Source organism: Streptomyces sp. NPDC088707 (genome assembly GCF_044752725.1).
Taxonomy (GTDB): Bacteria; Actinomycetota; Actinomycetes; order Streptomycetales; family Streptomycetaceae; genus Streptomyces.
This window is the reverse complement of sequence record NZ_JBIVLV010000010.1, coordinates 168032-224621: the sequence shown is the minus strand read 5'-3', so window position 1 is coordinate 224621 and position 56590 is coordinate 168032. Positions and strand designations below refer to the sequence as shown.

At 72.5% G+C, this 56590-nt stretch carries 51 protein-coding genes and 1 tRNA gene (2 of these 52 cut by a window edge); 18 read left to right on the top strand and 34 right to left on the bottom strand.

The window, feature by feature from the left end; all coding sequences use genetic code 11:
* The 4 genes from ACIP84_RS28490 to ACIP84_RS28475 all read right to left on the bottom strand — a co-directional run.
* Window positions 1–498, bottom strand: the 5' portion of a protein-coding gene (locus ACIP84_RS28490) for a response regulator transcription factor (RefSeq protein ID WP_355970244.1). 189 nt of this gene lie to the left of the window's left edge; only the first 498 of its 687 coding nucleotides appear in the window; its start codon is at window positions 496–498; its stop codon lies beyond the left edge, outside the window.
* A 229-nt stretch (window positions 499–727) separates the two neighbouring features.
* Window positions 728–2617, bottom strand: coding sequence for a PQQ-binding-like beta-propeller repeat protein (locus ACIP84_RS28485; protein ID WP_401801489.1), 1890 nt, complete (start codon window positions 2615–2617; stop codon window positions 728–730).
* Window positions 2618–2630: 13 nt separating this feature from the next.
* A complete protein-coding gene (locus tag ACIP84_RS28480) occupies window positions 2631–4481 on the bottom strand; it encodes a PQQ-binding-like beta-propeller repeat protein (RefSeq protein ID WP_401801486.1) in 1851 nt (616 codons plus the stop codon).
* Window positions 4482–4593: 112 nt separating this feature from the next.
* Complete coding sequence (locus tag ACIP84_RS28475; RefSeq protein WP_401801484.1) at window positions 4594–6399, bottom strand: ABC-F family ATP-binding cassette domain-containing protein; 1806 nt, start codon at window positions 6397–6399, stop codon at window positions 4594–4596.
* A gap of 689 nt (window positions 6400–7088) precedes the next feature.
* On the opposite strand from ACIP84_RS28475, the gene ACIP84_RS28470 reads away from it, so the two are divergent.
* The gene (locus tag ACIP84_RS28470) at window positions 7089–8060 is read left to right on the top strand and encodes a hypothetical protein (protein WP_401801481.1); all 972 of its coding nucleotides are present in this window, start codon (window positions 7089–7091) and stop codon (window positions 8058–8060) included.
* Here ACIP84_RS28470 and ACIP84_RS28465 read toward each other — a convergent pair.
* From ACIP84_RS28465 to rsmI, 6 genes are all read right to left on the bottom strand, one after another.
* Entirely contained in the window at window positions 8057–8962 is a 906-nt protein-coding gene (locus ACIP84_RS28465) for a 4-(cytidine 5'-diphospho)-2-C-methyl-D-erythritol kinase (RefSeq protein WP_401801478.1), read from the bottom strand. The genes ACIP84_RS28470 and ACIP84_RS28465 overlap by 4 nt on opposite strands.
* Window positions 8959–9831 (bottom strand): 16S rRNA (adenine(1518)-N(6)/adenine(1519)-N(6))-dimethyltransferase RsmA, encoded by an 873-nt coding sequence (gene rsmA, locus ACIP84_RS28460; RefSeq protein ID WP_401801475.1) that lies wholly within the window; start codon window positions 9829–9831, stop codon window positions 8959–8961. Before rsmA ends, ACIP84_RS28465 begins: the two co-directional genes overlap by 4 nt.
* 70 nt (window positions 9832–9901) lie before the next feature.
* Window positions 9902–11218: a ubiquitin-like domain-containing protein gene (locus ACIP84_RS28455; RefSeq protein ID WP_355963991.1), complete on the bottom strand. Its 1317-nt coding sequence runs from the start codon at window positions 11216–11218 to the stop codon at window positions 9902–9904.
* Window positions 11219–11289: 71 nt separating this feature from the next.
* Window positions 11290–12162, bottom strand: a complete 873-nt coding sequence (locus ACIP84_RS28450) for a TatD family hydrolase (RefSeq protein ID WP_355963992.1) — start codon at window positions 12160–12162, stop codon at window positions 11290–11292.
* Window positions 12163–12255: 93 nt separating this feature from the next.
* Entirely contained in the window at window positions 12256–12675 is a 420-nt protein-coding gene (locus ACIP84_RS28445) for a hypothetical protein (RefSeq protein WP_319319232.1), read from the bottom strand.
* A gap of 139 nt (window positions 12676–12814) precedes the next feature.
* Window positions 12815–13702, bottom strand: coding sequence for a 16S rRNA (cytidine(1402)-2'-O)-methyltransferase (gene rsmI / locus ACIP84_RS28440; protein WP_189833481.1), 888 nt, complete (start codon window positions 13700–13702; stop codon window positions 12815–12817).
* 52 nt (window positions 13703–13754) lie between these two features.
* Here rsmI and ACIP84_RS28435 point away from each other — a divergent pair, with 52 nt between their 5' ends.
* From ACIP84_RS28435 to ACIP84_RS28415, 5 genes are all read left to right on the top strand, one after another.
* Complete coding sequence (locus ACIP84_RS28435; protein ID WP_355963993.1) at window positions 13755–15509, top strand: phospholipid carrier-dependent glycosyltransferase; 1755 nt, start codon at window positions 13755–13757, stop codon at window positions 15507–15509.
* 145 nt (window positions 15510–15654) lie between these two features.
* Entirely contained in the window at window positions 15655–16578 is a 924-nt protein-coding gene (locus ACIP84_RS28430) for a serine hydrolase (RefSeq protein ID WP_401801472.1), read from the top strand.
* A gap of 98 nt (window positions 16579–16676) precedes the next feature.
* Window positions 16677–18323 (top strand): penicillin-binding transpeptidase domain-containing protein, encoded by a 1647-nt coding sequence (locus ACIP84_RS28425; protein WP_401801469.1) that lies wholly within the window; start codon window positions 16677–16679, stop codon window positions 18321–18323.
* Window positions 18324–18379: 56 nt separating this feature from the next.
* Window positions 18380–18874 carry a YbaK/EbsC family protein gene (locus ACIP84_RS28420; RefSeq protein WP_401801467.1) on the top strand — a complete coding sequence of 165 codons (495 nt, stop codon included), beginning with the start codon at window positions 18380–18382 and terminating at the stop codon, window positions 18872–18874.
* The gene (locus ACIP84_RS28415; protein ID WP_401801464.1) at window positions 18871–19722 is read left to right on the top strand and encodes an EamA family transporter; all 852 of its coding nucleotides are present in this window, start codon (window positions 18871–18873) and stop codon (window positions 19720–19722) included. The genes ACIP84_RS28420 and ACIP84_RS28415 overlap by 4 nt, the downstream gene beginning before the upstream one ends.
* A gap of 81 nt (window positions 19723–19803) precedes the next feature.
* On the opposite strand, the gene ACIP84_RS28410 is transcribed toward ACIP84_RS28415, so the two are convergent.
* Complete coding sequence (locus tag ACIP84_RS28410) at window positions 19804–20088, bottom strand: hypothetical protein (protein ID WP_355963999.1); 285 nt, start codon at window positions 20086–20088, stop codon at window positions 19804–19806.
* Between the two features lie 378 nt (window positions 20089–20466).
* Between ACIP84_RS28410 and ACIP84_RS28405 the strand changes: the two genes are divergently transcribed.
* Both ACIP84_RS28405 and ACIP84_RS28400 read left to right on the top strand, forming a co-directional pair.
* Window positions 20467–21324 (top strand): helix-turn-helix domain-containing protein, encoded by an 858-nt coding sequence (locus ACIP84_RS28405; protein WP_401801462.1) that lies wholly within the window; start codon window positions 20467–20469, stop codon window positions 21322–21324.
* A 21-nt stretch (window positions 21325–21345) separates the two neighbouring features.
* The gene (locus ACIP84_RS28400) at window positions 21346–21546 is read left to right on the top strand and encodes a DUF397 domain-containing protein (RefSeq protein WP_401801460.1); all 201 of its coding nucleotides are present in this window, start codon (window positions 21346–21348) and stop codon (window positions 21544–21546) included.
* Between the two features lie 69 nt (window positions 21547–21615).
* Here ACIP84_RS28400 and ACIP84_RS28395 read toward each other — a convergent pair whose 3' ends face one another.
* Complete coding sequence (locus ACIP84_RS28395; RefSeq protein ID WP_355964005.1) at window positions 21616–22398, bottom strand: SDR family oxidoreductase; 783 nt, start codon at window positions 22396–22398, stop codon at window positions 21616–21618.
* 195 nt (window positions 22399–22593) lie between these two features.
* On the opposite strand from ACIP84_RS28395, the gene ACIP84_RS28390 reads away from it, so the two are divergent.
* Window positions 22594–23331 (top strand): 2OG-Fe dioxygenase family protein, encoded by a 738-nt coding sequence (locus ACIP84_RS28390; RefSeq protein WP_401801458.1) that lies wholly within the window; start codon window positions 22594–22596, stop codon window positions 23329–23331.
* 104 nt (window positions 23332–23435) lie between these two features.
* Window positions 23436–24053 carry a LysE family transporter gene (locus ACIP84_RS28385; RefSeq protein WP_355964009.1) on the top strand — a complete coding sequence of 206 codons (618 nt, stop codon included), beginning with the start codon at window positions 23436–23438 and terminating at the stop codon, window positions 24051–24053.
* 22 nt (window positions 24054–24075) lie between these two features.
* On the opposite strand, the gene ACIP84_RS28380 is transcribed toward ACIP84_RS28385, so the two are convergent.
* The 6 genes from ACIP84_RS28380 to ACIP84_RS28355 all read right to left on the bottom strand — a co-directional run bounded on the left by ACIP84_RS28380 (window position 24076) and on the right by ACIP84_RS28355 (window position 29764).
* On the bottom strand, window positions 24076–24603 hold the full coding sequence (locus ACIP84_RS28380; protein WP_355964010.1) for a YbaK/EbsC family protein: 528 nt from the start codon (window positions 24601–24603) through the stop codon (window positions 24076–24078).
* A 27-nt stretch (window positions 24604–24630) separates the two neighbouring features.
* A complete protein-coding gene (locus tag ACIP84_RS28375; RefSeq protein WP_401801454.1) occupies window positions 24631–25719 on the bottom strand; it encodes a helix-turn-helix domain-containing protein in 1089 nt (362 codons plus the stop codon).
* A 172-nt stretch (window positions 25720–25891) separates the two neighbouring features.
* Window positions 25892–27067 carry a serine hydrolase domain-containing protein gene (locus ACIP84_RS28370; protein ID WP_355964013.1) on the bottom strand — a complete coding sequence of 392 codons (1176 nt, stop codon included), beginning with the start codon at window positions 27065–27067 and terminating at the stop codon, window positions 25892–25894.
* Between the two features lie 72 nt (window positions 27068–27139).
* On the bottom strand, window positions 27140–27901 hold the full coding sequence (locus ACIP84_RS28365; protein WP_401801452.1) for an energy-coupling factor ABC transporter ATP-binding protein: 762 nt from the start codon (window positions 27899–27901) through the stop codon (window positions 27140–27142).
* Window positions 27889–28680 (bottom strand): cobalt ECF transporter T component CbiQ, encoded by a 792-nt coding sequence (gene cbiQ / locus ACIP84_RS28360; protein ID WP_401801449.1) that lies wholly within the window; start codon window positions 28678–28680, stop codon window positions 27889–27891. The genes ACIP84_RS28365 and cbiQ overlap by 13 nt, the downstream gene beginning before the upstream one ends.
* 1 nt (window position 28681) lies before the next feature.
* The gene (locus tag ACIP84_RS28355) at window positions 28682–29764 is read right to left on the bottom strand and encodes an energy-coupling factor ABC transporter permease (protein ID WP_401801446.1); all 1083 of its coding nucleotides are present in this window, start codon (window positions 29762–29764) and stop codon (window positions 28682–28684) included.
* 135 nt (window positions 29765–29899) lie between these two features.
* On the opposite strand from ACIP84_RS28355, the gene ACIP84_RS28350 reads away from it, so the two are divergent.
* Window positions 29900–30310: an SsgA family sporulation/cell division regulator gene (locus tag ACIP84_RS28350; protein WP_355964021.1), complete on the top strand. Its 411-nt coding sequence runs from the start codon at window positions 29900–29902 to the stop codon at window positions 30308–30310.
* A gap of 58 nt (window positions 30311–30368) precedes the next feature.
* Here the strand turns inward: ACIP84_RS28350 and ACIP84_RS28345 are convergent, their stop codons facing one another.
* Window positions 30369–32561, bottom strand: a complete 2193-nt coding sequence (locus tag ACIP84_RS28345) for an MMPL family transporter (protein WP_355964023.1) — start codon at window positions 32559–32561, stop codon at window positions 30369–30371.
* Between the two features lie 110 nt (window positions 32562–32671).
* Window positions 32672–33244 carry a TetR/AcrR family transcriptional regulator gene (locus ACIP84_RS28340; protein WP_209495253.1) on the bottom strand — a complete coding sequence of 191 codons (573 nt, stop codon included), beginning with the start codon at window positions 33242–33244 and terminating at the stop codon, window positions 32672–32674.
* A 176-nt stretch (window positions 33245–33420) separates the two neighbouring features.
* Between ACIP84_RS28340 and ACIP84_RS28335 the strand changes: the two genes are divergently transcribed.
* Window positions 33421–36783: a S41 family peptidase gene (locus ACIP84_RS28335; protein ID WP_401801442.1), complete on the top strand. Its 3363-nt coding sequence runs from the start codon at window positions 33421–33423 to the stop codon at window positions 36781–36783.
* 269 nt (window positions 36784–37052) lie between these two features.
* Here ACIP84_RS28335 and ACIP84_RS28330 read toward each other — a convergent pair whose 3' ends face one another.
* Window positions 37053–37559 (bottom strand): GNAT family N-acetyltransferase, encoded by a 507-nt coding sequence (locus tag ACIP84_RS28330; RefSeq protein ID WP_355964026.1) that lies wholly within the window; start codon window positions 37557–37559, stop codon window positions 37053–37055.
* A gap of 61 nt (window positions 37560–37620) precedes the next feature.
* On the opposite strand from ACIP84_RS28330, the gene ACIP84_RS28325 reads away from it, so the two are divergent.
* Window positions 37621–38700, top strand: coding sequence for a hypothetical protein (locus ACIP84_RS28325; RefSeq protein WP_401801439.1), 1080 nt, complete (start codon window positions 37621–37623; stop codon window positions 38698–38700).
* 78 nt (window positions 38701–38778) lie between these two features.
* Here ACIP84_RS28325 and ACIP84_RS28320 read toward each other — a convergent pair whose 3' ends face one another.
* From ACIP84_RS28320 to ACIP84_RS28305, 4 genes are all read right to left on the bottom strand, one after another.
* On the bottom strand, window positions 38779–38964 hold the full coding sequence (locus ACIP84_RS28320; protein ID WP_355964028.1) for a hypothetical protein: 186 nt from the start codon (window positions 38962–38964) through the stop codon (window positions 38779–38781).
* Window positions 38965–39140: 176 nt separating this feature from the next.
* A complete protein-coding gene (locus ACIP84_RS28315; protein ID WP_355964029.1) occupies window positions 39141–40031 on the bottom strand; it encodes an SDR family oxidoreductase in 891 nt (296 codons plus the stop codon).
* Entirely contained in the window at window positions 40028–40933 is a 906-nt protein-coding gene (locus tag ACIP84_RS28310; protein ID WP_401801437.1) for an alpha/beta fold hydrolase, read from the bottom strand. The genes ACIP84_RS28315 and ACIP84_RS28310 overlap by 4 nt, the downstream gene beginning before the upstream one ends.
* Entirely contained in the window at window positions 40930–42492 is a 1563-nt protein-coding gene (locus tag ACIP84_RS28305; protein WP_401801435.1) for a flavin-containing monooxygenase, read from the bottom strand. The genes ACIP84_RS28310 and ACIP84_RS28305 overlap by 4 nt, the downstream gene beginning before the upstream one ends.
* 308 nt (window positions 42493–42800) lie before the next feature.
* Here ACIP84_RS28305 and ACIP84_RS28300 point away from each other — a divergent pair, with 308 nt between their 5' ends.
* Window positions 42801–43436: a MerR family transcriptional regulator gene (locus ACIP84_RS28300; protein WP_401801697.1), complete on the top strand. Its 636-nt coding sequence runs from the start codon at window positions 42801–42803 to the stop codon at window positions 43434–43436.
* Window positions 43437–43452: 16 nt separating this feature from the next.
* Here the strand turns inward: ACIP84_RS28300 and ACIP84_RS28295 are convergent, their stop codons facing one another.
* Window positions 43453–44256 carry an exodeoxyribonuclease III gene (locus tag ACIP84_RS28295; RefSeq protein WP_401801432.1) on the bottom strand — a complete coding sequence of 268 codons (804 nt, stop codon included), beginning with the start codon at window positions 44254–44256 and terminating at the stop codon, window positions 43453–43455.
* A gap of 49 nt (window positions 44257–44305) precedes the next feature.
* Between ACIP84_RS28295 and ACIP84_RS28290 the strand changes: the two genes are divergently transcribed.
* Entirely contained in the window at window positions 44306–44785 is a 480-nt protein-coding gene (locus tag ACIP84_RS28290; protein ID WP_401801429.1) for a GNAT family N-acetyltransferase, read from the top strand.
* A gap of 174 nt (window positions 44786–44959) precedes the next feature.
* Here the strand turns inward: ACIP84_RS28290 and ACIP84_RS28285 are convergent.
* The 7 genes from ACIP84_RS28285 to galU form a co-directional block, all read right to left on the bottom strand.
* Window positions 44960–45033, bottom strand: a tRNA-Ala gene (locus ACIP84_RS28285).
* Window positions 45034–45125: 92 nt separating this feature from the next.
* A complete protein-coding gene (gene glpR, locus ACIP84_RS28280) occupies window positions 45126–46148 on the bottom strand; it encodes a gephyrin-like molybdotransferase receptor GlpR (protein WP_401801426.1) in 1023 nt (340 codons plus the stop codon).
* A 137-nt stretch (window positions 46149–46285) separates the two neighbouring features.
* Complete coding sequence (locus tag ACIP84_RS28275) at window positions 46286–46879, bottom strand: GNAT family N-acetyltransferase (protein WP_401801694.1); 594 nt, start codon at window positions 46877–46879, stop codon at window positions 46286–46288.
* Window positions 46880–46893: 14 nt separating this feature from the next.
* Window positions 46894–47499 carry a molybdenum cofactor biosynthesis protein B gene (locus ACIP84_RS28270; RefSeq protein WP_401801423.1) on the bottom strand — a complete coding sequence of 202 codons (606 nt, stop codon included), beginning with the start codon at window positions 47497–47499 and terminating at the stop codon, window positions 46894–46896.
* Entirely contained in the window at window positions 47496–47981 is a 486-nt protein-coding gene (gene moaC, locus ACIP84_RS28265) for a cyclic pyranopterin monophosphate synthase MoaC (RefSeq protein ID WP_189833508.1), read from the bottom strand. Before moaC ends, ACIP84_RS28270 begins: the two co-directional genes overlap by 4 nt.
* 57 nt (window positions 47982–48038) lie before the next feature.
* The gene (glp, locus tag ACIP84_RS28260; RefSeq protein WP_355964121.1) at window positions 48039–49307 is read right to left on the bottom strand and encodes a gephyrin-like molybdotransferase Glp; all 1269 of its coding nucleotides are present in this window, start codon (window positions 49305–49307) and stop codon (window positions 48039–48041) included.
* A 160-nt stretch (window positions 49308–49467) separates the two neighbouring features.
* Complete coding sequence (gene galU, locus ACIP84_RS28255) at window positions 49468–50379, bottom strand: UTP--glucose-1-phosphate uridylyltransferase GalU (protein ID WP_355964041.1); 912 nt, start codon at window positions 50377–50379, stop codon at window positions 49468–49470.
* 103 nt (window positions 50380–50482) lie between these two features.
* Here galU and ACIP84_RS28250 point away from each other — a divergent pair, with 103 nt between their 5' ends.
* Window positions 50483–51076, top strand: coding sequence for a 5-formyltetrahydrofolate cyclo-ligase (locus ACIP84_RS28250; RefSeq protein WP_266892875.1), 594 nt, complete (start codon window positions 50483–50485; stop codon window positions 51074–51076).
* Here ACIP84_RS28250 and ACIP84_RS28245 read toward each other — a convergent pair whose 3' ends face one another.
* On the bottom strand, window positions 51077–53854 hold the full coding sequence (locus tag ACIP84_RS28245; RefSeq protein WP_401801419.1) for a penicillin acylase family protein: 2778 nt from the start codon (window positions 53852–53854) through the stop codon (window positions 51077–51079).
* Between the two features lie 247 nt (window positions 53855–54101).
* Between ACIP84_RS28245 and ACIP84_RS28240 the strand changes: the two genes are divergently transcribed.
* On the top strand, window positions 54102–55679 hold the full coding sequence (locus tag ACIP84_RS28240) for a potassium/proton antiporter (RefSeq protein ID WP_401801692.1): 1578 nt from the start codon (window positions 54102–54104) through the stop codon (window positions 55677–55679).
* 251 nt (window positions 55680–55930) lie between these two features.
* On the top strand, window positions 55931–56590 hold the 5' portion of the coding sequence (locus tag ACIP84_RS28235) for an MFS transporter (protein WP_355964044.1). It continues 612 nt past the right edge of the window; 660 of the gene's 1272 nt are visible here — the first part of the coding sequence; the start codon lies at window positions 55931–55933; its stop codon lies beyond the right edge, outside the window.

Below are 56590 nucleotides of genomic sequence, written 5' to 3'. Positions count from 1 at the left end.
CCGGACGAGGACCTCCACCTCCCGCTGCGTCAGCAGCCGCAGCAGCCGCTGGCCCTCGTCGTCCGGCTGCGCAGAGGGGTGCAGCAGCTCCGCGAAGGCCGACTGGAGCAGCTGCGGCGCCACCGCCGACTCTCCCGCCCGCGCCTTCACCAGCGCGCGTTCGACGCCCTCGATGCGCTCGTCGTGCCGGACGTACCCCGAGGCCCCGGCGGCGAACGCCGCCGCGATCCCGCGCGGCGAGGGCACCGGGCCGAGCACCACCACGGCCACCTGCGGCCGCTCGCGCCTGATCCGTACGACCACGTCGAAGGCCCCGGGTTCGGCCGGTGCGGCCGTGCCCAGGAGACAGACCTCCGGCGCCCGGCTCACCACGAGCTCCGCCGCTCCCGCCACCGGCGCCGCCGCCGCGAGCACCCGGTGCCCGCGCAGCTTCAGCGCCGAGGCGAGCGCCTCCGCGAGCAGGCGGTGGTCGTCCACCACCACGAGCCGTACGCCCATCCCGGTCATCCCCCGTCCTCCGGGCCGCCGTCCACCGGCCACCCCGCCCGGCAAGCTACACGCTCCCCCGCCTCACAGCCCGTCAACCTCCGTCCCCCGAAAAGGGGGATCTCGCGTCATCGACGACTCCGTCGTCCCGGGCCGCCGACCCGCCGCGTGCCCGCACACGCGCGAGGAGGGCCTCCCCGGAATCCCGGGGAGGCCCTCCTCGTGTCCTTCGCGGCGCGCCTCAGCCCTTGGTGCTGTACGCCACCGCGAGGTACCGCTTGTCGTACGCCGAGGCGGACTCGCGGGTCTTGCTCACGTTCACCGACGAGATGAACAGCCGGCCGTCCTCGTAGAGGAACTCGGCGCCGTTGATGGAGAAGCTGTTCTCCTTCTCCCGGTTCACCTTGTCCGACGGGTTCTCCAGGAGCAGGGTCTCCTTCATCGTGCCCCCGTGGATGGACACGATCTGCCCGCCCTTGTCGTACGGGGGCTCCTTGTACGCGATCAGGTCGCCCCCGTCCATGCGGAGCGGGATCAGCGTGTACTTGTCGCCGGCGTCCGCCTTCTCCGGCACCGTCCTCCCGGTGGCCAGGTCGAAGCCGATCACCTCGTTGGTCTCGTCGCCGAACTCGCCGGAGGCGCCCTCGTGCTCCTCGGTCGGCACGTACAGCCGGCCGTTGCCGACGAGCGCCTGCGTGCAGGCCTCGACCTTGGTCGAGCGGCAGCGGGCCGCGTACTGGTCGGCGTCCGCCGTGATCTTCGCCTTCAGCTTCCCGGTCTTCTCGTCGAGGGAGAAGAAGTCCGAGATGCCGCTGCCGTCGCCGGCGCTGTCGCCGACGTCGGCCGCGACGACCAGCGGCCTGGTGGAGACCACGGACGCGTACTTGACGCCGGTCGGCATCTTGAACTGCGAGAGCGGGGCGCCCGACACCGGGTCGAGGTTCTGGATCATCACGTACTGGGCGTCGTACGAGCCGCACTTGCGGACCGCGACGAGACCCTCGCCGCCGCCGTACCCCATGTCGTAGCAGCCCTGGTCGTTGGCCTGCGGCTTCCAGCGCGGGTTGCCGTTGGCGACGTCGAAGGCGGCGCCGCCGTCGAGGCCGCCGGCCGCGACCGTCTTGCCGCTGAGCGTCACCTCGCCGAACCGCACCTTGCCGTCGCCCGCCGCCCCGCCGGTGACGGAGGTCGACCAGACCAGCTTCCCGGTGTCGAGGTCGACCACGCCGACCTCGGTGCACTCCTTGTAGAACCGGGGCGCCACGCGCTTGGACGCCTCGAAGAGGATCGGCACCTTGTGGTCGGCGGTCATGTGCCGGGAGGCGCCGCAGACCTGGCCGGTCAGCGGCAGGGTCCAGGCGACCGTGCCCTTGTCGAGGTCGTAGCCGACCACCGAGTTGACGCCGGTCTTCACGAAGACCTTGTCGGTCACCCACGAGCCGGCGACGGGCGTGGTGTCGGGGACCTTCGGCACGTCGAGCTGGAACGCCGGCTTCGCGTGGGTGTTCCCGCCCGCCTTCTCCTTGCCGTCGCCACCGATGCCCTGGCTGCCACCGGTCCCGCCGTCGGCGCCCTGCGAGGCGCCACCGGTGCCCTTGGACTCGTCGGCCTTGCCGCCGCCGTCACCGGACCCGGCGTACCAGATGCCGGCGCCGATGATCAGGACGACCGCGACGACCGCCGCGATGACGATCTGGAGCTGCGCCGACAGCTTCCTGCCGCCGCCCTGCCCCACGGCCGGTGCCGCGGCCGTGGCGGGCTGCTGGTACCCGCCGTAGGGCTGCTGCTGCGGATAGCCGTACGGGGGCTGGGCCGGCTGCTGGTAGCCGGCGCCGTAGGGCTGCTGCGGCTGCGTGGGCGGCTGCGCCGGGTAGCCGTACGGCTGCTGCGGCGTCGCCGGCGGCTGTCCCCCCGGGCCCTGCGGCCCGGGATGCGCCCCCGGCGGATAGCCGTAGCCGGGGTCCGGCGCCTGCTGCGGGTACCCGTACCCCGGGTCCGGCTGCGGCGGCGGCGCCTGCTGCGGGTAGCCGTAACCGGGCTCCGGCTGCTGCGGCGGGGGCGGCGTCGGCGCGCCGAAGCCGCCCTGCGGGTCCGGGGGCCGGTTCGGTGGCGGTGGGGGTGGCTGCGTCATCGGTCCGTGTACCTCACTTGCTGAAGGCCATCATCGTCTTGACCAGCTTTTCTTCCTTGTCGTTCGACGCGGAGACGCGCCCGCTCGCCACGACGAAGGTGCCGGCGCCGTACGCGTAGCCCGGGCTGTAGAAGTTGTTCTCGACCTGGGCCGTCGACGCCGGGTGCTGGAGCACGACCTTCGGCGCACCGCCGGTGGGGGCGATCGTCGCGACGGCGCCGCCCTTGTCGTACGACGGGTCCACGTAGACCAGGACCTGGCCGCCCTCCATGCGGAGCGGGATCATGGACTGCTCACCGGGCGCCTTGGAGCGCCACTTGGCCTTGCCGTTCTTCAGGTCGAAGGCGACGACCTCGTTGGGTGTGCCGTACGAGGTCTCGGTGGCCATGTAGAAGGTGTTCGCGTCGGCGGCGACACCCGTGCAGCCCTGGAGGTTCTTGCCGAAGATGACGAACCCGCCGCCGCAGGAGGGGGCGAACTTGTCCTTGCCGCCCTGGATCTGCGAGCGGAGCGAACCGTTGGGGTTGAGCGCGAAGATGGTCCACTTCTTCTGCTCGCGCTGGGTGGCGGAGACGACCAGCGGGTCGACCGAGTAGACCCGGTCCACCTCCCAGTCGGTCTCCAGCTTGAAGGTCCACTTGGGCTTGCCCGTGTTCGGGTCGACCTGGCTGACGCCCTGGATCTTCTTGGTGGTGCTGCCCGACGGGCAGTCCACGGCGGCGATCAGCTTGCTGCCGCCGGCGTACGCGAAGGGCTTGCAGCCGGTCGTCGCGCCGGTGAAGAGCTGCCTGCCGTCGGCCAGCGAGAAGCCGTAGGAGCTGCTGGAGCCGGAGACGGTCACCGTGTTGCCGCTGATGGACAGGGTGTTGTCCGAGAAGGCGAAGAGGCCCTTGGGCTTCGGTACGGCCTTCTTCCAGCCGGCCTTGCCGGTCTTCAGGTCGATCTGCTGGAGCGAGGTGCACTTGGCGCCGTCCTTGGCGCTCTCGGCGTAGGCGAAGACCATGACGCCGTTCGCCGAGGGCTCCGCGGGCGCGGCGCACAGCTCGAACGGCACGTCGACGTGCCACTTCGGGGCGCCGTCGCTCAGGTTGTAGCCGACGATGCCCTTGTACATGGCCTTGACGACGGTGTCGCCGACGATCCACGGACCGAGGACGTCGGCGCCGTTGCGGGGCAGGTCGACGTCGTTCTGGAGCAGCCAGTCGACCTTGGCCTCGCCGGCCTGGCGGCCGGCGTTGAGGTCGTCGTCGCCGCCCTTGGAGCCGTCGCCCGAGCCGTCGCCCTTGTCCACCGACTCGGTGGGCGCGGGGGCGTTGGAGGAGGAGCCGGCGGTGGCGGTCGGACCGGCGATCGGGTCCTTGCCGTCGTCTCCGCCGACGACGGCCCAGGTGGTGACGGCGGCCACCAGGACGGCGCCCGCGGCGATGGCGGCGACGAGGCCGGTGCGGCCCTTGAGGCCGCCGCCGGAGGGCGGCGGGGTGGGGGCGCCCTGGTACATCGGCTGGGTGGGGTACCCGCCGTACGGGTTCTGCTGCTGCTGGCCGTACGGTCCCGGCTGCTGCGGGTAGCCGTACGGCTGCTGCGGGGGCTGCTGGCCGTACGGGCCGGGCTGCCCCGGCTGGCCGTACGGACCCGGCTGACCGGGCTGGCCCTGCTGCGGGTATCCGTAACCGGGCTGCGGCTGCTGCCCGTAGGGTCCGGGCACGCTCGGGGGCACCCCGGGCGGGCCGGCGGGCGGCGGCGGAGTCTGCGGTGCCTGCGGCGGGACGGGCGGCACGGGCGGCGTGCCCTGGTGCGGGCCCTGGTTCGGATCCTGGGGAGCTCCGAAGCCCCCCGGCGGCTGGTTGCTGGGCGGCTGGGTCATCAGCAGTTCCCCCTTGACGTGAGCGGGTTTTCTTTCTACCACTCACGCGTCGGCGCAAAAGCGACCGGTCCGCCCCTTGTACCCAAGGGAGGACCGGCCTGTGATGCCCTCGTTATGCGTCCTCGGCCAGTTCGAGCCAGCGCATCTCCAATTCCTCGCGTTCACCCGCGAGTTCCCGGAGCTCCGCGTCGAGCTTCGCCACGAGCTCGAAATCGGTGGCGTTCTCGGCGATCCGCGCGTGCAGCCTGCCCTCCTTGTCGGAGAGCTTGTCGAGCTGTCGCTCGACCTTCTGCAGCTCCTTCTTGGCGGCGCGGCTGTCGGCGGCGGAGACGCCCGCCTTCGCCTGCGCGGGCGCGGCGGCGGGCGCCGGGACGGCCGCCTCGATCATCTTCCGGCGCCGCTCCAGGTACTCGTCGATGCCGCGGGGCAGCATCCGCAGGGTCTGGTCGCCGAGCAGCGCGAGCGTCCGGTCGGTGGTGCGCTCGATGAAGAACCGGTCGTGGGAGATGACGACCATGGAGCCCGGCCAGCCGTCGAGGAGGTCCTCCAGCTGGGTGAGGGTCTCGATGTCGAGGTCGTTGGTGGGCTCGTCGAGGAAGAGGACGTTCGGCTCGTCCATCAGCAGGCGGAGCAGCTGGAGGCGGCGGCGCTCACCGCCGGAGAGGTCGCCGACGGGCGTCCACTGCTTCTCCTTGGAGAAGCCGAACTGCTCGCAGAGCTGCCCGGCGGTCATCTCGCGGCCCTTGCCGAGGTCGACCCGGTCGCGGATCTGCTGGACGGCCTCCAGGACCCGCAGGGTGCCGGGAAGTTCGGTGACGTCCTGGGAGAGGTAGGCGAGCCGGACGGTCTTGCCGACGGTGACGCTGCCGGCCGCGGGCTGGATCTCGCCCTGGCTGACGGCGGCGTCGGCGAGGGCGCGCAGGAGTGAGGTCTTGCCCGCGCCGTTGACGCCGACGAGGCCGATGCGGTCGCCGGGGCCGAGCTGCCAGGTGAGGTGCTGGAGGAGGGTCTTGGGACCGGCGGTGACGGTCACGTCCTCCAGGTCGAACACGGTCTTGCCGAGCCGGGCGTTGGCGAACTTCATCAGCTCGGAGGTGTCGCGCGGCGGCGGCACGTCGGCGATCAGCTCGTTGGCGGCCTCGATGCGGTAGCGGGGCTTGGAGGTGCGGGCGGGGGCGCCGCGCCGCAGCCAGGCCAGCTCCTTGCGCATCAGGTTCTGCCGCTTGGACTCCTCCGTGGCGGCGATGCGCTCGCGCTCGGCACGGGAGAAGACGTAGTCGGAGTAGCCGCCCTCGTACTCGTGGACGGCGCCGCGCTGCACGTCCCACATGCGGGTGCAGACCTGGTCGAGGAACCAGCGGTCGTGGGTGACGCAGACGAGCGCGGAGCGGCGCTCCTGGAGGTGCTTGGCCAGCCAGGAGATGCCCTCGACGTCGAGGTGGTTGGTGGGCTCGTCGAGGACGATCAGGTCCTGGTCCTCGATGAGCAGCTTGGCGAGCGCGATGCGGCGGCGCTCACCGCCGGAGAGCGGGCCGATGACGGTGTCGAGGCCGTTCTCGAAGCCGGGCAGGTCGAGCCCGCCGAAGAGCCCGGTGAGCACGTCGCGGATCTTGGCGCTGCCGGCCCACTCGTGGTCGGCCATCACGCCGATGACCTCGTGCCGGACGGTGGCCTCGGGGTCGAGCGAGTCGTGCTGGGTGAGCACGCCGAGGCGCAGCCCGCCGCTGTGGGTGACGCGGCCGGTGTCGGCCTCCTCCAGCTTGGCGAGCATCCGGATGAGGGTGGTCTTGCCGTCGCCGTTGCGGCCCACGACGCCGATCCGGTCCCCCTCGGAGACGCCGAGCGAGACGCCGTCGAGCAGTGCACGGGTGCCGTACACCTTGCTGACAGCCTCGACATTGACCAGATTGACGGCCACTTTGACTCCTGTACGGGGGATCGATCGATCTCCCAGAGTACGTTGCCGCGCCCTCCGCGCCGACGGGCAGAGGGATGCGGACGTGGAGATCCGGGCACGAGGCGAGCGGCCGCGCCGGGCCGGCGGGTAGCGGAGCGGCCGTGAGCCGGACGTGGCGCCCGGGGCGAGCGCGCGGCGTGACGCGTCCGTGGCCGCACTGCGTGACCGCGAGGTGACACCGCGAGGTGACACCGCGAGGTGACACCGCGACGGCCCTCGCGGCACACGGCCCGTGCCCGCGCTCGCCGCGGATCCGGAGCGTCTCCGGTTCGCGTGCCGTCGGCGAGCGCCCTGGGCCGAGGAGGCTCCTGGCGGATGCCCTCGGCTGCGACGTACTCGTCGTCGCGCAGACCGGGAGCCCGGGACACCGGGGGAAGGCGACAGATCCTCCGCGGCCTCGGTGGGCACGTCACCGCCCGGCACACGACCAGCGGCGGTGGAACCCCGGCAGACCGCACGGCACGGCCGGCCGGTGCGTACGGGCTCCCGTGCCTGCGGCCGAGCAGCGGGCACGCGGGCGCAGTGCCAACCGGTCCCATGCCGTCGGCCACGCGGGCGACCCCTCGGCCACGGCTGCCGGGCCCCACCGCTGACGGGCCGCCATGTTCTTCTCGGGCCACCGCCCCCAGCCGCCTCGAAGGAGACCCCCCGTGACGAGACACCCACGCCTCACCGCCGTCGCCACCGCCACCGCCGCCCTCGCCGTGCTCGCCGCGGGCCCCGCGTCGGCCGGCGATCCGACCGTGACCGACCCCCGCGTCGTCGCCCACTTCGACTTCGCCGCCGGACAGACCGCGGAGAACATCGCCCTCGAACCCGACGGCTCCGCCGACATCACCTTCGCGTTCGCCCGTCAGGTCGCCCGCGTCACCAGGGAGGGCGGGACGACGATCCTCGCCACCCTGCCCGAGGTGCCGGACGCGCAGACGCCCGTCGGCCAGGCGGTCGTCCTGGGCATCGCCCGCGCCCACGACGGCACCCTGTACGTCACCTACGTCACCGGCACGGAGAAGACCGGCGTCTGGCGCATCGCGCCCGGCGGCGCGCCGGAGCAGATCGGGTTCTTCCCGGCGAACGCCTTCCCCAACGGGCTCGCCCTCGACGAGGAGTGCGGCACCCTCTACACGGCCGACTCGCAGCTCGGCAGGGTGTGGAGCCTCCCGGTGACCGGCGGCACGCCCACGGCCTGGGCCACCGGAGCCGCGCTCGAACCCACCGCGCAGATCCCCTTCGGCGCCAACGGCCTCAAGGTCCACCACGGTGCCGTCTGGGTGTCGAACACCGGCCGCGCGAGCCTGCTGCGCATCCCGATCGGACCCGGTCCCGCCCACGCGGCCGGCCCGGTCGAGATCCGGGCGGCCGGGCTCACGTCCATCGACGACTTCGCCTTCACCGGACACGGCGACACGGTCCTCGCCGCGCTGAACGAGGTCGACGAGCTGGAGCTCGTCCGCCCCGACGGCACCCACAAGACCGTGCTCACCCGCTCGGACGGCCTCGACAACCCGACCTCCGTGGCGGTGCGGGCCAAGACCGTCTACGTGAACAGCGCGGCCTTCTTCAACACGCTGGACCCGGACCCGAACCTGCTCCTGGCCCGGATCTCCAAGAACAAGCTCTAGAGGACCGTGGCGCCCGGCGCCGGCGAGGTCGCCACCCGCGCCGTGCGGCAGGTGCCCGAGGCGATCAGGGCGGCGGCGACGGTCTCCGCGGACTCCGCGTCCTTCACCAGGAACGCGGTCGTCGGGCCCGAGCCCGAGACCAGGGCCGCCAGCGCGCCCGCCGCCGTGCCCGCCGTCAGCGTCTCGGCGAGCGAAGGACGCAGGGAGAGCGCCGCCGCCTGGAGGTCGTTGGCGAGGGCGGCCGCGAGCGCCGTCGTGTCTCCGGCGCGCAGGGCGTCCAGGAGGGCCGGGGAGGCGGCCGGCTCGGGGACCTCGACGCCCTCGGTGAGCCGGTCGAACTCGCCGAACACCACCGGGGTCGACAGACCGCCGTCGGCGACGGCGAACACCCAGTGGAAGCCGCCGCCGACCCGAAGCTCCGTCAGCCTCTCGCCGCGGCCGGTCCCGAGCGCCGCCCCGCCGACCAGGCTGAACGGCACGTCGCTGCCGAGCTCGGCGCAGATCTCCAGGAGTTCCTCGCGCGAGGAGCGCAGCCCCCACAGGGCGTCGCAGGCGAGCAGGGCGCCCGCGCCGTCCGCGCTGCCGCCGGCCATGCCGCCGGCGACCGGGATGTCCTTGGCGATGTGCAGGTGCACGTCCGGGGAGATGCCGTGCCGGGCGGCAAGCAGTTCGGCGGCGCGCGCGGCCAGGTTGCCGCGGTCCAGCGGCACCTTGTCGGCGTCCGGGCCCTCGCAGGTGATCGTCAGCTCGTCGGTGGGGGTCGCCGTCACCTCGTCGTGGAGGGAGACCGCGAGGAAGACGTTGGCCAGGTCGTGGAAGCCGTCGGGGCGGGCGGCGCCCACCGCGAGCTGGACGTTGACCTTGGCGGGGACGCGGACGGTGACGCTTCCCGGGGCGGTCACGCCTTCGCCTCCGCGATCCGGGCGAACTCCTCCACCGTCAGTCCCTCGCCGCGGGCCTGCGGCGAGATCCCGGCCTTCACCAGGGCCTCCTCCGCCGCCGCGGGCGAGCCCGCCCACGTGGCGAGGGCCGCGCGCAGGGTCTTGCGCCGCTGGGCGAAGGCCGCGTCGACGACCGCGAAGACCTCCTGCCGGGTGGCGGTGGTCGCCAGCGGCTCGGTGCGGCGGACGAGGGAGACGAGACCGGAGTCGACGTTCGGCGCGGGCCAGAAGACGTTGCGGCCGATGGACCCGGCGCGCTTGACCTCCGCGTACCAGTTGGCCTTGACGGAGGGCACGCCGTACACCTTGTTGCCCGGCTTGGCGGCGAGCCGGTCGGCGACCTCGGCCTGGACCATGACGAGGGTCCGCTCGATGCTCGGGAACCGCTCCAGCATGTGCAGCAGGACGGGCACGGCGACGTTGTACGGCAGGTTCGCGACGAGCGCGGTGGGCGCCGGGCCCGGCAGCTCCTGGACCTGCATCGCGTCGGAGTGCACGAGCGCGAAGCGGTCGGCGCGGGCGGGCATGCGGGCGGCGATCGTGGCGGGCAGCGCGGCGGCGAGCACATCGTCGATCTCGACGGCCGTCACCCGGTCCGCGGCCTCCAGGAGGGCGAGGGTGAGGGAGCCGAGTCCGGGCCCCACCTCCACGGCGACGTCGTCGGGCCGCACCCCGGCCGTGCGGACGATCCGCCGGACGGTGTTGGCGTCGATGACGAAGTTCTGGCCCTTCTGCTTCGTGGGGCGTACGCCGAGGGCGGCCGCCAGTTCACGGATGTCGGCGGGGCCGAGGAGGGCGTCGGGGCTTTCGGGGCCGGTGGTGGTGCTCACCGGTACAGCCTACGGGGCACCCGTGGGGCATCCCGACGACTCACCCCGACTCCCCCCGCCTCGCCCCGCCTCACCCGTGCAGCCGCCGTCCGCAGTGGGGCCACGGGCTCGCCCCCCGCTGCACGTACAGCTTCTTCGCGCGGAAGGTCTGCTCGGCGGCGGGCGCGTTCTGGGCGACGCCGCTGCCGCCGAGGGACCGCCAGGTGCCGGGGTCGAACTGGTAGAGCCCGCCGTACGTCCCCGACGGGTCGACGGCGTTCGGGCGGCCGCCGGACTCGCAGGCGGCGAGCGCGCCCCAGTCGAGGCCGTCGGCGCCCGCGACGGAGGTCGGCATGGGCCTGGTGCCGACCCGGACCCGCCGGCTGACGGGTTCGCGGACGATCTCCTCGCCGATCCGGCGGGGCCTCTGCTGGACGCCGTTGACCGTCCGCAGGCTGTACGTGACGCGGCGGACGCCGGCCGCGCCCTGCCGGTCGACGACCTCGGTGCCGACGAAGAGCTCGGGGTCGCGGGTCCGTTCCACGGCGTACGGGACGGGCTCCTCGCGCGTCACCTTCGAGCCGGTGATCCGCAGCACGGTGACCGTCTGGCCGTCGCGCGGGAAGGAGTCGGGGACGACGGAGGTGGCGTCCTGCGCGGAGAGGGTGATCCCGGCCTCGGTGAGGGCCTCGCGGACGGTGGCGGCGTTCGTCCGGATGGTCCGCTCCCGCCCGTCGGCGAGGAAGGTGACCGTCCGCTCGGTCCGCACGTCGAGGGCGAGCCCGCTGCGGGAGATGGGGGCACCGCGGGAGACCGAGAGGTACGCGCCCTCCGCGCGGACCCCGAGCTGGCGCAGCGCGCCCTCGACGGTCCGGGCGGTCGTCCAGACCTGGCGGCGCTGCCCGTCGAGGGTGAGGGCGACGGGGCGGCCGTACCGGACGACGATCTCGTCGCCGCTGGCCAGGGCCTCGGCGGGGGTGGGCGCGACGATGTCGTGGGCGCCGACGGCGACGCCCTCGTCGGCGAGTAGTTCCTCGACGTCGTCGGCGAAGGTGTGGAGGGTGCGCGGGACGCCGTCGACGGAGAGCCGGACGGCCTTGTCGTCGGCGACGAAGGCGCTGGTGCCGCCGGCCAGGAAGGCGACGACGAGCGCCTGCGGGACGAGCCGCCGCAGCCCCTCCCCGGCGGGCCCCGAGGCCTTGCGGCGGCGGGCGGCCCGCCGGGACCCGGCGCGGGAGCCCTGCCCGGGGACGAGGCCCGGGGCGGCTCCCGGGGCGGCTCCCGGGGCGGCTCCCGGGGCGGCTCCCGGGGCGGGGACGACGAGCGGCGCGGCCTGGGTCGGCTGGTCGTGCACGGGCACGGGCGCGGCCCGTCGTCCGGCGCGGTGACTGCCCTGGGAAGTGCTCACGAGGCCGGGACCCTACCCGGGCGCCCCTCGCGCAGTGTGGTGATTCGACTACGACACGTAAGCGTTATGGATCAGTAATCGAAGGCGCGGGCCGTGTTCACGGCGATCGCCTCGGCCATGTCGTTCTCGTCGATGCCGCGGACCTCCGCCATGGCCCGGAGCGTGACCGGGATCAGGTAGGGGGCGTTCGGGCGGCCGCGGTAGGGCGCCGGGGTGAGGAAGGGGGCGTCGGTCTCGACGAGGACGAGTTCCAGCGGGGCGACGGCGAGCGCGTCACGCAGGTGCTGGGCGTTCTTGAAGGTGACGTTGCCGGCGAAGGACATGTAGTAGCCCTTGGCGGCGCAGATCTCGGCCATGGCGGCGTCGCCGGAGTAGCAGTGGAAGACGGTCCGCTCGGGGGCGCCCTCCTCGTCCAGGACGCGCAGCACGTCGGCGTGGGCCTCGCGGTCGTGGATGACGAGCGCCTTGCCGTGCCGCTTGGCGATCTCGATGTGGGCGCGGAAGGAACGCTCCTGCGCGGCGATGCCCTCGGGGCCCGTCCGGAAGAAGTCGAGGCCGGTCTCGCCGACGCCGCGGACGTACGGGAGGGCGGCGAGGCGGTCGATCTCGGAGAGCGCGTCGTCGAGGGCGGATTCGCCGCCCCCCGCGCGGGCGCCCTGCCGGGACCGGCCTCCCTCAGGGTCCCCGAGGACGATCCGGGGCGCTTCGTTGGGGTGCAGGGCGACGGCCGCGTGCACGTGCTCGTGGGCGGCGGCGGTCTCCGCGGCCCACTGGGAGCCCTTCACGTCGCAGCCGACCTGCACGACCGTGGTCACTCCGACGGCGGCGGCCTTGACCAGCGCCTCCTCGACGGTCCCGGACTGGAGGTCCAGGTGGGTGTGCGAGTCCGCGACCTCCACGAGGAGGGGTTCGGGCAGCGGCGGCGGGGCGTCCTTGGCACTCATGACCCCGATCGTACGAGGGTCACGAGTGCCGGCGCGCGCGGATGCGCCGGGCCCGGGGGGGCCGCCCCCGGCCCGGGGCGGGACGCTCCGGGGCTACGGGTGACGCCGGAAGGGGTGCAGCAGGTCGGACAGGTGCCAGTGGTGCGGCACCGGGGGCTGCTCGGAGTCGTCCTCGGTCAGCTCCTGGCCGATGGGTCCGGCCGGTGAGACGGGCTTGGTCTCCTTCGATCCCCGCCGGTGCTTCTCCGTCGCGGCGATCAGGTCCAGCACCGACGACACCTGCCCCGCACGCATGATCCGGACGACATGACCGCCGCAGTTCATGCAGGTGGGGCTGGACAGCGGGGACGGGACCCGCTCCCCGTCAGCCTTGTAGACGACGAAATTGTGGCCTGCGGCGTCGATGTGGTGCTCGATCTCGTACGCCTGCTCCCAGCCGTATCCACAGCGCATGCAGGCAAAGGCGTACGCCTCATGGGCGACGGATATGCCGGTGCCGGTGATCTCGGACATTCCAGCTCCTCTCCACTGATCCAGTGGACGCCTTTTCGGGCCGGAGCGCATCAGCACGGGTCGAACCATGGAGGGCATTTGGCAGTTCCCTTGCCAAGAGCCCTGTCATGGGTCCCCGCGCCGGGTTCGGCTTTGCCTTTCAGGTTAGTCCTTTACCGTTTCCGGGGCCCGGTCCAGCCGCATTCTTTGCCGCCACGACGGCATCGAACACCTCGCGCTTGGGAAGCCCCGCGTCGGCGGCGACCGCGGCGATCGCCTCCTTGCGTCGCTCGCCCGCCTCCTCGCGCACCCGCACCCTGCGCACCAGCTCCTCGGCGTCGAGTTCGGCCGGTCCCGTCTCGGGGGCGCCCTCGACGACGACGGTGATCTCGCCCCGTACGCCCTCGGCCGCCCAGGCCGCGAGCTCGGCCAGCGGGCCGCGCTTGACCTCCTCGTACGTCTTGGTCAGCTCGCGGCAGACGGCGGCACGGCGCTCGGCGCCGAAGACCTCGGCCATCGCGGCGAGGGTGTCGTCGAGCCGGTGCGGGGCCTCGAAGTAGACGAGGGTGCGGCGCTCGTCGGCGACCTCGCGGAGCCGGCCGAGGCGCTCGCCCGCCTTCCTGGGCAGGAAGCCCTCGAAGCAGAAGCGGTCCACGGGCAGGCCCGAGAGGGCGAGCGCGGTGAGGACGGCGGACGGGCCGGGGACGGCCGTCACCTTGATGTCCTGCTCGACGGCGGCGGCGACGAGCCGGTAGCCGGGGTCCGACACGGACGGCATGCCCGCGTCGGTGACGAGCAGGACACGCGCGCCGCCGACGAGGGCCTCGACCAGCTCCGGCGTACGGGCGGACTCGTTCCCCTCGAAGTAGGAGACGACCCGGCCCGTCGTGTGGATGCCCAGGGCACGGGTCAGTCCGCGCAGCCTCCGGGTGTCCTCGGCGGCCACGATGTCCGCGTTCTCCAGTTCGGTGGCGAGTCGGGGCGGAGCGTCCGCGATGTCACCGATGGGGGTCCCTGCGAGTACCAGCGTTCCTGTCACACGGCCCATCCTCCCAGCCCGGAGAGGCGACGCGCACAGGCGCGTTCCCTACGATGGCGCGGTGACCAGTACCGCACCCGAGGCCCTGGAAGGCCAGCACCCCATGGCAGAGCCCGTGGCAGAGCCCTCTTCGTGGCACCAGCGGCTTCGGCGTTTCGGCTATGTGCCGCCCGCCGGAAGCGCCGCCCCCATCGGGCTGCGGGAGCGGCTCGTCCCCTCGTACGTCCGCCCGTCCAAGCGCGTGATGTCGCTGCTCGGCATCGGCCCCGACCGGTCCGAGCGGCTGTGGCGGCTGATGGCGTGGGGCGGTCCGCTCCTGGTCACGGCGGTCGCGGGGCTGCTCAGGTTCTGGAACCTGGGCAAGCCGAACGCGGTGATATTCGACGAGACGTACTACGCCAAGGACTCCTGGGCCCTGATCAACCAGGGGTACGAGGGGGCGTGGCCGAAGGACATCGACAAGACGGTCCTCAGCGACCCCGGCGCGGTCCTGGTGCCGACCGATCCCGGCTATGTCGTCCATCCCCCGATGGGCAAGTGGGTCATCGGCGCCGGCGAGAAGCTGATCGGCTTCGAGCCGTTCGGCTGGCGCTTCATGGTGGCGCTGCTCGGCACGCTGTCGGTCCTGATGCTGTGCCGGATCGGCCGGCGGCTCTTCCGCTCCACGTTCCTGGGCTGTCTGGCGGGTCTGCTGCTCGCCGTCGACGGACTGCACTTCGTGATGAGCCGTACGGCGCTCCTCGACCAGGTGCTGATGTTCTTCGTCCTGGCGGCCTTCGGCTGCCTGGTCCTGGACCGCGACCGGACCCGGAAGCGGCTCGCGGGCGCGCTCCCGGAGGACGAGGAGGGCGTGCTGCGGCCGGACGCGGAGATCGCGGAGACCCTGCGCCTGGGGTGGCGGCCGTGGCGGATCGCGGCCGGTGTGATGCTGGGCCTCGCGGCGGCCACCAAGTGGAACGGCCTGTACGTCATGGTGGGCTTCGGCCTGATGACGGTGCTGTGGGACGTCGGCGGGCGCCGTACGGCGGGCGCGGTCCGCCCGTACCTCGCCGTGGTCAGGAAGGACCTGGTCCCGGCGTTCGTGTCGGTCGTCCCGGTCGCGATCGCCACCTACCTGGTGACGTGGACCGGCTGGATCGTCAGCGACAAGGGCTACTTCCGGAACTGGGCCGCCGACCAGGACAAGCTGGACGGCGGCGGGACCTGGGGCTGGCTGCCGCAGTGGCTGCGCAGCCTCTGGCACTACGAGTCCGAGGTCTACAGCTTCCACGTGGGCCTCACCTCGCCCCACACGTACGAGTCGAACCCGTGGTCGTGGATCGTCCTCGGCCGCCCGGTCTCCTACTTCTACGAGTCCCCCGCGCCCGGCACCGGCGGCTGCCCGGCCTCCACGAAGGAGAAGTGCGCGGCCGAGGTCCTGGCCCTCGGCACCCCGCTCCTGTGGTGGGCCGCCTGCTTCGCGATCCTGTACGTGCTGTGGCGCTGGGCCTTCCGCCGCGACTGGCGCGCGGGCGCGATCGCCTGCGGCATCGCGGCCGGCTGGGTCCCCTGGTTCCTCTACCAGGAGCGCACCATCTTCCTTTTCTACGCGGTGGTCTTCGTTCCGTTCCTGTGTCTGGCGGTGGCGATGATGCTGGGTGCGATCGTCGGCCCCGCGGGTTCGTCGGAACGACGCCGCACATTCGGCGCGGTGGCGGCGGGCTGCATCGTTCTTCTCATCGTCTGGAATTTCATCTATTTCTGGCCGATCTACACCGGCACGCCGATTCCGCTGGACCAGTGGCGGAACCGGATGTGGCTCGACACCTGGGTGTAGCGGGGGAATCGCAGTGACAGGGCGCGACCGGTGGTCGCGCCCTCTCGCTTGCCTTCGGCGGATTCGTACAACCATCCGCACGCTCAGGAGTCGTACAAGGCGAGTGCGCCGTACGCGCGTTCGCTTCGTTTCCAGGGGGACCCACATGACTCACCACATATCCGTGCGCGGCCGCGTGCTCACGACCGCGGCCGCCGTCGGAATGCTGCTACCCGTCGTCGCGGGCGCGGCGCCCGCGGCAGCCGCGACCGCGCCGCAGGTCAGCTGCACGTCCAGCCGGCCGGGGCTCGCCGCCAAGCTGCAGAGGGACATCACCGCCGCCCTCGCCACCCGCGCCGGAACCGTCGCCGTCGGCCTGCGCGACCGCACCACGAACACCACCTGCACCCTGCGCGGCACGACCTCGTACGACTCGGCCAGCGTCGTGAAGGTGACCGTCCTCGCCACGCTCCTCTGGGACGCCAAGAAGACCGGCCGGCACCTGACCTCGCGCGAGACCACCCTCGCCACCGCCATGATCACCAGGTCCGACAACGCGGCCACCACCTCCCTGTGGAACCAGCTCGGCGTCACCAAGGTGAAGGGCTTCCTGGCTGCGGCCGGCATGACGCGGACGGTGCCGGGGTCCGGCGGTTACTGGGGGCTCACCCGGATCAACGTCACCGACGAGCAGCGGCTGCTCTCCCTGATCACCGCCAGGAACACCGTCCTGAGCGACAACGCCCGGGCCTACGTCCTCAAGCTCATGGGGCAGGTCGTCACCTCGCAGAAGTGGGGGACCCCCGCCGGCGCGCCCTCCTCCGTGTCCAAGCACGTCAAGAACGGCTGGCTGCAGCGCGCCACGCGCGGCTGGCGTGTGCACAGCATCGGCGCCTTCCAGGGCGGCGGCCACGACTACACCATCACCGTGCTCACCGATGGCAACAGCTCCATGACCTACGGCGTGAACACGATCCAGGCCGTCTCCAAGGTGATCCACCGGGATCTGACCCCGACCGCGAAGGCCGAGTCCCGTTACACGCCGCCGCTCCCGCCGGCGGAGGCGCACATCGAGCTTCCCCAGGGCTGACGCCCGGCTCCCTGTGTGACGGAGAGGCCGGAAGGTGCTCGACACACGCATGGGGCGCTGCTTGACTCGTGGGTTCACACGGGGAGGGGAGCGCAGCCATGCGCAGTGGAGCCAAGGTCGCGATCGTGGGGGGCGTGTTCGTCGTCGTGGCGGGCGGTGTCGGTTACGGGGGCTACAACCTCTGGAACGGCGTCATGGGCGCTGAGAAGTCACCGCGGTCCAACTCCGCCGAAGCGCCGAGAACGGGGCCCGTCACGGACGAGGAGGTGACCACCGCCGCACGCGACTTCCTCACCGCCTGGGCCGCCGGGGAGCCGGAGAAGGCCGGGCAGCTGACGAACGACCCGGTCGCGGCCGGGCCGGCGGTGGCGGCCTACCACGACGGCGCGCGCATCACGAAGGCGGTGATCACGCCGGGGACGCCGGCCGGGACGACCGTGCCGTTCACGGTGAACGCCACGATCACGTACGAGGACGTGTCGAAGCCCTGGTCGTACACCTCCCGGCTGACCGTCGTCCGGGGGCAGGCCACCGGCCGGGCACTGGTGAAGTGGGCGCCGTCCGTGCTCCACCCGAAACTCCTCACCACCGGCGCCACGCTGCGGACGGGCGTCGCGAAGACGGCCCCCGTGAAGGCGGTCGACCGGAACGGCGCCGAGCTGACGGCCGCGAAGTACCCCTCGCTGAGGCCCGTCCTGGACACCCTGCGCCAGCGGTACGGGGCGAAGGCGGGCGGAGAGAGCGGCATCGAGACTTGGATCGACTCGGGCAGCGCGTCCGTGCCCGACTCCACCCTCCTCGTCCTGTCCAAGGGGAAGCCGGGCAGGCTGAAGACCACGATCGACGCCGACGTCCAGGCGGCGGCGGAGAAGGCCGTCAAGGCCTACGGGAACGCGTCGGTGGCCGCGATCGAGCCGTCGACGGGTGCGATCCGGGCGGTCGCCAACAGCCCCGCCACCGAGTTCAACGTCGCGTTCCAGGGAGCCCAGGCCCCCGGCTCGACGATGAAGATCGTCACGGCGGCGATGATGCTGCAGAACGGCCTGGCGACGCCCGACACCAAGGTCGAGTGTCCTTCCGAAGTCCTGTCGAGGGGGCGGACCTTCCAGAACCTCGACAGGTTCAGCATCACCGACGGCACCCTCACCCAGGCGTTCCGCCGGTCCTGCAACACCGCCTTCATCAAGGCGATCAGCACCCTCAGCGACAAGGGCATCGCGGACACCGCCCTCGGCGACACCGCCCGCGACTCCTTCGGCATCGGTCAGGTCTGGCAGGTGGGCGTGACCGCGGCGGACGGCAGCGTCCCCGAGTCGGCCGGCAGCGAGACGCCCGCCTCGTACATCGGCCAGGGCAGGATCACGATGAGCGCCCTGAACGTCGCCTCGCTCTCCGCGACCGTGAAGAACGGCGGCTTCCTCCAGCCCTACCTGGTGGCGCGGGACCTCGACGACCGCGAGTTCGCCACGGCCGAACCGCTCTCCGCCGAGGTCGCCAGGGGGCTGCGCACGATGATGAACGCGGCCGCGACGGCACCGGACGGCACCGCGGTCCGCGCGATGTCCGGACTCGCCTCCCCGAAGGGCGCGAAGACCGGCTCCGCCGAGGTCGACAACCAGGAGGACTCCAACAGCTGGTTCACCGGCTACTCCGGCGACCTCGCGGCAGCGGCGGTCGTCCAGTCCGGCGGCCACGGCGGCGACTCGGCGGGCCCGGTGGTGGCGAAGGTGCTGCGGGCCGGCTGACCCGCCCCTCGGAACCCGGTCGCATGGCCCGTACAACGACCGCTAGCGTGCGGGCCATGACCGTTGACGACAGCACAGCCCTCGCCCATCCCCGGTTCGCCGCCGCACTCCAGGAACTGGGGCTCGACGTCGAGGTCCGCCGCTTCCCGGACGAGACCCGTACCGCGCAGCAGGCCGCCGAGGCCATCGGCTGCGAGGTGTCGGAGATCGTGAAGTCCCTGGTGTTCGCGGCCGACGGGGTCCCGGTCCTCGTCCTGATGGACGGCGCCTCGCGGGTGGACGTCGACCGGGTACGGGCGGAGCTGGGCGCCGGGAAGGTGACCCGGGTGGACGCGAAGGTCGTCCGGGAGACGACCGGGTACGCGATCGGGGGCGTCCCGCCGTTCGGGCACCGCACCCGGACCCGGGTCCTCGCCGACCGGGGCCTGCTCGACCACGCGCTGGTGTGGGCGGCGGCGGGCAACCCGCACACGGTCTTCGCCCTCGACCCGAAGTCGCTGGTGGCGCACGCCGGCGGAACCCTGGTGGACGTCCGCGAGCCCGCGGCATGACGCCGCTCGTCACGCTGGCCGTCCTGGTCGCCGCCGTCACGCACGCGAGCTGGAACGCACTGGCGCACCACATCAAGGACCAGCTGATCTCGTTCACGCTGATATCCGGCGGCGGCGCCCTCATGGGCCTGGTCGCGGCCTGCTTCGTACCGTTGCCCGCGGCGGAGGCGTGGCCGTACCTGGCGGCCTCCGCGCTGCTGCACGTGGGCTACATGGTGCTGCTCATGCGCTCGTTCTCCCTGGGCGACTTCGGCCAGATGTACCCGATCGCGCGCGGTACGGCCCCGCTGGCCGTGACGGCGCTCGCGGCGGTCTTCGTGGACGAGATACCGGACGGCTGGCAGCTGCTGGGCGTCGCGGTGGCGTGCGCGGGCCTGACGGGCCTCGCCCTGTGGGGCATCCGGGGCAAGGGGGCGCGCCCCCACTGGCCGGCGCTGCTCGCGGCGGGCGCGACGGGCCTGTCGATCGCCCTGTACACGGTGGTGGACGGTGTCGGCGTCCGCGCCTCCGGCACGCCGCTGGGCTACATCGCGTGGCTGATGGTCCTGGAGGGCACGGCGATCCCGGCGTACGCCCTCTGGACCCGCCGGGCGGCCCTGCTCCCCCAGCTCCGCCCGTACGCGGGGCGGGGTCTGCTGGGCGCGGTCCTGTCGGTGGCCGCGTACAGCCTGGTGCTCTGGGCCCAGACGAAGGCGCCGCTGGCCCCGGTCGCGGCGCTGCGCGAGTCCTCGATCATCGTGGGCGCGGCCATCGGAGCCCTGTTCTTCAAGGAACGCTTCGGCGGCCCGAGGGTCGCGGCGGCGGGCCTGATGGCGGCAGGCATCGGACTGATGCTGCACGCCGGATGAGACAGGGGCGGCCCGGTGCGGGGGGGGGACGGCCGGGTGACGGGCGGCGGGTGCGCGGGGACGGCCGGGTGACGGACGGCGTCAGCCGACGCCGACGCCCATGCCCGTGCCCGCGCCGGGGGCCTGGCCGTCCCAGGACGCGCGGAAGAAGTCCGTACGGATGCGGCGGAAGCCGGTGTGACCGGTGGCCTGGGCGTGGGAGAGGCACCAGACGGCGGGCCCCCGCCCGTCGTCCGCCGCGCCGGAGCCGTCCAGGCAGGTGGTGCACTCGGCCTCGGTGATGGTCCCGCTGCCCGTCCGGTCGGGCCGTAACGCCCAGAGCCGGGGCCGCCGGGCGGTCCGGTGGTACGCCCCCGCCGCGCTCACCTCGCCCCACCCTCCGCGGCCGGCGGGGCCGGTACCGCCCGTACGGCCGGGCGGCGCCCCGGCGGGGCCGGTAACAGTCGGCGGACCGGGCCGGCACGGCGGACGCCAGGGATGCTCACGTCGACGCTCCTTCGAAGCGGTGGCCTCGCCCCGGCCGTTCGCGCGGTCGCGGGGGTCTTGCTGTTTCTCGTACGGACCAGCAAGATCAACTCACCGTTACGGTCGAGATACGGCACGTGATCGCCATCACAGCATGCCCACGCGCGCGGGAAGAATGCAAGGCTTGCGAACTCCCCCTCGGCGTTCCCGAGTCGAGGACCGGAGCGGTGACCGCACGCCCGCGCGGACAACCGCCCGGCAGAGAAGGGACCGCATCACATGCCGGCCAAGCGACCCCACCCGCCGACCGTCCGACTCCGGCGTCTCGCCGCGGAGTTGAGGAGGCTCCGCGCCGAGGCCGGACTCACGCGCGAGGACGTCGCACAGCGGACCGGGATCAACGAGGCGACGCTCTACCGGATCGAGAGATCACGGGCGCGGCCCCAAAGACGCACACTGGTCGGCCTGTTGGACGCCTACCGGGCCGACGAGGCGCACCGCGCCGACCTGCTGGCCCTGCAGAGCGGGGCGAACGACCAGGGCTGGATGCGGCCGTACCACTCGGAACTGCCCGAGGAGTACACCGCGTACATCGGCTTCGAGGCCGAGGCGCGGACGGTCCGCAACTACGAGTCGCTCTTCGTTCCCGGGCTCGCCCAGACGGAGCAGTACGCCACCGAGGTCGTCCGGGGCGTCCTCCCGGTGGCCAGCCGCAAGGAGGTCGCACAGCGCGTCCAGGCGCGCATGGAGCGCCAGGCCCTCCTCAGCGGGGAACAGCCCCTGCAGCTGCGGGCGATCGTGGACGAGGCGGCCCTGCGGCGCACGGTCGGGGGCCGCGAGGTCATGCGCGGCCAGGCACGGCATCTGCTCGAACTGATGGCGGAGCCGCACGTCACGTTCCAGGTGATCCCCTTCGAGAGGGGAGCACACGCCGGCATGACGGGCAGCTTCGTCCACATGGACTTCCCCCACGCGGACGATCCCGGGCTGGTGTACCTGGACACCCCGGCCGGCGACCTGTTCCTGGAGTCGGAGACGGAGATCCGGCGCTACAAGTCGATGTTCGAGCACCTCCAGGCGGTGGCCCTCGGGGCGGACGACAGCGCCGGGCTGCTGGCCAGGGTTGCGGAAGATTAGGACCGAGAGAGGGTGTGGGCGGTGCAGCACGACCCGGCCGAGCCGAAGTGGCGGAGCAGCAGCTACAGCAGCGGGAACGGCCAGTGCGTGGAGGTCATGGAGGACCCCCGCGGCACCGTCCCCGTCCGCGACGGCAAGACGGCCCCCACCGGCCCCCGCCTCTCCTTCGGACACGGGCCCTGGGCGTCCTTCGTGACCGCGGTCGGGGCGGGGCGGCTGTAGCCGGGGCGGGAGGGCGGCACGGCCCCGGAGCGCGTCCGTGGATCACGGCAGGGGCCGACCCGCTCCCCCTCAGTCCCCCAGCACCTCCGCGAAGTGCGTGTTCACCGCCAGCAGGCCGCCGTCCACGCGCAGCACCGTGCCCGTGATCCAGGACGCGTCCGCCGAGGCCAGGAAGGCGACCGCCGCCGCCACGTCCTCCGGGGCGCCCACCCGCGACAGCGGGTACACCCGGTCGGCCAGGGACCTCAGTTCGCGGTCCTTGCCCGACCACGCCGACGTCGCGATCGTGCCCGGGTTGATCTGGTTCACCCGCACCCCGCGCCCCGCCGCGTCGCCCGCGAGCGTGCGGGTCAGCGAGGCGAGGCCCGCCTTCGCCGCGCTGTAGGCGTGGTTGCCGAAGTCCGTCTCGGCGTTGACCGAGCCGATGTTCACGATCGCCCCGCGCCCGCCGGCCGCCGCCAGGTGCGGCAGCGCCGCCCGGGAGCAGCGGACCGCGCCCATGAAGGTCACGTCGTGCTGGACGGTGAACACCGCGTCCGGCTCGTCCTCGAAGCGGTCCCGGTCGGGTGCCACCGGGCCCAGCGCGTTGTTGACGAGGACGTCCAGGCGCCCGAAGGTCTCCACCGCGTACGCCGTCGCCTCGTCCACCGACGACTGGTCGCCCACGTCGCAGTGCCGGTGCTCCGCGCCCGGAATCCCCTCCGCGGTCTTCCGCGCCGCCGCCTCGTCCACGTCCGTGACCAGGACCCTCGCGCCCTCCGCCGCGAGCCGTCGCGCCGTCGCCGCGCCGATGCCGCGCGCCGCGCCCGTGATCAGTACCGCGTATCCGCCGAAGCGCTCCCTGAGGTCCATACGCCCGATCTCAGCACCCGGCTCCGGGCCGCGCCAGCCCCCCGTAACATCCCGTTCATCGATTACCCCCGCCCATAAGCACGAAGAAAGCGCAGCTACGGCAATTCGGCCAGGGCCGAAAGACTTTGACACACCCCTGGCGCGAATACCACGATCTACTTCGCCGACGACCACGCTTTCATCAGGGGGAAAACCATGTCCACGTATCAGTCCGGTGTCGAGGAAATCGCCGAGTCCCTTTCCTCCCGGAGCTACGACCTGATCTCCGGCGAGAAGGTGAAGCAGCTTCTCCTCCAGCGCTCCGAGACCGCCCTCGACGACCTGGAGCCGTTCCGCGACAGCTGGTCGCGGATGCCGCTCGACAGCTACATGGCGGACGGCGGACGCTACCGCCGTCGTCGGCACGCCACCCTGAGCGCGCCCCGCGCGAGCACCGAGTACCGCGTCGAGGCGCACCAGCCGCACTACCAGGGGCTCGACTACAACACCCTCAACGGCGGCGTGGCCCGGCACTACGAGCCGTTCGAGGAGCAGATCCTGCGCGGCCGCACCATGGACAGCCTGCTCACCCTCGGCTGCGACATCTTCGGCCGCCTCGCCCCGTACTCGGGCTGGCACATCGAGGCCCACCAGTTCCGCATCGAGGTCGACGGCGAGGAGGTCGGCCTGCCCACGCCGGAGGGTGTGCACCGCGACGGTGTCACGTTCGTCCTGATGGCGATGGTCGGCCGTTCGAACGCCACCGGCGGCGAGAGCACCGTCTTCAACCTGGACAAGCAGCCGGTCGAGAAGTTCTCCCTCACCGACCCGCTCGACGTGGCCCTCGTCAACGACGAGCGCGTCTACCACGGCGTCACGCCGATCGAGCAGATCGACCCCGCCGCCCCGGCCTCGCGCGACGTGCTGGTCATCACCTACCGTCACAAGCCGTGATGTCAGGGGCGGGTGGGAGGGGACGGGGTCCGCGCGGACCCGGGCCCTCCCACCCGCTCACCCCTTGAGTGAGTACGTGAGCGAGAAGGCGGGAAGTCGGGAACATGGGTCAGCTCATCGCCGTGGCGGTCATCACCGTTCTGGCTGTCATCAGCCCCGGCGCGGATTTCGCGATGACCGTCCGCAACAGTTATCTGTACGGAAGGACCGCCGGCGTTCTCGCGGCCGTCGGAATTGCGCTCGGCGTTCTCGTCCACGTCACTTACACCATGCTGGGTGTCGGACTTCTGGTCTCCAGGACGCCGATGCTTTTCACGGCGATGAAACTCATCGGCGCCGCATATCTGGTGTACATCGGCTACAAGACGTTCGTCACCAAGGCCCAGGTGGACATCGACCTTTCGGAGGACGGCGGCCTTTCGAAGGCCGGGGCGCTCCGCACCGGCTTTCTGACGAACGCGCTCAACCCGAAGACGATGCTGTTCGTGCTGAGCACGTACACCCAGGTCGTCAGCGCCGACACCCCCGTCTTCCAGCAGGTCGGCTACGGACTCTTCATGTCCTTCGCCCACCTGGTCTGGTTCGGCCTCGCCGCCGTCCTCTTCTCCAACCAGGCCCTGCGGTCCCGGCTGCTGCAGCGGCAGACCGTGCTCAACAAGGTCATCGGGGCCGTGCTGGTCGGACTGGGCATGCTGCTGGCGCTGACGCCCGCCATGGCCTGAGCGGCCTGACGCCTCCCGTGGGTCAGTCCGTCGAGACCCGCTCCACGCGCGGCTCCGCGATCGCCCTGTAGTCCTCCGACGACAGGGCGATCGAGCGGTCGAGCCGCGCGGCGTTGAAGTAGAACTCCCCGTGCGTCAGCAGAGCGGGGTCCACGAGGAGTTCCAGCCGCTCGTCGAACGCGAACGGCAGGATCGTGCCGCTCGGCGAACCCGCGAGGTCCTCCGCGATCTCCGGGGACGCGAAGGAGACGTACGTGCCGCCGTAGAGCGCCTTCACCGCGTTCAGGTCGATCCGCCGGTCACCGGGGACGACGACGAGCGCGAAGCGCTTCTCCTTCTTGCCGATCTTCACCATGGCGATGATGCACTTGGCCGCCTCGGCGAGCGTGTGCCCCCGCAGCGCGCTGACCGCCTCGGTGCCGCCCTCGGGGGCGTGCTCGATCACCCGGTACGCGGCTCCGCGCTCGTCCAGCAGGGCGAGCAGCTTCTCGTACGTCCCGTGGTCGGGCGTCGCGTCGGTCACGGCATCGGTCACGGCGTCGGCGGTCATGGGGGTTCCTCCTCGGTACGGCATGTTTCAAGTGGTTTCGTAGGACGGCGCGTTGACCCTACGCCGGTTGTCCAGGTGCCTGAGCAGCGCGACACCCGAGGCGTCCAGTTCGTACAGCACCCGTACGCCCGTCCGGCGCCGGCGCACCACGCCCGCCGCCACCAGGGACGTCAGATGCTCGGAGACCGTGCTCGGCGCGAGTCCGAGCATCGCCGCCAGGTCCGAGGTCGTGGTGGGTGCGACGAGGCCGCGGACCACCCCGGCCCTGCTGCGGCCGAGGAGGATCTCGAGCCGGTCGCCGCGCGCCGGTTCGTCGGCCCCCTCGTCGGCCCGTCCGCCCGCCCGTCCCCCGGCCCGCCGCCCGGGCCGGATCTCGCACGCCAGGACGGCGGCCCCCTCGGCCTGGTACGACACGGCCGCCACGCCGTTCGGAGCGAAGCCCAGGAGGGACGCCCCCCGGCCGAACACCAGCGGGACGAGGACGATGCGGGAGATGTCCGCCTTCACCGCGATCCTGCCCGGCGGTCCGGTGTGCAGGCGCAGGACGTCGCCGCGCCGCGAGACGGCCCCGTTGAGAGTGCCGAGGAGGCGGTCCGGGCCCTGGGTGGCGAGCACCCGGGCCCGGAGCAGGATGTCGTCGTCCGTGACGGTCCGCAGGGACGCCTCGTACGGGGCGAGGGCGGCGCGCACGTAGCGCGGGAGGAAGGCGCACAGGTCGGCGATCCGCGCCCCGGGATCCGCGTACAGCGGGCGCACCTCGACGGGGACGCCCTGCGGGAACCACCGCTCCAGCTCCTCACGCACCCGGGCCGGGGACACCTCGCGGAGCAGCGCGATCTCGTCTGCCAGATCGGGCTGCCGGGCCGAGGACGGGACGGGCAGCAGGAACGACGGCAGGGTGCCGCCGCCGGCCCGGAAGAGGTGGACGAGCCACCCCGGCACGGTCACGTCGGCCCGCATCAGCGAACGCCGGGCCGCCCGGCCCCAGTTGGTGTACGGCCAGGGCGCGAGCCCCCGGTAGGCGGACAGCAGCCCGATGCTGCCGAACGTCTCCCACAGCCGGCTGTCGGCGATCCGAAGGGCTCCGGCGTGGGCCCCGTGTTCGGACGTCGTCAACGAGATCTCGATCACATGCGCCCCCGTGCGCCTGGTCCACCGAACGGTGGAGCGGGCACACGCTAGCGCTCGAATGATCACCCGCCCGCGCGCCGGAAGCGCAGAATGTCAGGTCGCGCCCGGAGCATGTCAGGTCGGGGAGACCACGAACGCCGGTGCGGCCGGCGGTGGTTCACACCGCGCCGTTCACCACCGACCCGACCGCCCTCACCAGCGCCTGCGCCCGCGGGTCCGCCGTCACCGTCCTGCGCATGCCGTTCGTCACGTACCCGAAGGCGATGCCGGCGTCGGGGTCGGCGAAGCCGAGCGAGCCGCCGCGGCCCGGATGGCCGTACGACGACGGGCCGAGGAGCGGGGACGCCGGGCCGTGCAGCATGTGGCCGAGGCCGAAGCGGGTGCCGACCAGCAGCACCTTGTCGGCGCCCGCCGACTCCTCGGTCCGGGCGAGCGTGAGGGTGTCGGGGGTGAAGAGGCGTTCGGCGCCGTCCACGGGGCCGAGGGTGGCCGCGTAGAAGCGGGAGAGGGCGCGGGCGGTCGCCACCCCGGCGGAGCCGGGCAGTTCGGCGGCCCGGTAGACCGGGTCGTTCTCGTCGGGCTTGGGGTCGATGACCCCGAAGGCACGCCGGGTCAGCGAGTCCGGGTCCTGGTACGCCTCGGTGACGGAGCGCTTGGGGCGGAGCTTCAGGGCGCCGCTGCCGGGCGGTTCGATCTCCTCGACGGGGCCCAGGCGGCCGACCCGGTGGGCCTCCGCGTCGGGGAGCCCGATCCACAGGTCGAGGCGGAGGGGGGCGGTGATCTCCTCGGCGACCCAGCGGCCGATGGTGCGGCCGGTGACCCGGTGGACCAGGCCGGAGAGCAGCCAGCTGAAGGTGTGGGCGTGGTAGCCGTGGGCCGTGCCGGGCTCCCAGACGGGGGTCTGGGCGGCCACCGCGCGGCTCGCGGTCTCCAGGTCGACGGCCTCGGCGAGGGTGAGCGGCCGGTCCAGGACGGGGACGCCGGCGCGGTGTGCGAGCAGCTGCCGCACGGTCACGGCGTCCTTGCCCGCCGCCTTGAACTCGGGCCAGTACGCGGCGACGGGGGCGTCCAGGTCGAGCAGCCCGCGCTGGTGCAGAAGCAGGGGTACGGCGGCGGCGACGCCCTTGGTGGCCGAGCGGACGACCTGGGCGGTGTCGGCCGTCCACGGCTCCGTGCCGTCGACGTCCTTCGCGCCCGCCCACAGGTCGACGACCTTCTCGCCGTCGCGGTGGACGGCGACGGCCGCCCCGCGCTCGCCCCGCTGCTCGAAGTTGCGCAGGAACGCGTCCCTGACCGGCTCCCAGCCCGCCGCCACCGTGCCCCGGACGTCCACGTCACCGCTCCTCACTCGCCGATCCGACTCCCCATGGTGCAACGCGGCGGGCGAGGGGCGGATTCCGGGGCCTCAGGCCACCGAGCTCGGTACGAAGCCGAACGGCAGTTCCAGGCGGTGCCTGGCCATCAGCTCCTCGTCGGCGAGGATGTCGCCGGTCCGCCCGTCGGCGGCGATGACGCCGTCGCTGAGGATCACCGCGCGCGGGCAGAGCTCCAGGGCGTACGGCAGGTCGTGGGTGACCATGAGGACGGTGACGTCGAGCGTCCGGAGGATGTCGGCGAGCTCGCGGCGCGAGGCCGGGTCCAGGTTGGACGACGGCTCGTCGAGGACGAGGATCTCCGGCTCCATGGCGAGGACCGTCGCGACGGCGACGCGGCGGCGCTGCCCGAAGGAGAGGTGGTGCGGCGGCCGGTCGGCGAACTCGGCCATCCCGACCCGGTCGAGGGCCTTCCGTACGACGGCCTCCAGTGCGGCGCCCCGGAGACCCGCGGCCGCCGGGCCGAAGGCCACGTCCTCGCGGACGGTCGGCATGAACAGCTGGTCGTCGGGGTCCTGGAAGACGATGCCGACCTTGCGCCGGATCTCGGCCAGGTGCTTCCTGCCGACGGGCAGCCCGGCGACGGCTACGGTGCCCGCGCCGCCGGTGAGGATGCCGTTGAGGTGGAGGACGAGGGTGGTCTTGCCGGCGCCGTTGGGCCCGAGGAGGGCGACCCGCTCGCCGCGCCCGACGGTCAGGTCGACGCCGAAGAGGGCCTGGTGGCCGTCGGGGTACGCGTACGCGAGGCCGCGCACGTCCAGCGAGGGGGCGGGGGCGGCGGTCATAGGGTCCATCCCAGGAGGCAGATCAGAAGTGCGGTGAGCGGGAGCGCCGCCGCGTACGTCCACTGGGCGCGGGTCGCGGTCACCTCGTCGATGACCGGCATGGTGCCCGTGTAGCCACGGCTGACCATGGCGAGGTGGACCCGCTCCCCGCGCTCGTACGAGCGGATGAAGAGCGCGCCCGCCGACTTGGCGAGGACGCCCCAGTGGCGGACGCCCCGCGCCTCGAAGCCCCGCGAACGGCGGGCGACGGACATCCGGCGCATCTCGTCCGTGATGACGTCGCCGTACCGGATCATGAACGAGGCGATCTGGACGAGCAGCGGGGGCAGCTTCAGCCGCTGGAGGCCGAGGAGCAGCTCGCGCAGTTCGGTGGTGGCGGCGAGGAGCACGGAGGCGGCGACGCCGAGGGTGCCCTTGGCGAGGACGTTCCAGGCGCCCCACAGGCCGGGGACGCTCAGCGAGACCCCGAGGACGGTGGTCTGCTCGCCGGGGACCACGAAGGGCATGAGCAGCGCGAACGCGACGAACGGCACCTCGATGAGCAGCCGCTTCAGCAGGAAGCCGGCCGGGACGCGGGCCTTCGCCGCCACGACCGCGAGGAGCAGGGCGTAGAGGGCGAAGGCCCAGACGGCCTCGCGGGGCGTCGAGACGACGACCACGACGAAGCCGAGGACCGCGGCCAGCTTGGTGTGCGGGGGCAGCTCGTGGACCGGCGAGCGCGCGTGCCGGTAGAGCCTGTGGGCTCCCCCGTGGCCTCCGGCACGGGAGGTACCCCCGCCCGCTCCCATGTCAGACGGTCGTTTCCGCGTGCGTACCGGGTTCCGTGTGCGTACGGCGGCGGCGGACGACCCAGAAGGCCCCCGTGCCGACGGCGAGGGTCGCGCCCACGCCGATCGCGCCGGCCAGACCGCCGGAGAGGCGGGCCGTCTCGATGCCCTTGACGCCGTAGTCGGCGAGCGGGGAGTCGGCGGCCGCGTGGTCCTCGACCTTGCTGTCGATGCCCTTGTCGGCGGCGACCTTCTCCAGGCCGTCGGGGCTTGCGGAGGCGTAGAAGGAGACGAAGCCGGCCAGGACGAGCGCGGTGACGACACCGCCGATCCACAGCTTCCTCGGGGACCCGGCGGGGGCGGTGGCGGGCTCGGCGGCCGGGGCCGCGTCGACCAGCTCGCCGCCGACGCGCAGCTTGAGCGGGGCGGTCAGGCCACGGGCGCCGTACACCAGGTCGGGGCGGACGGCGATGACCGCGCCGACGGTCAGCATGGTGATGACGGCCTCGCCGACGCCGATCAGGACGTGGACGCCGACCATGGCGGTGAGGACCTTGGAGACCGGGACGTCGGTGGTGCCGCCGACCGCGTAGAGGGCGGTGAAGGCGGCGGCCGCCGCCGGTACGGAGACGAGCGCGGCGACGAAGGAGGCCGCGGTCACCGAGGCGCGGGTGCGGGGCAGCAGCAGGACGAGGCCGCGGAAGAGCCCGTACGCGACGACGACCGTGACGACGCCCATGACCGTGATGTTCACGCCGAGCGCGGTGAGGCCGCCGTCGGCGAAGAGGATGCCCTGCATGAGCAGGACGACGGCGACGCAGAGGACGCCGGTCCACGGTCCGACGAGGATCGCCGCGAGCGCGCCGCCCAGGAGGTGGCCGCTGGTCCCGGCGGCGACCGGGAAGTTCAGCATCTGGACGGCGAAGATGAAGGCCGCGACGAGGCCGGCGAGCGGAGCGGTCCGCTCTCCCCCGTAGCCTCCGGCACGGGAGGTGCCCCCGAGCTCACGCCGTGCCCCGCGCAGGCTCACGGCGACGGCGCCGGCGGCGACGACACCGGCGGCGACCGATACGGGGGCGTTGATGAATCCGTCAGGTACATGCACGCCCTGAATGATGAGCGCTCCTGCAAAGCACTTGCAAGAGCGCACAGGTCACAGAACAGCGGCGCATGGGTCGTGCGCCGGCCGGGAAGGAGTGGGACATTAGTCGATAAGAGGACAAACGGTGAGGAGCCCCCGATGGCTGCCGCAGACGATCGCGCACTCGACCACGAAGCCGCCCGCCCCGTCGACCGCGACACCGACCTCGCGGTCGAGGACCACGCACGGGGGCGCATCATCAGCGACGCCCCCCTCTCCCGCCCCGTCCCCGTCGACCTCCGCTACGACCCCGGCTTCTCGCCCGCGACCGTCCGCTTCGTCTTCCCCGGCGACGTCGAGTGGTCCTTCCCCCGCGTCCTCCTGGAGACCGGCCTGCGCGCCCCGACCCGCCGCGGCGACATAGGCGTCTGGCCCTGCGGCCGCGTCCAGACGGTCGTCGAGCTCCACAAGGACGACGGGGTGGTGACGGTCGTCCAGTTCGACACGACGGCGCTGACCCGGTTCCTGAAACACACGTACGCCGCCGGCCCGTCGATGACGACGAGCTGACGGCGCACGAGAGGTGGCGTGACCCCGGGGACCAGACCCCGGGATCAGGCGGTGGGCATCAGACCTTCACGAGGTCCGGCTTGGAGCCGGGCGCCCCGCCCGCGGGCGTGTCCTTGGCGAGACCCTCGCCCTCCACGTCCACGTTCGGCAGGATCCGGTCCAGCCACTTCGGCAGCCACCAGGCCTTGTGGCCGAGCAGCGCGAGGACGGCCGGGACGATCGCCATGCGGACCACGAAGGCGTCGAAGAGGACCGCGACGGCCAGGCCGAAGCCGATCATCTTGATCATCTGGTCCGTCATGCCGATGAAGCCGGAGAAGACCGCGATCATGATCACCGCGGCGGCGGTGACCACCCGGGCGCTGTGCTTGAAGCCGGTCACGATCGCCTCGCCGGGCCGCTCCCCGTGGACGTACGCCTCACGCATCCGGGTGACGAGGAAGACCTCGTAGTCCATCGCGAGACCGAAGACGACACCCACCATGAAGATCGGCATCATCGACATGATCGGGCCGGTCTGCTCGACCCCGAAGAGGCTGCCGAGCCAGCCCCACTGGAAGACCGCGACGACGGCGCCGAGGGCCGCGACCACCGAGAGCAGGAAGCCGAGGGCCGCCTTCAGCGGGACGAGGATCGAGCGGAAGACCACGGTCAGGAGCAGGAAGGCCAGGCCGACGACGAGGGCCAGGTACGGCACCAGGGCGTCGTTCATCTTCTGCGAGAAGTCGATGTTCATCGCGGTGGCCCCGGTGACGAGGACGTCGTCTCCGGTGGCGTCCCGGATGTCGTGGACGAGGGTCTCGGTGGCGCCGGAGGACGGGCGGTCCTTCGGGACCACCGTGATCATCGCGGCGTCGCCGGCCTTGTTCGGGGTCGCCGGGGTGACGGCGGCCCAGCCTTCGAGGCCCTTGATGGTGGAGACCGTCCTGTCGGCGGTCGCCTTGTCGCCGTCCACGACGACGAGCAGCGGGCCGTTGAAGCCGGGGCCGAAGCCGTCCGAGAGGGCGTCGTAGGCCCGGCGCTCGGTGGTGGAGGTCGGCTTGACGCCGTCGTCCGGGAGGCCCATCTCCAGGGAGGCGGCGGGCAGCGCGATCGCGCCCAGGCCGAGGACGCCGATCAGCAGCACCATGACGGGGCGGCGGATGACGAAGCGGGCCCAGCGGGTGCCGCCGTTCGGCTTGTCGCTCTTCGCGCCCTCGGCGCCGCCCTCGGCACCGGCCACGGCGGCCTTGCGCTGCTTGCGGCCGATGACCTTGTCGCCGGCGAAGCCGAGCAGGGCGGGGATCAGGGTGAGCGCGATCAGCACGGCGATCACGACCGTGCCGGCGGCGGCGAAGCCCATCTTCGTCAGCATCGGGATGTTGACGACGGCCAGGCCGACCAGGGCGATGACGACGGTGAGTCCGGCGAAGACGACGGCGGAACCCGCCGTGCCGACGGCGCGGCCCGCGGCGTCCTCCTTCTCGCGGCCGTCCGCCAGCTCCGCGCGGTAGCGGGAGACGATGAAGAGGGCGTAGTCGATGCCGACCGCGAGGCCGATCATCATCGCGAGGGTGGAGGTGGTGGAGCCGAGGTCGAGCACGCTCGCGAGCGCGGTGATCGAGGAGACGCCGATGCCGACGCCGATGATCGCCGTGAGCAGCGGAAGCCCGGCCGCGACGAGCGAACCGAAGGTCAGGACCAGGACGATGCCGGCGATGACGACGCCGACGATCTCGCCCGAGCCGGTCTCCGGCATGGTCTGGAGGGCGTCACCGCCGACCTCGACGGTCAGCCCCTTGCCCTGCGCGTTGTGCCCGGCCTGGGTCAGCGCCTCGCGCGTCTCGTCGGTCAGCTCCATCGCGTTGACCTTGTAGGCGACGGAGACGTAGGCGGTGGAGCCGTTCTGGGAGACGGCCCGCCCGGTGTACGGGTCGGTGACCGAGACGATCTGGTCCGAGCCGGACTTCAGGGCGGCGACGGTCTCCTCGACGACGGCCTTGTGCGCCGGGTCGGTCATCTTCTGGCCCTCGGGGGCCTTGAAGACGACGCGGGCGGTGGCTCCGTCGGCTCCGGCGCCCGGGAAGCGCTCTTCGAGCAGGTCGAAGGCGCGCTGGGCCTCGGTGCCGGGGATCGAGAAGGAGCTGGAGGTCGCGACGGGCGCGGTGGCGGCGCCGATCCCGGCGACCGCCAGGAGGGCCACCCAGAGGAGGGCGACGAGCCGTCGGCGCCGGAAGGCGGAACGGCCCAACTTGTACAGGAACGTGGCCACGGGGGCGTCTCCCAGTGTGGGGTGGGACAGGGCATGGGGAGCCGGCCCGACGGCGGAGCGGTGCGTCGTCAGGGGGGTGCGGTACTGCGGGTGCTGCGTGGGGAGGGGCTCTAGACGCCGAGTGAGGGGAGCACCACGGCGTTGACATAGGTCTTGAGGAAGGCGTGGTCGACCGGCTGGTCGTCGATCAGCGGACGGGCGATGAACGCACCGATCAGCATGTGCGGGACGAGCTTCAGCGCCGGGTTGCCGGCGTCGACCTCGCCCCTGCGGACCGCTCGGCGCAGCACTTCGTCGAGGCCGTTCATCTCGGGTTCGATGAGCAGCTCGCGCAGCGCCCGGTGCAGGTCGGGGTTGGTGTGGACGGCATGGGCCAGACCCCGCATCAGCGCGGAGTCCCTCTCCATCTGACAGTCGTCGGACCGGTCGACGAGTTCCTGGAAGTCGCCGCGCAGCGTGCCGGTGTCGATCTGCGAGAGATCGGCCGGCTTGTTGTCGCGCAGCGCCCGGGCGACCAGCTCGGGCTTGCTCCCCCACTGGCGGTAGAGGGTGGCCTTGCTGGAGTGGGTGCGGGCGGCGACGGCGTCCATGGTGAGGGCGTCGTAGCCGACCTCCCGGAGGAGGTCGAGCACGGCTCCGTACAGCTCGGACTCACGCTCTGGGGTGAGCCTGCTGCGGGCCATGACCGGTCTCCTGTCGAACGAAACGGTTTCGTACAGTACGAAGATACCCCCACCCTCAGCGAAACGAAACCGTTTCGTACGTGTCCTGGACCACACCGAAGCCGGGCCACGCCCCTGAAGACGCCCGCAAGCACGTACGAGTTGCCACACCCCCCTCGCTTGGAAAGCATGAGGAGGTGAGTGACGACGTCGCGTATCTCCGCTTTCCGCACCTCCACGACGACCTGCTGTGCTTCGCCGCCGAGGACGACCTCTGGATCGCCCCCCTCGTCCCCGAGGGCCACCGCCCCGGCCGGGCATGGCGGCTCACCGTCGACCGGACGCGGGTCGGCCACCCCCGCTTCTCGCCGGACGGCCGGCAGATCGCGTACACGAACTGGCGCAGCCTCGACCCAGAGATCCATCTCGTCCCCATCGAAGGCGGGTCCGCCCGGCGGCTCACCCACTGGGGCTCGACCGACACCCGCGTCTGCGGCTGGACACCCCCCGACCGGGACGGACGCTCGGACATCCTCGCCGTCTCCTCGCACGGGCAGCCCTTCTCTTACTACTCGTGGGCCTACAACGTCCCCACCGACGGCTCCCCCGGCGGCCGCCTCCCCTGGGGCCCGGTCTCCGACATCGCCGTCACCGAGCACGACGCCTACAGAAAGGCCGGCAAGGGAACCGCCGAGGGGCAGGAGGCCGAGCGCCGCACCCTCCTCCTCACCGGAAAGCCGCCCCACGAGCCGGCCGCCTGGAAGCGCTACCGCGGCGGCGCCACCGGCCGCCTCTGGCTGCACGGCGAGCGGCTGCTCGCCGACATCGGCGGCCACCTCGACTGCCCGATGGCCGTCGACGGCCGGGTCGCGTTCCTCTCCGACCACGAGGGCGTCGGCAACCTCTACTCCTGCCTGCCCGACGGCACCGACCTGCTGCGGCACACCGACCACGACGAGTTCTACGCCCGGCACGCCTCGACCGACGGACGCCGGGTCGTCTACCAGTGCGCCGGCGACCTGTGGATCGTCGACGCCCTCACCCCCGGCTCCCGCCCCAGGAGGCTGGAGGTGCGGCTCGGCGGCCAGCGCGTCGGCCGACGCCCGTACCAGGTGCCCGCCGCCCACCACATCGACGCCGTCTCCGTCGACGAGACCGGCCGGGCCAGCGCCGTCTCCGTGCGCGGCAGCCTCTACTGGCTGACCCACCGCGACGGCCCCGCCCGCACCATCGTCGACACCCCCGGCGTCCGGGTCAGGCTCCCCGAGATGCTCGGCAGCGGCGGCCAGGTCGCGTACGTCACCGACGCCGAGGGCGAGGACGCCGTCGAGGTCGCCTATCTCCCGCGCGCCAGCGGCGACCGGCCGCCCCGCCGCCTCGCCTCAGGCGACCTCGGCCGGGTCGAGGAGCTGATCGCCGACCCGGACGGCGAACGGCTCGCGATCGCCTCCCACGACGGCCGGCTGCTCCTCCTCGACGCGACGGAGGACACCGAGGACGCCGCCGGGACGGAGTCCGGGGGCGGCGAGGTCACCGAACTCATCAGGTCCGTCAACGGCCCCGTCCGCGACCTGGCCTTCTCCCCCGACGGCGCCTGGCTCACCTGGTCCCACCCGGGCATCGGCCGATCCCTGCGCTCCATCAAGATGGCCCGGATCTCCGGCCCCGGCGCCCGGACCGTCGTCGACGTCACCAACGGCCGCTTCGAGGACGAGAACCCCGTCTTCACCCGGGACGGCCGCTACCTCGCCTTCCTGTCCTGGCGGGGCTTCGACCCGGTGTACGACGTGCACACCGGCGACCTGTCGTTCCCGCTCGGCTGCCGCCCCTACCTGGTCCCCCTCTCCTCCGCGACGCCCTCGCCGTTCGCGCTGCTCCCCGACGGGCGCCCGGCGGCCGGCGGTCTCGACCCGGCCGACGACGACACGGAGGCGACCACCGACGGCACGGTCACCGTCGAGATCGAGGGACTCCCCGACCGGGTCACCCCCTTCCCGGTCGCCGCCTCCAAGTACTCCGCCCTCCACCCGGTCAGCGGCGGTGGCCTCGTCTGGCTGCGCTGGCCCATCTCGGGCGCGCTCGGCGAGACCTTCGCCAACCCGACCGACACCTCGGGCAAGCCCACCCTGGAGCACTTCTCCATCACCAAGGCCCGCAAGAGCGAACTCGCCAAGGACCTCGACTGGTTCGCGGTCAGCGGCGACGGCACCCGGCTCGTGGTCGCCGACGAGGGCGACCTGCGGGCCGTGCCCGCCACCGAGTCCGGGGACGGCGACTCCACCGTCTACCTGGACCTGCGGCGCATCCTCCACGAGGTCGAGCCGGGCGCCGAGTGGCGGCAGGCCTTCGACGAGGCGGGCCGGATCGTCCGCGCCTACTTCTGGGAGCCCGACATGGGCGGGGTCGACTGGACGGCCGTGCTCGACCAGTACCGGCCGCTCGTCGAACGGGTCGCCTCCCCCGACGAGTTCGCCGACCTGCTCCGCGAGGTCCTCGGCGAACTGGGCACCTCCCACGCGTACGTCACCCCCGCCCGCCGCAACGAGGGTCCCCCGCACTACCAGCGGCCGATGGGCCTCCTCGGCGCCAACCTCGTGCCCCGCGAGGCCGGCTGGACGGTCAAGCGCATCCTGCCCGGCGAGTCCTCCGACTCCAAGGCCCGCTCCCCGCTCGCCGGTACCGGCATCCGCGAAGGCGCGGTCCTCACCCATGTCGACGGCCGGCCCGTGGACCCGGTCACCGGCCCGTACCCACTGCTCTCCGGCACCGGCGGCACCACCGTCGAGCTCACCTTCCTCCCCGCCGAGGGCGAGGGCCGGGCCCGCCGCGTCGCCGTCGTCCCGCTGATCGACGAGCGTCCGCTGCGCTACCAGGACTGGGTGGCCAAACGCCGGGCGGTGGTACGGGACATCAGCGGCGGCCGCTGCGGCTACCTGCACATCCCCGACATGGGCGGCTCGGGCTGGGCCCAGTTCAACCGCGACCTGCGCATGGAGGTCTCCCGGCCGGCCCTCATCGTCGACGTACGGGGCAACGCCGGCGGCAACATCAGCGAGCTCGTCATGGAGAAACTCACCCGCAGGATCCTCGGCTGGGACCTCACCCGCAACGCCCAGCCCGTCGCGTACGCCTCCAACGCCCCGCGCGGCCCGGTGGTCGCCCTCGCCGACGAGGCCACCTCCTCCGACGGCGACATGATCACCGCCGCGTTCAAGCTCCTCGGCCTGGGACCCGTCGTCGGCCAGCGCACCTGGGGCGGAGTCGTCGGCATGACCGGCCGCCACCGCCTCGGCGACGGCACCCAGATCACGGTCCCGATGAACGCCGCCTGGTTCCCCGAGTACGGCTGGTCCCTGGAGAACCACGGCGTCGAACCGGACCTCGCCGTCCTGCGCACCCCCCTCGACTGGGCGGAGGGCCGGCACGCCCAGCTCGACGACGCGGTCGAGGTGGCCCTCGCCCTCCTCGCGGAGACCCCGGCGGCGAGCCCCCCTGGCTATGTGGACCTCCCGGACCGCTCCCGCCCGAAGCTGCCACCGCGAGCGACGACCGGGGAGTGACGCCCTCCCGCCCGTCCCGGGAGGTTCGCGCGGACGGGCAGGGCCCGATCGGCAGGCCACCCCAGGGGGCAGCCCGGCCCGATCGCCCGGGCACCCCCGGGGGCCGCCCCCGGCCCGATCGGCCGGGCACCCCCGGGGGCCGCCCCCGGCCCGATCGGCCGGGCACCCCTCGGGCCTGTCCGGCCCGATCGACCAGGCACACCCCGCGCCGACCCCCGGCCCGATCAGCCAGCCCTCGGGCCTGTTCGGCTCTGATGCGCCGGACAGGCCTAGGCGGCGCTCCGCCCCAGGCCGTCGGCCAGATCCAGCTCGTACGACGTCCCCGCCCGCCCGTCGAGCGTCACGCTCCCGACCGCGCCGAACCCGACGCGCCCCAGCACGACCCTCGACCCGTCGTTGTCGAGGGTCGTGACGGCGGTCAGCCGGCTGAGTCCGTACTGCTCACGCGCCAGCCGGCACACCTCCCGCACCCCGGCCGTCGCCACACCCCGCCCGGTCGCCTTCTCGGCCACCCGGTACCCCAGCTCTGCGGCCCCGTCGGCGACGTCGACGAGATTGAACCGCCCGAGGATCTCGCCGCCCTCCCCCACGAGCACATGGAAATGGATCCCCCCGGCCTCCTGCTCGTCGAGCAGCGCCCGGTGCCGCTCCTCGAATTCGGTGAAGTACGCGTCCCCCCGGTCGGGCACGGACGCGGCGAAGTACCCCCGGTTCTCCCGCTCGAAGGCGAGCAGGGCGGGGGCGTGATCGGTTCGCAGTCGCTCAAGTACGGCCATGGGCGCCACCGTACGAAGATCCGGCGCCGGACGCGCGTGACTTATGCGCCATGATCGAGCCATGTACGCGCTGAACAGAACCGAGGACGGCCACGTCTGGGGCGTCTGCCCCGAGGTGGAGGGCCTCTTCGGCGAGCCCGAGCGCGGGACGTACGAGCTCCTCGGCTGGCAGCCGGAGGGCTCCGGGTTCCGGGACGGCGACTGGCTCGGCGACCGGGTGTGGCTGATCCCGGAACGCGTGCCGACCGCGGCCGGAGAACCCGAGGGCGGCGAGGAGGGCGACTCCTGGCTCCTGTGGGACGTGGAGGCGTCGCACAGCACGTCCGGCCTGGTCGTCACCGGCGAGGAAGACCAGCTGGGCCCGCCCGACGGCCACCGGGGCCCCGTCCGGCTGCACGACGGACACCGATGGCTCGGTTCCTGCCGGGAGTTCGCCGCCGTCGTGCCCGCGCAGCGGACCGATCCCCCACTCGTCCTGCGCGGCCTGGCCCCCGGCGAGGAGCTGAAGCGGGCCCTGGCGAAGGGCACCCGGCGGGCCCTGGAACTGGACGAGGCCGAACTGGAACTGCGGGACGGACAGGGCGCACCGCTGACGAGCCGGCTGATGCGGCCCGTCGTGACCGGCTGGGAGCCGTCCGCGCTCGGACCGGACCTGATCGACCTGACGCTGGACGGATACGACGACCCCGTACCCGCCTGGGCCCGTGACGTGTGGGAGCGGTGGCTCGCCGGGCCGCCGGCCGAGCCCGGCGCCTGGGCCGCACTCGACACCCGGCGGCGGGGCGCCTGGCACGATCTGGTGCGGGAGCGGGCCTGCCGCCGCACGCCCGTGGACCGGGCGACGGGCACCGCGTACGAGCTCGACGGACGGGACGTCACCGACGTGCCGGGGCTCTGGCTCGCGCTCGGCGAGGCCGTGAACGGGCCCGGCGGCTACTTCGGCGGAAGCTTCCAGGCCCTCCACGAATGCCTGGGCGGCGGCTTCGGATTCACCGCCCCGGCCACCCTGACCTGGCGGGACGCCGACGTCGCCCGGGCACATCTGTCCAGGGCGCTGTCCCCGGACGGCGAGCCGTACGACCTCTTCGCGGCGACGGTCCGAGCCCTTGAGGAGGACGGGATGCGGGTCGTACGGGCCTGAGCGTGCGCGGACGCACGAGGAGGCGCACCCGGTGGACCGGGTGCGCCTCATCGACACAGCATGCGAAGGACGAACGCGTCAGGCGTCGTAGTCCTGGTCGAGACGGTCCTGGGAGTCCTGCTGGGCCCTGCGCGTCTCGTCGTCGGGGCGGCCGCGGCCCTGGGAGGCGCGCGAGGACGCCTCGTCCTTCGCCTTGCCCATGGCCTGCTTGGCCTGCTGCTTCAGCTGCTCCGACTTGTCCTTGAACTGTTCTGCCTTGCCCATGAAGGTTCACTCCTAGACGGGTGAGAGGGGACGGAGGCGATGCGCCTCCTGGGCCTCGACCAGCCTTGCACGAGCGAACACTGCACGCATTTCGATCAGTTACGGACGGCTACCACGCGGGGAGCCGCCGACGGCCGCCCGGCTAGGTCCCCTCCCGCCGGGCGGCCGGAGCCCGGTCAGCGCGCCGCCGAACCGCCCGTCCGCGCCTCCTCGTCGGCGGCGCCGCCCGCGCCCACCAGCCCCTTGGAGACCGAGCCGAGTCGCGGCTCGAAGCGCTTCATCTCGCGCTGCCCGACGGTCGCGATCATCCCCGGCAGATAGCCGCGGACCGACTGCATCCCGCGCAGCCACCACTGCGCGTAGACGTGCGCGGAGCGCCGCTCGATGCCCGCGACGATCCGGTCGACGGCCGGGCCGAGGGGGTACGTGCGGTTCGCCGGCCACGGCAGCCGCTGGCGCAGCTCCCGCATCACGTCGTCCTCGTCGGCGCCCCGCACCATGTCCGTGTCGGTCCAGGAGAGGTAGCCGACGCCGACCTTCACCCCCTTGTACGCGACCTCGGCGCGCAGGCTGTGCGCGAACGCCTCGACGCCCGACTTGGAGGCGCAGTACGCCGTCATCATCGGGGCGGGGGTCAGCGCGGCGAGCGAGGCGATCTGGAGGAAGTACCCCCGCGACTCCATGAGGACCGGCAGGAACGCCCGTCCCGTCACCGCGCCGCCGATCAGGTTGACCTCGATGACCCGCCGCCAGGCGCCCGGGTCGGACTCCGCGAAGGGACCGCCCGCCGCGACACCGGCGTTGGCGACGACGATGTCGACCTTCCCGAACCGCTCCTTCACCTCGGCCGCGACCCTCGCCATCGCCTCGTGGTCGGTGACGTCGGCGTGCCACCAGTCGGCCTCGGTGTGCAGCCGCCCGGCGACCTCCTTGAGCTGCTCCGGCTCCAGGCCGACGAGAGCGATCTTCGCGCCGCGCGCGGACAGCTTGCGGGCGAGGAGCTCCCCGACGCCGCGGGCACCTCCGGTGACGACCGCGACCTGTCCTTCCAGGCTCACCCGGCTCATGCCTTCTCCTTCACTTCCAGGTACGTGTCGGTCAGTTCGCGGATCCGCGCGGTGACGGCCTCGGGGGCCTCCACAGGTGTCATATGCCCCACCCCGGCCAGTTCGAGCAGTCCCACGCACTGCGGGAGGGCCTCGGCCATGGCGCGGGAGTGGACGGGCGGGGTGAGCCGGTCGGCGGTGCCGACGACGACCGCGACGGGCAGGTCGAGTGCCCGCAGCCCCGCCTCCAGGTCCAGCTCGGAGAGGACCCTGGACCAGCCGACGCGGGCCCCGCGCGGGCAGGCGTGCACGATCCGGGCGCAGGCGTCGACCCGCTCGGGCGCCGAACCGGGGCCCATCGTCGCGTACTTGAGGATCCTCTTCGAGACGGCGTTGACGGGCCCGAGCGGCGCCTTCGCGCCGAGGACGCCCCGGGTCAGCCGGGTACGCCGGTCGCTCGGCCGGCCCGGGACGACGGTGGCCTCGGCGGTGAGCCGCGAGGGCCCGGTGGAGCAGAGCAGCACGGCCGCCGCGTGCTCCCGGAAGCCCGGCCGGTCGGCCGCGGCCATGAGGGTCATGCCGCCCATGGAGTGGCCGGCGAGGACGGCCTTCTCCCCGGGGGCGAGGGTGCTCGCGAGGACCGCTTCGAGGTCGTCGGCGAGCGCCCGGGTGGCGTATCCGGAGGGCCCGGCGGGGACCGGCGACCGGCCGTGGCCGCGCTGGTCGTAGGCGATGACCCGGTGGTCGACGGCGAGGGACCGTATCTGCTCGGCCCAGAAGGCGATCGAGCAGGTCCAGCCGTGGGCGAGGACGACGGCGGGCGCGCCCTCGGGGCCGTACACCTCGACGTGGATCCGGGCGCCGTCCGCGGAGACGGCGGTGACCTCCCGGGACGAGGTCAGCGAGGTCAGGTGCCGGCTCACTTGGCGGCCTCCTTCTTGCGGGAGGCGGTACGGGGCTTCGCCGCGGCGGTCTCCCCGGCGGCCTTCACGGGCTTGGGGGCGCGGATGACCTCGTACTCGGAGAGGTCGACCTGCCGGGTCTCGCGCCGGAACTCGCCGGTCGTGCCGGGCCACAGCGTGGTGTTGCGCCCGTTGGCGTCGAGGTACCAGCTCTCGCAGCCGCCCGCCTTCCAGACCGTCCGCTCCATCCGGGCCTGCACCTTGCGGTTCCAGGCGCCGACGGCGGAGGGCCGGACGGCGAGGGCGGCGCGCCCGCCCGGGCCGGCGGAGGTGAGCAGGGCCAGCTGGCGCAGGTAGTCGGCCATGTAGTTCAGCTGGGACTCGATCATCAGGATCATCGAGGAGTTCCCGAGGCCCGTGTTGGGGCCGATGACCGTCATGAAGTTGGGGAATCCGGCGGCGGTGGCGCCGCGCAGCGCCTCCATGCCGCCCTTCCAGGTCTCGGCGAGCGTCCTGCCCTCGGCGCCGACGACCCGTTCGGCGATCGGCATGTCGGTGACGTGGAAGCCGGTGCCGAAGATGATCGCGTCGACCTCGGTCTCGGTGCCGTCGGCGGCGACCACGGTCGAGCCGCGGACCTCGCGCAGGCCGGAGGCGACGACGTCGACGTTGGGCTGCGCGATCGCCGGGTAGTACGTGCTGGAGAGCAGGATGCGCTTGCAGCCGATGCGGTACGAGGGCGTCAGCTTGGCCCGCAGGACCGGGTCCTTGACGGACTTGGCGATGTTGGCCTTGGCGAGCTTCTCGACGAGGCCGAGTTCGTTCGGGTGCTTGGTGAAGGCGCCGACCTGGAGTTCGCGGATGCCCCAGAGGAGGCCGCGGCGCAGGGTGCCGGTGACGGGCAGGGCGCGGTGGAGCCAGCGCTCGGGGCCGCTGATGGCCCGGTCCATGCGGCGCATGACCCAGGGGGGCGTGCGCTGGAAGAGGGTCAGCTTCCCGACCTGGGGCTGGATCGCGGGCACGATCTGGATGGCGGAGGCGCCGGTGCCGATCATGGCGACGCGCTTGCCGGTGAGGTCGTAGTCGTGGTCCCAGCGGGCCGAGTGGAAGACCTTGCCGGGGAAGTCGGCGATGCCGGGGATGTCCGGGATCCTGGGGTCGGAGAGCGGGCCGGTCGCGGAGACGACGACCTCGGCGCTGAAGGAGCCCTGGCTGGTCTCGATCTCCCAGCGGAGCGCCTCCGCGTCCCACTCCATCCGCACGACCTCGTGGTTCAGTCGCAGGTGGGGGCGGAGGCCGAAGGTGTCGGTGACGTGCTCCAGGTACGCGCGGATGTGGCGCTGTCCGGAGAAGGTCCGCGGCCAGTCGGGGTTGGGCGCGAAGGAGAAGGAGTAGAGGTGGGAGGGGACGTCGCAGGCGCAGCCGGGGTAGCTGTTGTCCCGCCAGGTGCCGCCCACGGAGTCGGCCCGCTCCAGGACCACGAAGTCGGTGATCCCCTCTCGGCGCAGCCGGACGGCGGCGCCGAGGCCACCGAATCCCGATCCGATCACCGCCACACGTACCTGCTCGTGCTTCGCCATGCCGCCTCCCGCGTGCCCGGCCAATCACGCCAGCAATCACTGGCACAGTCGGGACTGTAGAGCAGCTCCATACCGAGCGGTAGGGGTCGGACGAGGGAAAGTTACCGGCGGTACAACATAGGCTGGCGTCCGTGGCTGAAGGATCAGGCAGAGGGACAGGCGAAGGATCAGGACCCGACACGGTGACACACGAGGGCGCACGCGAGGACCGGCGGACCGGCACGGGCGGCAGCCCGCACCAGGTCACGCCCGCCACACCCGAGCCCGAGGGCGTGCGCGACGAGCCCGAAGGCGTGCGCGAGTACCGCATGGAGGAGCTGGCGGCCGCCGCCGGCATCACCGTGCGCACCCTGCGCTTCTACCGCGAGCGCGGCCTGATCCCCCCGCCCCGCCGCGAGGGCCGGATCGCCTGGTACGACGAGAACCACCTGGCCCGGCTGCGGACCATCGCCGCCCTCCTGGAGCGCGGGCACACCCTCAACGGCATCGCCGACCTCACCACCGCCTTCGAGAGCGGGCGCAACGTCCGCGAGGTGCTCGCCCTCGGCGCCCCCAGCGAGGAGGAGCCGGTCCGCCTCACCCCCGGGGAGCTCGCCGACCACTTCGCCGGCGAGGTCACCCCGGAGAACCTCGCCGCCGCCCTGGACCTCGGCTACCTCGTCACCGACGGCGAGGAGATCATCCACATCAGCCGCCGGCTGCTCGACGTCTCCGCCGCGCTCGTCCGCGAGGGCGTCCCGCTCGCCGAGGTCCTCAAGGCCGGCGCCCGCGTCCGCGAGCACGCCGACGCCCTCGCCGAGCTCTTCACCGACCTGCTGCGCACCCACGCGGCCGAGGACGACCTGTGGCGGCTGCGCCCGCTCGCGAAGAGCGTGGTGGAGGCGGAACTGTCGATGGCGCTCGACCGCCGCCTGAGTCCGAAAGCCCCACCGCAGAGCCCGTGAGCCGCCCCCGCCGCTCCTACAGGTCGTAGACGGCGGTCACGGGCGCGTGGTCGCTCCAGCGCTCGGCGTGGGTGGCGGCCCGCTCGACGTACGCCTTGACGGCCTTGGCGGCGAGCCCGGGGGTGGCGAGCTGGTAGTCGATCCGCCAGCCGCTGTCGTTGTCGAAGGCCCGGCCGCGGTAGGACCACCAGGAGTAGGGCCCCTCCTGCTCGGGGTGCAGGACGCGCACGACGTCCACATACCCCCCGTCGCCTTCCTCCAGCACCTTCCCGAACCACTCCCGCTCCTCGGGGAGGAAGCCGGCGTTCTTCTTGTTGGCCTTCCAGTTCTTGAGGTCGGCCTCCTGGTGGGCGATGTTCCAGTCGCCGCAGACGACGACCTCGCGGCCGTCGGCGGCCGAGCGCTCCCGGAGCTCCTTCAGGTACGGCAGGAACTCGCCCATGAACCGGTACTTCTCGTCCTGGCGCTCGGTGCCGGCCTCGCCGGAGGGCAGGTAGAGGCTGGCGACGGTGACGCCGGGCAGATCCGCCTCGACGTACCGGCCGCTGCTGTCGAACTCGCTCGACCCGAAGCCGACGCGCACCCGGTCGGGCTCGCGGCGCGTGTAGAGGGACACCCCGGCGCGCCCCTTGGCGGCGGCGGGCGCGTGGACCGTGAACCAGCCCTCGGGCGCCCGCACCTCCGGCGGCAGCTGCGCCTCCTCGGCGCGCACCTCCTGGAGACAGACGGCGTCGGCGGAGGTGCCGCCGAGCCACTCGACGAACCCCTTCTTGGCGGCGGCACGGAGACCATTGACATTCACGGACGTCACAGTGAGCATCCCGGGAGAATACCGACACCACGCGTCGCATACATGTACGATACTCCGCATGAACATCCAGCCCACGCCCTACGACCACCCCGACGCCGTCGCACTCGACGACGCGGTCCAGGCGGAGTACGCCCTCCGCTACGGCGACGAGGGCGACGCCACACCGTTGGACGCCGGGATGTTCGTCCCCCCGCAGGGCCTCTACCTCCTCGCGTACGACCCCGAGGGCAACCCGGTCGCCACGGGCGGCTGGCGCACCCAGGACAAGAACGACGAGGGCTACGAGAACGGCGACGCGGAACTCAAGCGCATGTACGTGATTCCCGGGGCCCGCGGCCTGGGCCTGGCCCGCCGCATCCTCGCCGCGCTGGAATCCCACGCCCGCGAGACCGGCCGCACCCGCATGGTCCTGGAAACGGGCACGGCCCAACCGGAGGCGATAGCCCTCTACACGTCGAGCGGCTACGAACCCTGCGCCAAATTCGGCCTGTACCGCGACCACGACAACAGCCGCTGCTTCGCCAAGCCCCTGGTCTGAGCCTCCCCTTACCCAGACGGCAGGTCCTGGAAGGACCGAGGAGACATGAGATCCCGCCCGGCCCGCTACCGGGCGGGATCGACATGCACGCACCAACGACGAGATCCCGCCCGATCTTTCGATCGGACGGGATCTCGTCACCGTTCCCGAGAGCTACTCGCGAACTGTCGTTTGTGGACCTGTGGGGATTTGAACCCCAGACCCCCTCGATGCGAACGAGGTGCGCTACCAGACTGCGCCACAGGCCCTTGCGACGTGTGAAACATTAGCATCCCGACCCGCTCAGGCAAAAATCCGTTCCCGCGCAGGTCAGCCGGGGCCGTCGCGGGCCCCTTCGGGGTCATTCGTTGGCCGCTCGGGGGCGGTCGTCGTCCGCGTACTGGTCGAAGAGCGGCGTACGGCCGTGGTCGCGGTTGCGGCGCGGCGGGGTGGTGCGCTGGCGCGGGGCCGGGGACGGGGTGGGGGCCGGGTCGGCCGCCGTGGAGGAGCGGGCCGCGCTCCAGGTCTCCGGGTCCGTGATGTCGATGCCGCTCGTGGCGCGCGGGGCGACCGGGGCGGTGACGTACGTGGGGAGCGGGACCGGGACCGGGTCCCAGCTGTCACCGCGGGCCGGGCCGCGGTCGCGCTGCTGGTCGACCCACTCCGCGTGGTCGGTCTGCTCGACCAGGGCGCGCCGGTCCGCCTCCTGCGGGGAGGGGCCCGGGGCGGACTCGGGCGACAGCTCGGGCGTCGGCGCCGGGCGGCGGCTCTCGCGCAGCCGTGCCGCCGCGGCCTCCGCGCGCCGCCGGTCCATCACGTACACGAAGCGGCGGCGTTCCTGGATCCGCAGGTGCACGATGTACGCGCTGAGGAGCAGCGCGGGCACGGCCGGCACCCACAGGAAGGCGACCCCGCCGACGGCGGCGACGACCGCGCCGAGGGTGAAGACGGCGAAGAGCAGCGTCGTGGTCCGGCGGCGGCGGGCGAGGACCTTGCCGCGGCGGGCGCGTTCGGCCGCCGCGCCCGTGGCGGGGCGCGCCGGGGCGGGTTGCGGCGCCGGCTCCCGCTCGGGGAGTTCCAGGCGCGCTTCCGTTCTGGCCGCGGGCGCGGAGAACGCCCGGACGTCGACCGAGCTCAGATGCTCGGTTTCCGCGTCCGGGTCCACGTCGGGCGTCGGACCCTCCGCCGTACGGTCCCGCTGCTTGAGCTCCTTGGCATATCGGCGCTCCATGCCCGCCCGTCCGGAAAGCAGCCGGATGGCGGTGCTGAAGCGTTCCGTCGGACGGGCTTCGTTCAGCTCGTCCTGCCTGCGGAGCCACATCGGTACCAAGTAGGCGGCCCAGGCCCCGACGATGACTGCGTAGATGAGGCCGCTGCTGCTCACGCCTCACACGGTAGAGGGGTTCGCGCGACGGCATCGGCCAATTGGCCCGGTGTGTCGCACGATCTGGCTGATATCACTGAACTTTTTTGTGATTGTTCAGATCGATTGACCGTCAACTACCGATTGAATTCGAACACTTATCTTATTCTCGCCTGATGCCAGCGGCGCAGCAGCCCCTCCGGGACCTCTTCCGCCGTCAGCGCGAAGACCAGATGGTCCCGCCACGCGCCGTCGATGTGGAGGTAGCGGGGCCGCAACCCCTCCTCGCGGAACCCCAGTTTCTCGACGACCCGGCGCGACGGCCCGTTCTCCGGACGGATGCACACCTCCATCCGGTGCAGACCGACCGAGCGGAAGCAGTGGTCGACCGCCAGCGCGACCGCCGTCGGCATGACACCGCGTCCGGCCACCTCGCTGTCCACCCAGTAGCCCACGTGCCCGGAGCACATCGAGCCCCAGGTGATGCCCGCGACGGTCAACTGCCCCACCAGCCGCCCCCGGTACTCGATCACGAAGGGCAGCATCCGTCCGGCGTTCGCCTCCGACCGCAGATGGCGGACCATCTGACGGTACGTCGGCCGCTGCGCCACCGGCCCGCCGGGCGCCGGCGGCGGAACCGTCGCCTCCCAGGGCCGCAGCCACTCCCGGTTCCGCCGGTTCACCTCGCGCCAGGCCGCGTGGTCACGCATCTTTATCGGGCGGAGCATCACGTCTCCGTCCACCAGGACCACCGGCCAGGTCGGGATCACGACGGTCTCGGATGGTCGCCGCCGCGGATCTGGTCGACGGCGTGCCGCAGGATCGGCTCCAGGACGGTCAGTCCGTCCCGTACCCCGCCGGAGGACCCCGGCAGGTTCACGATCAGCGTGCCGCCCGCGACCCCCGCGAGGCCCCGCGAGAGCGCCGCCGTCGGCACCTTCTCCCGGCCGTACGCCCGGATCGCCTCCGGGATGCCCGGGATCTCCCGCTCCAGGACCCGGCGGGTCACCTCGGGCGTCTCGTCGGTGGGCGAGACGCCCGTGCCGCCGGTGGTCACGATCACGTCGTACCCCGCGGCGATCCCGGCCCGCAGCGCCGCCTCGACCGGGGCCCCGTCCGGGACGACCTGCGGGCCCTCCACGGCGAAGCCCATCCGGGCGAGGGCCTCGGCGATCAGCGGACCGCCCTTGTCCTCGTAGACCCCGGCCGCGGCCCGGTTCGAGGCCGTGACGACGAGCGCGGCGTAGGGGGCGAGGAGCGCGCCGCCGGCGCCCGCGTCGAGCGCGGCCGGAGGAAGCCCTTCGTCCGCCTGCCCCGCGTGGTCGTGGCCCTCGTGCTCGTGCCCGCCCGACACCCGGCCCCCGCGCGTCACGACCCGCTCCGCGTCCAGTGGCCCGACTTTCCGCCCGTCTTCTCCTCCACCCGTACGTCGGAGATGACCGCGCCCTTGTCGACCGCCTTCACCATGTCGACCACCGTCAGGGCCGCCACCGAGACCGCCGTCAGGGCCTCCATCTCGACGCCCGTCCGGTCCGTGGTCTTCACCGTCGCCAGGATCTCGACCGCGTCGTCGGTGACCGCCAGGTCGAGGGTCACGCCCGACACGGCCAGCGGATGGCAGAGCGGGATGAGGTCCGGGGTCTTCTTGGCTCCCATGATCCCGGCGATCCGGGCCGTGGCGAGCGCGTCGCCCTTCGGGACGCCCTCGCCGCGCAGCAGCTCGATCACGCGCGGCGAGACGAGGACCCGCCCGCTGGCGCGCGCCGTGCGGGACGTGACGTCCTTCGCCGATACGTCGACCATGCGGGCCGCGCCCGCCTCGTCGATGTGGGTGAGACCTTGCTGCGTGCTCATCGCCGTGACACTCCCGGTCGCTGTGTGGGACGACACCGTACCCCCACCCTCGCCCCCTCAGCCGAGGAGGACCACTTCCAGCTCGGCACCGGGCTCCACGCTCTCCGTCTCCTCCGGGACCACGAGCAGGCAGTCCGCGTGCGCGAGGGCCGCGATCAGATGGGAGCCCGCACCGCCCACCGGAGTGACGGTGCCCGCCTCCGGGTCGTACGTCCCGCGGAGGAACTGCCTCCGCCCGGCGGGCGAGGACAGCGCCTTGTCGGCGGCCAGCTCGGCGCGCACCCGGGGCCGGTGCAGGTCCTCGACGCCCATCAGGGCCCGGATCGCGGGCCGGACGAACAGCTCGAAGGAGACGTACGAGGAGACCGGGTTGCCCGGCAGGGCGAGCAGCGGGATCTGCTCGGCGCCGATGGCGCCGAAGCCCTGGGGCTTGCCCGGCTGCATGGCCAGCTTGCGGAAGTCGACCTGACCGTCGGCGGTCAGCGCCTCCTTGACCACGTCGTACGCGCCGACGCTCACCCCGCCCGTGGTCACGATCAGATCGGCCCGGATGAGCTGGTCCTCGATGGTGGCGCGCAGCGACTCGGCGTCGTCGGCGACGGCCCCCACCCGGTACGCGAGCGCGCCCGCGTCCCGCGCGGCCGCGGCGAGCGCGAAGCTGTTGGAGTCGTGGATCTGGCCTTCGCCCAGCGGCTCGCCGGGCTGGACCAGCTCGCTGCCGGTGGACATGACGACCACCCGGGGGCGGGGCCGCACCCGGACGGTGCCGCGGCCGATCGCGGCGAGCAGCCCGATCTGCGGCGGCCCGAGCACCGTGCCGGCCGACAGGGCCAGCTCCCCCGCCCGTACGTCGCTCCCCCGCTCGCGGACATGGGCGCCGGCCTCAGCGGCGCGGTGCACCCGGACCTCGCCGGACGCGCCCTCGGGGGCTGCGCTCGCGGCCGTCATGCCGGTGGCCGCGCCCCCGCCCGTGCCGCCGTCGGTCCACTCGACGGGGACGACGGCCTCGGCGCCGGGCGGCAGCGGGGCGCCTGTCATGATCCGGGCGGCCTGGCCCGGCCCGACCTCGGGCAGTCCGCCGGCGCCCGCCGCGACGTCGCCGACGACGGTCAGGACGGCGGGGAACTCCTCGGTGGCTCCGGCGATGTCGGCGACCCGGACCGCGTACCCGTCCATGGAGCTGTTGTCGAAGGGGGGCAGCGCGACCGGCACCGTCACGTCCTCGACGAGGACACAGCCCTGGGCGTCGAGGAGTTGCAGCTCGATGGGTTCGAGCGGGCCGACCGTCGCGAGGATGTCGGCCAGGTGCTCGTCCACCGACCACAGCCCGCGGGCGGGCCCCGCGCAGGGGTCGGCCGACTTCTCCCCGTCGCCCTGGCCGTGATCGACGTGGTCCTGGTCGCCGTGGACCCGGTCGCCGTGGTCCTGGTCGCCGTGGTCCTGGTCGTCGTGGGACGGCGACGGTGCCGCGCTGCTGCTCAAGGTGCTACATCTCCTCGCTGACGTATCTCCGGAGCCAGGCCCGGAAGTCCGGTCCCAGATCTTCACGTTCGCACGCGAGTCTGACAATGGCACGCAGATAGTCACCGCGGTCACCGGTGTCATAGCGGCGGCCCTTGAAGACGACGCCGTGCACCGGGCCGCCGATCTTCTCGTCCGAGGCGAGCTTCTGCAGGGCGTCCGTCAGCTGGATCTCCCCGCCGCGGCCCGGCTCGGTATCCCGCAGCGTCCCGAAGACGGCCGGGTCCAGCACATAGCGGCCGATGATCGCGTAGTTGCTGGGCGCCTCGTCCGCGTCCGGCTTCTCGACCAGGTCCGTCACCTTCACGACGTCCGCGTCGACGGTCGCCTCGACCGCCGCGCAGCCGTACAGGTGGATCTGCGAGGGGTCGACCTCCATGAGGGCGATCACGCTGCCGCCCTCGCGCTCCTGGATCTCCACCATCCGCGCGAGCAGCGGGTCGCGGGGGTCGATCAGGTCGTCGCCGAGGAGCACCGCGAAGGGCTGGTCGCCGACGTGCGGGGCGGCGCAGAGCACGGCATGGCCGAGGCCGCGCGGGGCTCCCTGGCGCACGTAGTGCATGGTGGCGAGGTCGCTGGACTCCTGGACCTTGGAGAGGCGTTCGGCGTCGCCCTTCCGCGTCAGGGCCTCCTCCAGCTCGTAGTTCCGGTCGAAGTGGTCCTCCAGGGGACGTTTGTTCCGGCCGGTGATCATCAGGACGTCGGAGAGGCCGGCCGCGACGGCCTCCTCGACGACGTACTGGATGGCCGGCTTGTCGACGACCGGCAGCATCTCCTTCGGCGTCGCCTTGGTCGCCGGGAGGAAGCGGGTGCCGAGGCCGGCGGCCGGGATGACAGCCTTGCTGATCCGGCCGAGCCTGGGGAGCGAGTGATTCATGCCGTGCACTTTAGTCGTTCGTAATGAGAGAAAGATGTGGCTCCGATTAACTTCCTCCGCATAAAGACAGTTACGAGAATTTAGTGAATTGCATGGGGCACAGATGACACCCGAGATGTCCGAAAAGACCGTGCTGCGCAGCCGACTTCTGGCCGCCCGCGCCGCACTGAGCACCGATTCCCTGGCCCGCACGGCCGAATCCCTCGCCCGCCGGGGACTGGAACTCGCCGAACTCGCGGAGGCGTCCACGGTCGCCGCCTATGTGTCCGTCGGCCGCGAGCCGGGCACGCGCGCGTTGCTCGACGCGCTCCACGCGCGCGGGGTGCGGGTCCTGCTCCCCGTGCTGCTCCCCGACAACGACCTGGACTGGGCGGCGTACGAGGGCCCGGAGGGGCTCGCGAAGGCGGGCCGGGGCCTGCTCGAACCGGTCGGGCCCCGGCTCGGCCCCGAGGCCGTGTGCGCCGCCGACGCCGTCCTGCTGCCGGGCCTCGCGGTCGACGGTCGCGGGATGCGGCTCGGCCGGGGCGGCGGCTCGTACGACCGGGTGCTCGCCCGGCTCACGCGCGCGGGTGCCGATCCCGCGCTCGTGGTGCTCCTCTACGCGGACGAGGTGGTCGCGCGGGTCCCGGAGGAACCGCACGACCACCCCGTGCACGCGGTGGTGACCCCCGAGGGCGTCACGCGCTTCCGGCCCTGATCAGGGCTTCAGCTTCAGCGTGTCCTTCGTCGCCGCGTCGACGGCCGCCTTGCCGTAGGCCCAGTCGTACAGGTCGCCCTTCGCCCACGCGTCCGTCTGGTCGGTGTAGTGGGAGTTGAAGGCGTGGCCGGAGGCGCCGGTGAGGTTGATCCACCGGGACTTGTCCCAGTCGCCGACGTTGACGACCATCCGCATCGACGGCACCCAGATGACCTCGTAGCCGCCGGCCGCGTTCCAGCCGGTGGCGTCGACGGCCGCCTCGCCGCCGCCCAGGTTCCAGGGGCCGCGGTTGAGGAGCTGCTGCACGACGCCGGGGCCGGCGGTGCCGAGGGTCTGGTTCTTCAGGGTCAGCTGGTGCAGCCGGCCCCAGCTCCAGGTGGAGACGTCCTTGCCGAGCTTGGCGGTCAGCTCCCAGCGCGCGTCCTTCATGGCGCGGGCGAGCAGCTGGTCACGGGTCTCGGTGGCCTGGTCGGTGCGGGTGCCCGGGGTGACCCACCACTCGCTCTTCTCCTGCTTGAGGAGCGGGCGGACCACCTCGTACCAGCGGTCGCCGCCGTCCGGCTGCGCGGAGTCGGGGTCGCGCTGGCCGCATTCCCGTACGAGCTTGTTCTGCTCGTCGACCGGGCCGGTGGCGTCGGCCGGGCGCACGTTGATGCAGTCGCCCTCGGCGCGGAGCTCCTTGGGCAGCTTGTTGCCGAAGGACAGCTTGAGGACGTTGCGCCAGACCGCGTTGAAGTAGGCGGCGGCGGCCGAGTCGGGCTCCTGGGTGTAGTCCCAGCCCTCCAGCAGCTTCTGCGCCTCGCGGACGTGCGGGTCCGAGATATCGATCTTCAGCAGGAGCGGGTTCAGGAGGGTCGCGATCTCGCTGCGGTTGTCCGTCTGCATGGTCCGCATGTCGTCCGGCGAGATCTTTCCGCCGTCCTTGGTCTTCGACTCGATGAGGTCGTTGATCCGCTGGCTGCGCGAGCCGTAGCCCCAGTCCTTGGTGAGCAGGTCGGGGTAGTCCTCGGCGTCGATCACGGCCTGGTTGGCGGTGACGATGTAGCCGCGCTTCGGGTCGTACTCGTACGGCAGCTGCTCGAAGGGGATGTAGCCCTTCCACCGGTACGAGGAGTCCCAGCCGGGCGCGGGCAGGGTGCCGTCGCCCTTGGCGCGCTGCGGGATCTTGCCCGGCGACTGGTAGCCGATGTGGCCCTCGGTGTCGGCGTAGACCAGGTTCTGCGAGGGGACCTCGAAGTTCCTGGCCGCGGCCCGGAACTGGTCGAAGTTCTTGGCCCGGTCGAGGGCGAAGATCGCGTCCATCGACCTGCCCGGCTGGAGGGCGGTCCACTGGAGGGAGACGCCGTAGCCGGTGCCGCGGTCGGGGGCGGCGTTGCCGACGGGGGCCTTCTGGCCGACCTTCTCCAGGTCGGAGGAGCGGTCGGAGACCAGCGGGCCGCGGTCGGTGGAGCGGACGGTGATCGTCCGGTCCTCGCCGCCGGCGACCTTGATGATCTCGTCGCGGACCGTGAAGGGCTTGACCTTGCCGTCGACGAGGTAGCCGTCGGGGCCGATCTTCTCCAGGTAGAGGTCGGTGACGTCGGCGCCCAGGTTGGTGAGACCCCAGGCGATCTTGTCGTTGTGTCCGATGATCACACCGGGCATGCCGGAGAAGGTGTAGCCGGAGACGTCGTAACGGCAGGTCGCCGAGACCGAGCGGCAGTGCAGGCCCATCTGGTACCAGAGGGACGGCAGCTGGGGCGCGAGGTGCGGGTCGTTGGCGAGCAGCGGCTTGCCGGAGGTCGTGTACTGCCCGGAGACGACCCAGGAGTTCGAGCCGATGCCGTTGCCGTTGGGGCCGAGGAGGGCGGGCACGCCGTCCAGGACCTCGGAGAGCGCCCCGAGCTGGGACTGCGCACCGGAACCGGAGGAGGAGCCGGAAGAACCGGAGGAGGAGCCGGAGCCGCTGCCGGGAACGCTGCCCGGGGTCTCCCCGGTGGTCAGGTCGCCGTCGCCGTCGCCCGCCGAGCCCTTCGGGTCGAACTTCCCGGTGGACTCGTCCACCGCGCCCCCGTCGACGATCGGCTGGTGGAGCGCGTACGGGTAGTCCGGGTACAGCTGCTTGATCTGGCTCGCGCTCAGCCGGCTCGTCATCAGCGAGCGGTCGATCTCGTCCTGCATGTTGCCGCGCAGGTCCCAGGCCATGGCCTTGAGCCAGGCCACCGAGTCGACCGGCGTCCACGGCTCGATCGCGTAGTCGTTGGTGAGGGCGAGGGCCGCGTACTCGACGGAGACGTCGGCGGGGTCCCGGTCCTTCAGATAGGCGTTGACGCCCTCCGCGTACGCCTGGAGGTACTTCTTCGTCTCCGGCGACAGGACCTTGTCGTACTCCTGCTGCGCCACCCGGCGCCAGCCGAGCGTGCGCAGGAACGAGTCCGTCTCGATCTGGCTCTCGCCGAACATCTCGGAGAGGCGGCCCGCGGTCACGTGCCGCCGAACGTCCATCTCGTAGAAGCGGTCCTGCGCCTGGACGTAGCCCTGGGCGCGGAAGAGGTCCGTCTCGTTGTCGGCGTAGATCTGCGGGACGCCGTTCGCGTCACGCTTCACCTCGACCTCGCCGGACAGGCTGTCGAGCCGGATCTCGCCCGTGGTCTGCGGGAACGAGGCCCGGACGGTGCTCACACCCCAGAACCCGCCGTATCCGACGCCCGCGACCAGAGCGAGGACCAGGACGAGGAGGATCAGGCGGGCGCGCCGCCCTTTCTTCTTGGCGGGAGGCGCGGTCGTGTTGGAGGGCATCGCTGTCCTTCGAGGGGCAGGGTGGTCCTGGAGTACGGGAGCAACCTTAGGCGCAGCGTCTGGAGGGCCCGGACGCGGTGTCCGGAAGAGAACCGTACGGGCGAGCGAGGAGGTGCAAAGACGGCGTCAAGAAAACGTTAAAGATTAGGTAAGGTAACGAAGTGTCTGCCGCTGGAGGAACGATCCAGCCGGACGCGACGGCCGCTGGAAGAACGGTCCAGCTGCATGTGAGGGGAAGGAACGGCCACTGACTGTCCACGAGCTCAACGAACTCCTGCTCATCAGCTCCCTCGTGCTGCTGATCGCGGTCGCGGCCGTACGGATCTCGTCCCGGAGCGGGCTCCCCAGCCTGCTGCTCTACCTCGGCATCGGCATCGCCATCGGCCAGGACGGCATCGGCAACGTCGCCTTCGACAACGCGGAACTGACACAGGTCATCGGCTACGCCGCCCTCGTCGTGATCCTCGCCGAGGGTGGCCTCGGCACGAAGTGGAAGGAGATCAAGCCGGCGCTGCCCGCCGCGGTCGTCCTCTCCACCGTCGGCGTCGCGGTGAGCGTGGGCATCACGGCCTCCGCCGCCCACTACCTCGTGGGCCTCGACTGGCGACAGGCCCTGATCATCGGCGCCGTCGTCTCCTCGACCGACGCCGCCGCGGTCTTCTCCGTGCTGCGCAAGGTCCCCCTGCCCTCACGGGTCACCGGTGTCCTGGAGGCCGAGTCCGGCTTCAACGACGCCCCGGTCGTCATCCTCGTCGTCGCCTTCTCCACGGCCGGACCGGTCGACGACTGGTACGTCCTCGTCGGCACGATCGCCCTCGAACTCGCCATCGGCGTCGCCGTGGGCCTCGCCGTCGGCTTCCTCGGCGCCTACGGGCTGCGGCACGTCGCCCTGCCCGCCTCCGGCCTCTACCCGATCGCCGTCATGGCCATCGCCGTCGTCGCGTACGCCGCCGGCGCCATGGCCCACGGCTCCGGCTTCCTCGCCGTCTACCTGGCCTCGATGGTCCTCGGCAACGCCAAGCTGCCGCACGCGCCGGCGAACCGGGGCTTTGCCGAGGGACTCGGCTGGATCGCCCAGATCGGCATGTTCGTCCTGCTCGGCCTGCTCGTCACCCCGCACGAGCTCGTCCACGACTTCTGGCCCGCCGTCGTCATCGGCCTGGTCCTGACCGTGGTCGCCCGGCCCATGGAAGTCCTGGTCAGCCTGCTGCCCTTCCGCATCCCCTGGCAGGAGCAGGCACTGATGTCCTGGGCCGGCCTGCGCGGAGCCGTCCCCATCATCCTGGCCACCATCCCGATGGTGTCGGACATCGAGGGCAGCGAGCGGATCTTCAACATCGTCTTCGTGCTCGTCGTCGTCTACACCCTCGTCCAGGGGCCGACCCTGCCCTGGCTCGCGAAGGCCCTCAAGCTCGGCGCCTCCGGGGAGGCGGCCGACCTCGGCGTCGAGTCCGCCCCCCTGGAGCGGCTGCGCGGCCATCTGCTCTCCGTCGCCATCCCCGAGCACTCCCGGATGCACGGGGTCGAGGTCGCCGAGCTGCGGCTGCCCGCCGGAGCGGCCGTCACCCTCGTCGTACGGGAGGAGACGAGCTTCGTCCCGGGGCCCGCGACCGTCCTGCGGCGCGGCGACGAGCTCCTCGTCGTCGCGACCGACCCGGTACGGGACGCCACGGAGCGACGGCTGCGCGCGGTCAGCCAGGGCGGCAAGCTCGCCGGCTGGCTGGGCACGGGGGGCGCCACGGCGGTCAGCGTGCCGCACGGCACCGAGACGCGCTTCCACCGCCATGACCAGAAAAGCCATGGCCAGAAACGAACATCCGGTTAATCCGAGGCATTAATTCAAGGACAGGAGCGTTTTCCCAGGCGGGAAGACGCTCCTCCCTGTACCATGAAGGCACACCTGATCGAACCAACTCTGCCTGACGCAGAGCTGGCGCGACCGTATGGCGGCCGTGGCGCCCCTCCGCAGTGGGGCCGGCCCGGTATCTACCGCAGTAACGCGCATGAGGACAGCTCTCGGCGACACCCGCACCACCGTGCCGGGGCGCGCTACCAGGCGGCAGAAAGGCCAGGACCGTGGCGTCCACGGTCATCTCGGACAAGCGGCCCGGCTACGGCCGGCTGCTGCGCACACCCGGTGCGCTGTCCTTCCTGCTCCCCGGCTTCGCCGCCCGGCAGCCCTTCGCGATGCTGACCATCGGCATCGTCCTGCTCGTCCAGCACACCACCGGCTCCTTCGGCAGCGCCGGCGCGGTGGCCGCCGTCACCGGCGTCTCCATGGCGCTGTTCGCCCCGCAGAGCGGCAAGCTCGCCGACCGCTTCGGCCAGCGCGCCGTCCTGATCCCCGGCGTCCTCGTCCACACCGCGTCCGTCTCCCTGCTCGTGGCGCTCGCCCTGGGCGGCGCCCCGCTGTGGGCCCTGTTCCTGGCCGCCGTGCCCGCCGGTGCCTCCGTGCCCCAGGTCGGGCCGATGGTCCGGGCGCGCTGGGCCGCCAAGCTGGACGGCACCCCGCTGATGCCGACGGCCGCGGCCTTCGAGTCCGTCACCGACGAGTTCACCTTCGTCGTCGGCCCCGTCCTCGCGACCGCCCTGTGCACCGGCGTCCACCCGGCCGCCGGTCTGATCGCCGAGGCCGCGCTCACCCTCTTCGGCGGGCTCTTCTTCGCCGCTCAGCGCGCCACCCAGCCCGCGTTCGGCATCACCGCGGCCGGCTCCTCCGAGCCGCACCGCTCGGCT

What these genes read in the sequence shown, in the direction of transcription:
- ACIP84_RS28305 (WP_401801435.1), bottom strand. Translation starts at nt 42,492, where the DNA reads ATGGCGAAGCACGAGCAGGTACGTGTGGCGGTGATCGGATCGGGATTC.
- ACIP84_RS28250 (WP_266892875.1), top strand. Translation starts at nt 50,483, where the DNA reads ATGACACCCGAGATGTCCGAAAAGACCGTGCTGCGCAGCCGACTTCTG.
- ACIP84_RS28485 (WP_401801489.1), bottom strand. Translation starts at nt 2,617, where the DNA reads ATGACGCAGCCACCCCCACCGCCACCGAACCGGCCCCCGGACCCGCAG.
- ACIP84_RS28320 (WP_355964028.1), bottom strand. Translation starts at nt 38,964, where the DNA reads ATGGGCAAGGCAGAACAGTTCAAGGACAAGTCGGAGCAGCTGAAGCAG.
- ACIP84_RS28390 (WP_401801458.1), top strand. Translation starts at nt 22,594, where the DNA reads ATGTCCACGTATCAGTCCGGTGTCGAGGAAATCGCCGAGTCCCTTTCC.
- ACIP84_RS28415 (WP_401801464.1), top strand. Translation starts at nt 18,871, where the DNA reads ATGACGCCGCTCGTCACGCTGGCCGTCCTGGTCGCCGCCGTCACGCAC.
- ACIP84_RS28430 (WP_401801472.1), top strand. Translation starts at nt 15,655, where the DNA reads ATGACTCACCACATATCCGTGCGCGGCCGCGTGCTCACGACCGCGGCC.
- ACIP84_RS28325 (WP_401801439.1), top strand. Translation starts at nt 37,621, where the DNA reads ATGTACGCGCTGAACAGAACCGAGGACGGCCACGTCTGGGGCGTCTGC.
- ACIP84_RS28445 (WP_319319232.1), bottom strand. Translation starts at nt 12,675, where the DNA reads ATGTCCGAGATCACCGGCACCGGCATATCCGTCGCCCATGAGGCGTAC.
- ACIP84_RS28385 (WP_355964009.1), top strand. Translation starts at nt 23,436, where the DNA reads ATGGGTCAGCTCATCGCCGTGGCGGTCATCACCGTTCTGGCTGTCATC.
- ACIP84_RS28300 (WP_401801697.1), top strand. Translation starts at nt 42,801, where the DNA reads ATGGAGGAGCTGGCGGCCGCCGCCGGCATCACCGTGCGCACCCTGCGC.
- ACIP84_RS28330 (WP_355964026.1), bottom strand. Translation starts at nt 37,559, where the DNA reads ATGGCCGTACTTGAGCGACTGCGAACCGATCACGCCCCCGCCCTGCTC.
- ACIP84_RS28480 (WP_401801486.1), bottom strand. Translation starts at nt 4,481, where the DNA reads ATGACCCAGCCGCCCAGCAACCAGCCGCCGGGGGGCTTCGGAGCTCCC.
- ACIP84_RS28420 (WP_401801467.1), top strand. Translation starts at nt 18,380, where the DNA reads ATGACCGTTGACGACAGCACAGCCCTCGCCCATCCCCGGTTCGCCGCC.
- ACIP84_RS28365 (WP_401801452.1), bottom strand. Translation starts at nt 27,901, where the DNA reads ATGGACCCTATGACCGCCGCCCCCGCCCCCTCGCTGGACGTGCGCGGC.
- ACIP84_RS28245 (WP_401801419.1), bottom strand. Translation starts at nt 53,854, where the DNA reads ATGCCCTCCAACACGACCGCGCCTCCCGCCAAGAAGAAAGGGCGGCGC.
- ACIP84_RS28340 (WP_209495253.1), bottom strand. Translation starts at nt 33,244, where the DNA reads ATGGCCCGCAGCAGGCTCACCCCAGAGCGTGAGTCCGAGCTGTACGGA.
- ACIP84_RS28425 (WP_401801469.1), top strand. Translation starts at nt 16,677, where the DNA reads ATGCGCAGTGGAGCCAAGGTCGCGATCGTGGGGGGCGTGTTCGTCGTC.
- ACIP84_RS28295 (WP_401801432.1), bottom strand. Translation starts at nt 44,256, where the DNA reads ATGCTCACTGTGACGTCCGTGAATGTCAATGGTCTCCGTGCCGCCGCC.
- ACIP84_RS28380 (WP_355964010.1), bottom strand. Translation starts at nt 24,603, where the DNA reads ATGACCGCCGACGCCGTGACCGATGCCGTGACCGACGCGACGCCCGAC.
- ACIP84_RS28450 (WP_355963992.1), bottom strand. Translation starts at nt 12,162, where the DNA reads ATGAGTGCCAAGGACGCCCCGCCGCCGCTGCCCGAACCCCTCCTCGTG.
- ACIP84_RS28290 (WP_401801429.1), top strand. Translation starts at nt 44,306, where the DNA reads ATGAACATCCAGCCCACGCCCTACGACCACCCCGACGCCGTCGCACTC.
- cbiQ (WP_401801449.1), bottom strand. Translation starts at nt 28,680, where the DNA reads ATGGGAGCGGGCGGGGGTACCTCCCGTGCCGGAGGCCACGGGGGAGCC.
- galU (WP_355964041.1), bottom strand. Translation starts at nt 50,379, where the DNA reads ATGAATCACTCGCTCCCCAGGCTCGGCCGGATCAGCAAGGCTGTCATC.
- ACIP84_RS28350 (WP_355964021.1), top strand. Translation starts at nt 29,900, where the DNA reads ATGGCTGCCGCAGACGATCGCGCACTCGACCACGAAGCCGCCCGCCCC.
- ACIP84_RS28315 (WP_355964029.1), bottom strand. Translation starts at nt 40,031, where the DNA reads ATGAGCCGGGTGAGCCTGGAAGGACAGGTCGCGGTCGTCACCGGAGGT.
- ACIP84_RS28405 (WP_401801462.1), top strand. Translation starts at nt 20,467, where the DNA reads ATGCCGGCCAAGCGACCCCACCCGCCGACCGTCCGACTCCGGCGTCTC.
- rsmI (WP_189833481.1), bottom strand. Translation starts at nt 13,702, where the DNA reads ATGGGCCGTGTGACAGGAACGCTGGTACTCGCAGGGACCCCCATCGGT.
- moaC (WP_189833508.1), bottom strand. Translation starts at nt 47,981, where the DNA reads ATGAGCACGCAGCAAGGTCTCACCCACATCGACGAGGCGGGCGCGGCC.
- ACIP84_RS28395 (WP_355964005.1), bottom strand. Translation starts at nt 22,398, where the DNA reads ATGGACCTCAGGGAGCGCTTCGGCGGATACGCGGTACTGATCACGGGC.